Origin of the sequence: Marinobacter xiaoshiensis (genome assembly GCF_031631795.1) — a bacterium.
GTDB lineage: Bacteria > Pseudomonadota > Gammaproteobacteria > Pseudomonadales > Oleiphilaceae > Marinobacter > Marinobacter xiaoshiensis.
Genome location: NZ_JAVMBO010000007.1, coordinates 617,321 through 673,576, shown reverse-complemented (window position 1 = coordinate 673,576; position 56,256 = coordinate 617,321). Strand labels below are relative to the sequence as shown.

The 56,256-nt window shown below is 53.3% G+C and carries 60 protein-coding genes (2 of these 60 only partly in view); 38 read left to right on the top strand and 22 right to left on the bottom strand.

Going from position 1 to position 56,256, the window contains the following annotated elements:
• The 9 genes from RKA07_RS06825 to infA form a co-directional block, all read left to right on the top strand.
• Positions 1-250, top strand: partial view of a PilZ domain-containing protein gene (locus RKA07_RS06825; RefSeq protein WP_200200933.1) — the final stretch only. Its footprint begins 338 nt before the window's first position; the window shows 250 of its 588 coding nt (coding positions 339-588); its start codon lies beyond the left edge, outside the window; its stop codon occupies positions 248-250.
• Positions 251-354: 104 nt separating this feature from the next.
• Positions 355-657, top strand: coding sequence for a hypothetical protein (locus RKA07_RS06820; RefSeq protein WP_200200934.1), 303 nt, complete (start codon positions 355-357; stop codon positions 655-657).
• Between the two features lie 110 nt (positions 658-767).
• A complete protein-coding gene (locus RKA07_RS06815) occupies positions 768-1,820 on the top strand; it encodes an agmatine deiminase family protein (RefSeq protein WP_310965936.1) in 1,053 nt (350 codons plus the stop codon).
• Positions 1,817-2,752 (top strand): carbon-nitrogen hydrolase, encoded by a 936-nt coding sequence (locus tag RKA07_RS06810; RefSeq protein WP_310965935.1) that lies wholly within the window; start codon positions 1,817-1,819, stop codon positions 2,750-2,752. Before RKA07_RS06815 ends, RKA07_RS06810 begins: the two co-directional genes overlap by 4 nt.
• A 7-nt stretch (positions 2,753-2,759) precedes the next feature.
• Positions 2,760-3,671: an AAA family ATPase gene (locus RKA07_RS06805; RefSeq protein ID WP_200200937.1), complete on the top strand. Its 912-nt coding sequence runs from the start codon at positions 2,760-2,762 to the stop codon at positions 3,669-3,671.
• Between the two features lie 139 nt (positions 3,672-3,810).
• Positions 3,811-4,764, top strand: a complete 954-nt coding sequence (gene trxB / locus RKA07_RS06800) for a thioredoxin-disulfide reductase (protein ID WP_310965934.1) — start codon at positions 3,811-3,813, stop codon at positions 4,762-4,764.
• Between the two features lie 21 nt (positions 4,765-4,785).
• Positions 4,786-5,499 (top strand): leucyl/phenylalanyl-tRNA--protein transferase, encoded by a 714-nt coding sequence (gene aat, locus RKA07_RS06795; protein WP_310965933.1) that lies wholly within the window; start codon positions 4,786-4,788, stop codon positions 5,497-5,499.
• Positions 5,500-6,213, top strand: a complete 714-nt coding sequence (locus RKA07_RS06790) for an arginyltransferase (RefSeq protein ID WP_310965932.1) — start codon at positions 5,500-5,502, stop codon at positions 6,211-6,213.
• 151 nt (positions 6,214-6,364) lie between these two features.
• Positions 6,365-6,583, top strand: a complete 219-nt coding sequence (gene infA / locus RKA07_RS06785) for a translation initiation factor IF-1 (protein WP_096781506.1) — start codon at positions 6,365-6,367, stop codon at positions 6,581-6,583.
• Between the two features lie 93 nt (positions 6,584-6,676).
• Here infA and clpA read toward each other — a convergent pair whose 3' ends face one another.
• Together clpA and clpS are read right to left on the bottom strand one after the other, a co-directional pair.
• Positions 6,677-8,947 (bottom strand): ATP-dependent Clp protease ATP-binding subunit ClpA, encoded by a 2,271-nt coding sequence (gene clpA / locus RKA07_RS06780; protein WP_200200941.1) that lies wholly within the window; start codon positions 8,945-8,947, stop codon positions 6,677-6,679.
• A gap of 18 nt (positions 8,948-8,965) precedes the next feature.
• On the bottom strand, positions 8,966-9,325 hold the full coding sequence (clpS, locus tag RKA07_RS06775; RefSeq protein ID WP_200201294.1) for an ATP-dependent Clp protease adapter ClpS: 360 nt from the start codon (positions 9,323-9,325) through the stop codon (positions 8,966-8,968).
• 323 nt (positions 9,326-9,648) lie between these two features.
• On the opposite strand from clpS, the gene RKA07_RS06770 reads away from it, so the two are divergent.
• The 8 genes from RKA07_RS06770 to RKA07_RS06735 all read left to right on the top strand — a co-directional run bounded on the left by RKA07_RS06770 (position 9,649) and on the right by RKA07_RS06735 (position 16,674).
• Positions 9,649-9,942, top strand: a complete 294-nt coding sequence (locus RKA07_RS06770) for a cold shock domain-containing protein (RefSeq protein ID WP_310965931.1) — start codon at positions 9,649-9,651, stop codon at positions 9,940-9,942.
• Positions 9,943-10,113: 171 nt separating this feature from the next.
• Positions 10,114-10,752 carry a pseudouridine synthase gene (locus RKA07_RS06765; RefSeq protein WP_200200942.1) on the top strand — a complete coding sequence of 213 codons (639 nt, stop codon included), beginning with the start codon at positions 10,114-10,116 and terminating at the stop codon, positions 10,750-10,752.
• Positions 10,749-11,198 carry an NUDIX hydrolase gene (locus tag RKA07_RS06760; protein WP_200200943.1) on the top strand — a complete coding sequence of 150 codons (450 nt, stop codon included), beginning with the start codon at positions 10,749-10,751 and terminating at the stop codon, positions 11,196-11,198. The genes RKA07_RS06765 and RKA07_RS06760 overlap by 4 nt, the downstream gene beginning before the upstream one ends.
• Before the next feature lie 51 nt (positions 11,199-11,249).
• Positions 11,250-12,434, top strand: a complete 1,185-nt coding sequence (gene mnmA, locus RKA07_RS06755; protein WP_310965929.1) for a tRNA 2-thiouridine(34) synthase MnmA — start codon at positions 11,250-11,252, stop codon at positions 12,432-12,434.
• Entirely contained in the window at positions 12,431-13,075 is a 645-nt protein-coding gene (hflD, locus tag RKA07_RS06750; protein WP_200200945.1) for a high frequency lysogenization protein HflD, read from the top strand. Before mnmA ends, hflD begins: the two co-directional genes overlap by 4 nt.
• A gap of 90 nt (positions 13,076-13,165) precedes the next feature.
• Positions 13,166-14,533, top strand: a complete 1,368-nt coding sequence (purB, locus tag RKA07_RS06745) for an adenylosuccinate lyase (protein ID WP_310965928.1) — start codon at positions 13,166-13,168, stop codon at positions 14,531-14,533.
• Positions 14,534-14,549: 16 nt separating this feature from the next.
• On the top strand, positions 14,550-15,701 hold the full coding sequence (locus tag RKA07_RS06740) for a ribosomal protein uL16 3-hydroxylase (RefSeq protein ID WP_310965927.1): 1,152 nt from the start codon (positions 14,550-14,552) through the stop codon (positions 15,699-15,701).
• Positions 15,702-15,705: 4 nt separating this feature from the next.
• Positions 15,706-16,674, top strand: a complete 969-nt coding sequence (locus tag RKA07_RS06735) for a GNAT family N-acetyltransferase (RefSeq protein ID WP_310965926.1) — start codon at positions 15,706-15,708, stop codon at positions 16,672-16,674.
• On the opposite strand, the gene RKA07_RS06730 is transcribed toward RKA07_RS06735, so the two are convergent.
• Positions 16,671-17,672 (bottom strand): LysR family transcriptional regulator, encoded by a 1,002-nt coding sequence (locus RKA07_RS06730; protein WP_200369399.1) that lies wholly within the window; start codon positions 17,670-17,672, stop codon positions 16,671-16,673. The genes RKA07_RS06735 and RKA07_RS06730 overlap by 4 nt on opposite strands.
• 246 nt (positions 17,673-17,918) lie before the next feature.
• Here RKA07_RS06730 and RKA07_RS06725 point away from each other — a divergent pair, with 246 nt between their 5' ends.
• Both RKA07_RS06725 and RKA07_RS06720 read left to right on the top strand, forming a co-directional pair.
• Positions 17,919-18,692, top strand: coding sequence for a hypothetical protein (locus tag RKA07_RS06725; protein WP_200369398.1), 774 nt, complete (start codon positions 17,919-17,921; stop codon positions 18,690-18,692).
• Positions 18,685-20,691, top strand: a complete 2,007-nt coding sequence (locus RKA07_RS06720; RefSeq protein ID WP_310965925.1) for an ATP-binding protein — start codon at positions 18,685-18,687, stop codon at positions 20,689-20,691. The genes RKA07_RS06725 and RKA07_RS06720 overlap by 8 nt, the downstream gene beginning before the upstream one ends.
• Here RKA07_RS06720 and RKA07_RS06715 read toward each other — a convergent pair.
• Both RKA07_RS06715 and RKA07_RS06710 read right to left on the bottom strand, forming a co-directional pair.
• The gene (locus RKA07_RS06715) at positions 20,651-21,118 is read right to left on the bottom strand and encodes a MarR family winged helix-turn-helix transcriptional regulator (protein ID WP_310965924.1); all 468 of its coding nucleotides are present in this window, start codon (positions 21,116-21,118) and stop codon (positions 20,651-20,653) included. The genes RKA07_RS06720 and RKA07_RS06715 overlap by 41 nt on opposite strands.
• 9 nt (positions 21,119-21,127) lie before the next feature.
• Entirely contained in the window at positions 21,128-21,658 is a 531-nt protein-coding gene (locus tag RKA07_RS06710; protein WP_417538454.1) for a glutathione peroxidase, read from the bottom strand.
• A gap of 226 nt (positions 21,659-21,884) precedes the next feature.
• Here RKA07_RS06710 and RKA07_RS06705 point away from each other — a divergent pair, with 226 nt between their 5' ends.
• Positions 21,885-23,099: a pyridoxal phosphate-dependent aminotransferase gene (locus tag RKA07_RS06705; RefSeq protein WP_200369394.1), complete on the top strand. Its 1,215-nt coding sequence runs from the start codon at positions 21,885-21,887 to the stop codon at positions 23,097-23,099.
• A 26-nt stretch (positions 23,100-23,125) separates the two neighbouring features.
• Complete coding sequence (locus tag RKA07_RS06700) at positions 23,126-23,587, top strand: hypothetical protein (RefSeq protein ID WP_200200954.1); 462 nt, start codon at positions 23,126-23,128, stop codon at positions 23,585-23,587.
• Between the two features lie 30 nt (positions 23,588-23,617).
• Here RKA07_RS06700 and pdxB read toward each other — a convergent pair whose 3' ends face one another.
• The 3 genes from pdxB to RKA07_RS06685 are packed head-to-tail and all read right to left on the bottom strand — an operon-like array spanning position 23,618 to position 26,664.
• The gene (gene pdxB / locus RKA07_RS06695; RefSeq protein ID WP_310965922.1) at positions 23,618-24,769 is read right to left on the bottom strand and encodes a 4-phosphoerythronate dehydrogenase PdxB; all 1,152 of its coding nucleotides are present in this window, start codon (positions 24,767-24,769) and stop codon (positions 23,618-23,620) included.
• A gap of 17 nt (positions 24,770-24,786) precedes the next feature.
• Complete coding sequence (locus RKA07_RS06690; protein ID WP_310965921.1) at positions 24,787-26,076, bottom strand: DEAD/DEAH box helicase; 1,290 nt, start codon at positions 26,074-26,076, stop codon at positions 24,787-24,789.
• 6 nt (positions 26,077-26,082) lie between these two features.
• Positions 26,083-26,664 carry an elongation factor P hydroxylase gene (locus RKA07_RS06685; protein ID WP_200369393.1) on the bottom strand — a complete coding sequence of 194 codons (582 nt, stop codon included), beginning with the start codon at positions 26,662-26,664 and terminating at the stop codon, positions 26,083-26,085.
• Between the two features lie 160 nt (positions 26,665-26,824).
• Here RKA07_RS06685 and dsbD point away from each other — a divergent pair, with 160 nt between their 5' ends.
• A complete protein-coding gene (gene dsbD / locus RKA07_RS06680) occupies positions 26,825-28,720 on the top strand; it encodes a protein-disulfide reductase DsbD (protein WP_310965920.1) in 1,896 nt (631 codons plus the stop codon).
• A gap of 41 nt (positions 28,721-28,761) precedes the next feature.
• Here the strand turns inward: dsbD and tusA are convergent, their stop codons facing one another.
• Positions 28,762-29,001, bottom strand: a complete 240-nt coding sequence (tusA, locus tag RKA07_RS06675; RefSeq protein ID WP_200200959.1) for a sulfurtransferase TusA — start codon at positions 28,999-29,001, stop codon at positions 28,762-28,764.
• Positions 29,002-29,085: 84 nt separating this feature from the next.
• On the opposite strand from tusA, the gene RKA07_RS06670 reads away from it, so the two are divergent.
• The 11 genes from RKA07_RS06670 to RKA07_RS06620 all read left to right on the top strand — a co-directional run bounded on the left by RKA07_RS06670 (position 29,086) and on the right by RKA07_RS06620 (position 40,266).
• On the top strand, positions 29,086-29,376 hold the full coding sequence (locus RKA07_RS06670; RefSeq protein ID WP_200200960.1) for an antibiotic biosynthesis monooxygenase family protein: 291 nt from the start codon (positions 29,086-29,088) through the stop codon (positions 29,374-29,376).
• Between the two features lie 125 nt (positions 29,377-29,501).
• A complete protein-coding gene (locus RKA07_RS06665) occupies positions 29,502-31,337 on the top strand; it encodes a sensor domain-containing diguanylate cyclase (protein WP_310965918.1) in 1,836 nt (611 codons plus the stop codon).
• A gap of 231 nt (positions 31,338-31,568) precedes the next feature.
• Positions 31,569-32,999, top strand: a complete 1,431-nt coding sequence (gene ccoN, locus RKA07_RS06660; RefSeq protein ID WP_200200962.1) for a cytochrome-c oxidase, cbb3-type subunit I — start codon at positions 31,569-31,571, stop codon at positions 32,997-32,999.
• A gap of 14 nt (positions 33,000-33,013) precedes the next feature.
• The gene (gene ccoO / locus RKA07_RS06655; protein WP_200200963.1) at positions 33,014-33,622 is read left to right on the top strand and encodes a cytochrome-c oxidase, cbb3-type subunit II; all 609 of its coding nucleotides are present in this window, start codon (positions 33,014-33,016) and stop codon (positions 33,620-33,622) included.
• Between the two features lie 4 nt (positions 33,623-33,626).
• Positions 33,627-33,812 (top strand): cbb3-type cytochrome oxidase subunit 3, encoded by a 186-nt coding sequence (locus tag RKA07_RS06650; protein ID WP_310965917.1) that lies wholly within the window; start codon positions 33,627-33,629, stop codon positions 33,810-33,812.
• Positions 33,809-34,699, top strand: a complete 891-nt coding sequence (gene ccoP / locus RKA07_RS06645) for a cytochrome-c oxidase, cbb3-type subunit III (RefSeq protein WP_200369389.1) — start codon at positions 33,809-33,811, stop codon at positions 34,697-34,699. Before RKA07_RS06650 ends, ccoP begins: the two co-directional genes overlap by 4 nt.
• 137 nt (positions 34,700-34,836) lie before the next feature.
• On the top strand, positions 34,837-36,267 hold the full coding sequence (gene ccoG / locus RKA07_RS06640; protein WP_310965916.1) for a cytochrome c oxidase accessory protein CcoG: 1,431 nt from the start codon (positions 34,837-34,839) through the stop codon (positions 36,265-36,267).
• A 48-nt stretch (positions 36,268-36,315) separates the two neighbouring features.
• On the top strand, positions 36,316-36,840 hold the full coding sequence (locus tag RKA07_RS06635) for a FixH family protein (protein ID WP_310965915.1): 525 nt from the start codon (positions 36,316-36,318) through the stop codon (positions 36,838-36,840).
• Positions 36,837-39,287: a heavy metal translocating P-type ATPase gene (locus RKA07_RS06630; RefSeq protein WP_310965914.1), complete on the top strand. Its 2,451-nt coding sequence runs from the start codon at positions 36,837-36,839 to the stop codon at positions 39,285-39,287. Before RKA07_RS06635 ends, RKA07_RS06630 begins: the two co-directional genes overlap by 4 nt.
• Positions 39,288-39,325: 38 nt before the next feature.
• Positions 39,326-39,580, top strand: coding sequence for a cbb3-type cytochrome oxidase assembly protein CcoS (gene ccoS / locus RKA07_RS06625; RefSeq protein WP_200200969.1), 255 nt, complete (start codon positions 39,326-39,328; stop codon positions 39,578-39,580).
• Positions 39,577-40,266, top strand: coding sequence for a sulfite exporter TauE/SafE family protein (locus RKA07_RS06620; protein ID WP_200200970.1), 690 nt, complete (start codon positions 39,577-39,579; stop codon positions 40,264-40,266). Before ccoS ends, RKA07_RS06620 begins: the two co-directional genes overlap by 4 nt.
• Positions 40,267-40,318: 52 nt before the next feature.
• On the opposite strand, the gene ttcA is transcribed toward RKA07_RS06620, so the two are convergent.
• The gene (gene ttcA, locus RKA07_RS06615; RefSeq protein WP_200200971.1) at positions 40,319-41,239 is read right to left on the bottom strand and encodes a tRNA 2-thiocytidine(32) synthetase TtcA; all 921 of its coding nucleotides are present in this window, start codon (positions 41,237-41,239) and stop codon (positions 40,319-40,321) included.
• A 72-nt stretch (positions 41,240-41,311) separates the two neighbouring features.
• On the opposite strand from ttcA, the gene RKA07_RS06610 reads away from it, so the two are divergent.
• The 3 genes from RKA07_RS06610 to RKA07_RS06600 are packed head-to-tail and all read left to right on the top strand — an operon-like array spanning position 41,312 to position 43,690.
• A complete protein-coding gene (locus RKA07_RS06610; protein ID WP_200200972.1) occupies positions 41,312-41,956 on the top strand; it encodes a TetR/AcrR family transcriptional regulator in 645 nt (214 codons plus the stop codon).
• Positions 41,957-41,984: 28 nt separating this feature from the next.
• A complete protein-coding gene (locus RKA07_RS06605) occupies positions 41,985-42,662 on the top strand; it encodes a DNA-J related domain-containing protein (RefSeq protein ID WP_200201296.1) in 678 nt (225 codons plus the stop codon).
• Positions 42,659-43,690 carry a polysaccharide deacetylase family protein gene (locus RKA07_RS06600; RefSeq protein ID WP_200200973.1) on the top strand — a complete coding sequence of 344 codons (1,032 nt, stop codon included), beginning with the start codon at positions 42,659-42,661 and terminating at the stop codon, positions 43,688-43,690. The genes RKA07_RS06605 and RKA07_RS06600 overlap by 4 nt, the downstream gene beginning before the upstream one ends.
• A 5-nt stretch (positions 43,691-43,695) precedes the next feature.
• Here the strand turns inward: RKA07_RS06600 and RKA07_RS06595 are convergent, their stop codons facing one another.
• The 5 genes from RKA07_RS06595 to RKA07_RS06575 form a co-directional block, all read right to left on the bottom strand.
• Positions 43,696-44,667, bottom strand: coding sequence for a MalM family protein (locus RKA07_RS06595; RefSeq protein ID WP_200200974.1), 972 nt, complete (start codon positions 44,665-44,667; stop codon positions 43,696-43,698).
• Positions 44,668-44,719: 52 nt separating this feature from the next.
• Complete coding sequence (locus tag RKA07_RS06590; protein WP_200200975.1) at positions 44,720-46,345, bottom strand: OmpP1/FadL family transporter; 1,626 nt, start codon at positions 46,343-46,345, stop codon at positions 44,720-44,722.
• Between the two features lie 39 nt (positions 46,346-46,384).
• A complete protein-coding gene (locus RKA07_RS06585) occupies positions 46,385-47,395 on the bottom strand; it encodes a transporter (RefSeq protein WP_200200976.1) in 1,011 nt (336 codons plus the stop codon).
• Between the two features lie 60 nt (positions 47,396-47,455).
• Complete coding sequence (locus tag RKA07_RS06580; RefSeq protein ID WP_200200977.1) at positions 47,456-48,256, bottom strand: C39 family peptidase; 801 nt, start codon at positions 48,254-48,256, stop codon at positions 47,456-47,458.
• A gap of 223 nt (positions 48,257-48,479) precedes the next feature.
• Complete coding sequence (locus RKA07_RS06575) at positions 48,480-49,943, bottom strand: SLC13 family permease (RefSeq protein WP_200200978.1); 1,464 nt, start codon at positions 49,941-49,943, stop codon at positions 48,480-48,482.
• Positions 49,944-50,172: 229 nt separating this feature from the next.
• Between RKA07_RS06575 and RKA07_RS06570 the strand changes: the two genes are divergently transcribed.
• Together RKA07_RS06570 and RKA07_RS06565 are read left to right on the top strand one after the other, a co-directional pair.
• Positions 50,173-50,493: a phasin family protein gene (locus RKA07_RS06570; protein WP_200200979.1), complete on the top strand. Its 321-nt coding sequence runs from the start codon at positions 50,173-50,175 to the stop codon at positions 50,491-50,493.
• A 9-nt stretch (positions 50,494-50,502) separates the two neighbouring features.
• Complete coding sequence (locus RKA07_RS06565) at positions 50,503-52,302, top strand: PHA/PHB synthase family protein (RefSeq protein ID WP_310965913.1); 1,800 nt, start codon at positions 50,503-50,505, stop codon at positions 52,300-52,302.
• A 65-nt stretch (positions 52,303-52,367) separates the two neighbouring features.
• Here RKA07_RS06565 and RKA07_RS06560 read toward each other — a convergent pair whose 3' ends face one another.
• From RKA07_RS06560 to RKA07_RS06530, 7 genes are all read right to left on the bottom strand, one after another.
• A complete protein-coding gene (locus RKA07_RS06560; protein WP_227715072.1) occupies positions 52,368-53,378 on the bottom strand; it encodes an AgmX/PglI C-terminal domain-containing protein in 1,011 nt (336 codons plus the stop codon).
• Complete coding sequence (locus RKA07_RS06555; protein ID WP_200200981.1) at positions 53,375-53,881, bottom strand: ExbD/TolR family protein; 507 nt, start codon at positions 53,879-53,881, stop codon at positions 53,375-53,377. Before RKA07_RS06555 ends, RKA07_RS06560 begins: the two co-directional genes overlap by 4 nt.
• Positions 53,878-54,399 carry an ExbD/TolR family protein gene (locus RKA07_RS06550; RefSeq protein WP_200200982.1) on the bottom strand — a complete coding sequence of 174 codons (522 nt, stop codon included), beginning with the start codon at positions 54,397-54,399 and terminating at the stop codon, positions 53,878-53,880. Before RKA07_RS06550 ends, RKA07_RS06555 begins: the two co-directional genes overlap by 4 nt.
• 24 nt (positions 54,400-54,423) lie before the next feature.
• Positions 54,424-55,119 (bottom strand): MotA/TolQ/ExbB proton channel family protein, encoded by a 696-nt coding sequence (locus RKA07_RS06545; RefSeq protein ID WP_200200983.1) that lies wholly within the window; start codon positions 55,117-55,119, stop codon positions 54,424-54,426.
• Between the two features lie 162 nt (positions 55,120-55,281).
• Positions 55,282-55,596 carry a hypothetical protein gene (locus RKA07_RS06540; protein ID WP_200369380.1) on the bottom strand — a complete coding sequence of 105 codons (315 nt, stop codon included), beginning with the start codon at positions 55,594-55,596 and terminating at the stop codon, positions 55,282-55,284.
• Positions 55,597-55,611: 15 nt separating this feature from the next.
• Entirely contained in the window at positions 55,612-56,196 is a 585-nt protein-coding gene (locus RKA07_RS06535) for a tetratricopeptide repeat protein (RefSeq protein WP_227714585.1), read from the bottom strand.
• On the bottom strand, positions 56,183-56,256 hold the 3' portion of the coding sequence (locus RKA07_RS06530; protein WP_310965912.1) for a tetratricopeptide repeat protein. It continues 2,845 nt past the right edge of the window; 74 of the gene's 2,919 nt are visible here — the last part of the coding sequence; its start codon lies beyond the right edge, outside the window — the gene reads right to left on this strand; it ends in the stop codon at positions 56,183-56,185. Before RKA07_RS06530 ends, RKA07_RS06535 begins: the two co-directional genes overlap by 14 nt.

The following is a 56,256-nucleotide window of genomic DNA, read 5'->3' as shown; positions in this document are numbered from 1 at the left end:
GAGCGAGGGCGGGCTGGCCTTTTCGGGTAGCCCACAAGCATGGCAGACTGGCGACAAGCTTGCAGTTCGCATGACCCTGCCGCCAGAACTATTCCAGCCCCGTGGCGTCGCACAGGTTTTGGATGTACAGGCCACCGAAACAGGCGGAGCAAGGGTTCATACCGGCTTTATCCAGATACAGGATGGAGATCGTCAGCAAATCGCCAGACATGTGATGCGTTGGCAGATTCGCCAGCGCCAAAAAGAGTAGACTGGCGAAAACATGTGACTTTTGCGTGTAATTCTCGGATATTACGTTTTATCCATGTCCCCGGAGTGCTCACCGGTGACCCAAGTATGAGTGGAGAACGATCAATGACAATAAAGCGAGTCCTGACCGGCACCCTGGTATCGGCAATGTTTATGACTCTGACCCCGATTTCCGGCGCGCTTGCGGAAGAACTCCGTGTACCTGTTGGCAGCCAAGCTGACCGAGGCGAACAAAATGTGCCCCGGGTAGGCACAACACAGGCTTCGGTAAGAGCTTCGTGGGGCCAGCCAGCTTCCGTTAAAGGCCCTGTTGGCGAACCGGCGATCAGCCAGTGGAATTATGGCAACTTTGTAGTCTATTTCGAAAATGATCGCGTCATACACTCAGTACTGACGCCACAGCGCTGACATTTTTCGGTACAGTGTTCTTCCCGCCCACCAGTTCCGGGCACACATCCTGACGACATGCCGCCTTTTGTTTAGAATGGCGGCTTTTGCAATTTTAAGGTGACTGTAAAGTGACATCCCTACGCGTGTTGCCCGCTGAATGGGCACCCCAAAGCGCCGTTGTACTTACCTGGCCTCATCCGGGTACCGACTGGGCAGGGATTATTGATGAAGTGGAGCCCGTATTCCTGGAAATTGCCCGCTCGGTTCTCCGCTTCCAGCATCTGGTTATCAGCTGTGAGCATGTGATTCGACTGCAGGATCTTGAGCGCGAACTAAACGCCTGGGCCAGCCAGCAGGACCTGCCAGGACGCGTGCATGCGGTGCCAGCGCCGGCAAACGACACCTGGACTCGTGATCACGGCCCGATCACTGTAGTGACCGATGGCACCCCTACCTTGCTGGACTTTCGCTTCAATGCCTGGGGTGGCAAATTTCCCTGGGAAAAAGACGATGCGCTCAATCGCCACCTTGCGAACTTCGGTGTATTTGGCACTAACCCCATGCAAACTGTGGACTTTGTGCTGGAAGGTGGCTCCATCGAATCTGACGGTGAAGGCACTCTATTAACCACCAGCGAGTGCCTTTTGACACCTTCGCGCAATGCCTCCATGGACCGCGGCGCCATTGAGCAGTTACTGTCTGAAATGCTGGGGACAGACCGGATTCTGTGGCTAAACCATGGTTATCTGGCCGGCGACGATACGGACAGCCATATTGATACTTTGGCGCGCTTTTGTGCACCGGATCATATCTGCTACGTGGCCTGCCCGGACGTGGCAGATGAGCATTACAGCGCCCTGGCCGCCATGGAAGAGGACCTTCAGGAGTTCCGCCAGCGGGATGGTTCGCCCTACAAGCTCACAGCACTACCCTGGCCCGACCCGGTATTCGGTGACGAAGGCGAACGCCTTCCTGCAACCTACGCTAACTTTCTGATTATTAATGGCGCAGTGCTGCTGCCGATATACGATGTGCCTCAGGATGAAGAAGCCATTCGCATTGTGAACGGGATATTTCCTGATAGAGAGATAATCCCCATTAACTGCCGCCCGCTGGTCAAACAGCACGGCAGCCTCCACTGCGTTACCATGCAGATCCCGGAAGGAGTTGTCACGCCATGAGCCAAAACCTTGGCAGCACCCGGAATTCAAGCCAGCTCGTAGTAGCTGCAATTCAGCAGGCCTGCAGTGAAAACAAAGCTGCCAGCCTTGCCACTTCTGAAATGCTGATTCGCGAAGCGGCCGCCGGTGGCGCTGAGCTGATTATTCTGCAGGAACTTCACGCAACCCAGTATTTTTGCCAAACCGAAGACACTCGCATATTCGACCTGGCTGAGCCCATCCCTGGGCCCACAAGTGAAAAGCTATCAGGCCTGGCCCGGGAACTGAACGTCGTTATCGTGGGTTCTGTGTTTGAGCGACGCATGAACGGTGTTTATCACAATACGGCTGTAGTCATTGAGACCGACGGATCCATTGCCGGCCTGTATCGCAAAATGCACATTCCGGACGACCCGGGGTTCTACGAGAAATTCTATTTCACCCCGGGTGATGCCGAGTTCAACGACGGCCGCAGCGGGTTCTCCCCCATAGAAACCTCGGTAGGTAAGCTTGGGGTTCTCGTTTGCTGGGATCAGTGGTACCCGGAAGCGGCACGCCTGATGGCGCTCGCCGGCGCCGAAATACTGATTTACCCCACCGCCATCGGCTGGGACATAACAGACACCCAGGATGAGCAAGCCCGTCAACTGGAAGCCTGGGTCACCGTTCAACGGGGCCACGCCGTGGCCAACAACCTCCCGGTAGTTGCGCCCAACCGGGTAGGCACAGAACCGGATCCCACAGGGCATTCCGACGGTATACAGTTCTGGGGTAACAGCTTCATCTGCGGCCCTCAAGGCGAATTCCTCGCCCGGGCCGACGACAGCAGCGAGTGCATACTGAGCGTCACACTTGATCGCCACCGCACTGAATCTATTCGCCGCATCTGGCCGTACTTCAGAGACCGGCGCATCGACGCCTACGGCGACATTCTAAAAAGAGTGAGGGACTGAACCCGGCATGAAAAACCTGGTGGACAACGTAGTTACCGAACTGAATCAGATACTGCTGGGCAAAGAACGGCAGGTTCGGTTGGCCCTCTGCGGCTTGCTCGCCAGCGGTCACCTGCTGATTGAGGACATTCCTGGCATGGGCAAAACCACCCTGTCCCATGCCTTGGCCAAAGTAATGGGGCTCAGCTATCAGCGCATTCAGTTTACGAACGACTTGTTGCCTGCAGACGTGCTGGGCTATTCCATGTACGACAAACAAGCAGGGAGCCTGGTATTCCACCAAGGCCCTATTTTTGCCCAAGTGGTCCTGGCAGACGAAATCAACCGCGCGTCGCCACGAACACAGAGCGCACTGCTGGAAGCAATGGAAGAGCGCCAGGTATCCATTGAAGGCGAAACCCGACCACTACCCCATCCGTTTTTTGTAATTGCCACCCAGAATCCTACAGAACAAGGTGGCACCTACCCGTTGCCGGAATCCCAACTTGATCGTTTTCTGATGCGCATAAGGCTTGGCTACCCCGACCCCCGAGCCGAGCGGGAGTTGCTGGAAGGCGAAGATCGCCGGACAATGACAGATCGACTTGGCACCCTGCTTTCTGAAAATGACCTGGCAAAACTTCAGGAAGAAGTAACCCGCGTAACCGCGAGCCCTGCACTGCTGGACTACATCCAGCGCCTGTTGGAACAGAGCCGCCGCATGCCCGGGCTGCTCTATGGTTTGTCACCCAGAGCCGGGCTAGGGTTGCTCAGAGCCACCAAAGCCTGGGCTTTGATGGAAGGCCGCCGCCACGCACTACCTGACGATATACAAGCAGTCTTCCCGTCGATCGCCGAACACCGCCTTGAACAAGGCGAATCCGGAAAAAGCGCAGAGCGCGTACGCCAGCTCCTGGCCAGCGTATCCGTGCTGGAGTAAGCGGTTAGATAGCATTGCTTTATCAGGGGAATTGACCAAAACAAATGGAAGCTTGCTGCTTTCGTGATAGCCTTTTGTTCTTCCTCGCAATACAGGCTCCGAACGAGCCCGACACGTACCGAATAAACGAGAGACACCCATGAGCGAAACCAAACATTCCCGGCTAATCATCCTCGGCTCCGGCCCCGCCGGATACACCGCCGCTGTTTACGCAGCCAGGGCCAACCTCAACCCGACCCTCATCACCGGCATTGAAGTCGGCGGCCAGCTCACCACCACTACCGACGTAGACAACTGGCCCGGCGACAACGACGGCGTGCAAGGCCCGGAACTCATGCAGCGCATGCTCAAACACGCCGAGCGCTTCGAAACAAACATCGTTTACGACACAATCAACGAAGCTGACCTGCAGACCCGCCCCTTCCGCCTCAAAGGCGACAGCGGCGAATACACCTGCGATGCCCTGATCATCGCTACCGGTGCATCCGCCATGTACCTGGGCCTGGAATCCGAAGAAAAATTCAAAGGCCAGGGCGTATCCGCCTGCGCCACCTGCGACGGATTCTTCTACAAAAAACAGAAAGTCGCCGTAATCGGTGGCGGCAACACCGCCGTTGAAGAAGCCCTTTACCTCTCCAACATCGCCGCAGAAGTTACCCTTGTACACCGTCGCGACAGCCTGCGCGCAGAGAAAATTCTGCAGGATAAACTCTTCGACAAAGCTGAAAACGGCAACATCAACATCGTTTGGGATCACAGCCTCGACGAAGTACTCGGCGACGGCACCGGCGTAACCGGCATGCGCATCAGAAGCATGAAAGACGACTCCAAACAGGATCTCGACCTGGCCGGCGTGTTCATCGCCATAGGCCACAAGCCCAATACCGGCTTGTTCGAAGGCCAGCTGAACATGGAAAACGGCTACATCAAAATCCAGTCCGGCCTCGAAGGCATGGCCACCCAAGCCAGCATCCCGGGCGTATTTGCCGCCGGCGACGTAGCCGACCACGTTTACCGCCAGGCTGTAACCTCCGCCGGTTTCGGCTGCATGGCTGCATTAGATGCCGAAAAGTTTCTGGATCAGCAAGCTTAAGAGATATCGGCAAAAGACAGGATGACTTCACTGCACTGGCTAGACCCCGACCAGCTGTGGTTCCCCTCAGCCGATGAAGCCCTCGACGACCCCGATGGCCTCCTCGCGCTGGGTGGTGACCTCTCCACAGAACGGCTAATCCTCGCCTACCGCAGCGGCATCTTCCCCTGGTACAGCGACGACCAACCCATACTCTGGTGGTCCCCAGACCCCCGCTGCGTGCTCTTCCCTGAAGACATACACATCTCCCGAAGCCTACGCAGAACACTCAATCAGCGTCGCTTCAGCGTCACCGCAGATCAGGCCTTCAGCCGAATCATCCGCTTGTGCGCATCCACCCGCAGCGAAGGCACCTGGATAACCGATGACATGATCGCAAGTTACTCAGCCCTGCACCGCCAGGGTGTCGCCCACTCCATCGAAGTATGGAACAGCAAAGGCGAACTGGCCGGCGGTATGTACGGGTTAGCCATTGGGCAGTGCTTTTTTGGTGAATCCATGTTCTCTCTGGAAACCAATGCATCCAAAGTACTCATGGTCCACCTTGCTCACCAACTGCAAGATTGGGGCTATCGAATCATGGACTGCCAGGTAGAAAGCTCCCACCTTCTCAGCATGGGCGCATGCACCCTACCCAGAAGTGAGTTCTTATCTATAATCAGTGAGCATACGGAAAAAAAACCGAACCAGAGCAACTGGACATTCGACTGGCAGTGGAACCGGCCGGAGGCATAAATGAGTAGTCTGAGAACTCTGGTGTTCTATGCAACACCAGCCCACGACTGCAGCTATCTTCCTGATCGCGAAGCGACAACCATGTTTGTTGACCCGCGCGCCCACATCGACAAAAAGCTCTACAGCCAACTGACCGCGCTGGGCTTTCGGCGCAGCGGCACACATTATTATCGCCCCCACTGTGAAGCATGCAACGCATGCATCCCGGTGCGAGTGAACGTGAATCACTTTCAGCCGGATCGCAACCAGCGCCGGGTCATGAAAAAAAACAGTGACCTGGAATGCACTCTGGTGCCTGCCGCCTTCACTGAAAGCTACTATCGGCTCTATGCCAACTATGTCGAACTTCGCCACAAAGACGGTGACATGTACCCACCCTCCAGGGAACAGTTTATTTCCTTTCTGGTAGAAGGCACCTCTGATTCCTGGTTCCTTGAAATGTGTAAAGACGGAGAACTGGTGGCTCTGGCAGCAATCGATGTTCTTGATGATGGGCTCTCGGCAATCTACACCGTATTCGATCCAACTCAGGAGAGCCGCAGTCTGGGCACCTTTGCTGTTCTCTGGCAAATTGAAGAGACTAAAAGGCGTAAACAGCCTCACCTTTATCTTGGATACTGGATAAAACAGTGCAACAAGATGAGTTATAAAACGCGGTTCAAGCCCATGGAGGCGCTCCATGATGGTCAGTGGCGTGTCCTGACAACCGAATAGCAGCGTATGGCACGTAATTACCGATATAAACCGGTAATAAGCACCTTTATTTGCCGGCATTCATGAACGCACTTTGCCAAACGGCTACAAATCAGGCAGAATTGCGCAATTTAAAATTACGGAAAGTTTTCCCAATAGAGGTTTCTACTGAATGGCGAAGTCAGATGTCGTTGAAATGGAAGGTGTTATTCTTGACACCCTTCCAAACACTATGTTCCGGGTCGAATTGAGCAACGGCCATGTTGTCACTGCTCACATCTCTGGCAAGATGCGTAAAAACTACATCCGCATCCTGACAGGCGACAAGGTCAAGGTTGAACTTACACCTTACGACCTGAGCAAAGGCCGGATTGTGTATCGCGCCCGTTAAAAGAACGGCGACATCGAAGAAGCACAAAAAAACCGCTGCATCACTGCAGCGGTTTTTTGTTAGTGCCTTTGTGTGGCTGGCCTGCCAGCCGTCTCAGACGGCTTCTGCAGGCTCATCCTCATAGTCGAACACCAGCTCATCATCCTTGAGGTGGATAAACACATCCCCGCCCTTCTCGGACAGCCTGCCGAACAGTATCTGCTCAGCAAGTGGGCGCTTGATCTTGTCCTGAATCAACCGCGCCATGGGGCGTGCACCCATAGTGACGTCATAACCCTTATCTGCAAGCCACAACTTGGCCGCATCATCCACATGCAGAACCACATGCTTTTCATCCAGCTGCGCCTGCAACTCGGTGAGGAACTTGTCCACAACGTGGGTAATGGTATCCCTCTGCAAGTCGCCAAACTGGATAATGCTATCCAGACGGTTGCGGAATTCCGGCGTGAAGGTCTTGCCGATAATTTCCATGCCATCACTGCTGTGGTCTTGCTCACTAAAGCCCATCGAGCGGCGAGCCATGCTTTCCGCTCCGGCGTTTGTCGTCATCACGAGAATAACGTGGCGGAAATCAGCTTTGCGCCCATTATTATCGGTCAACGTTCCGTGATCCATAACCTGCAGCAGCAGATTGAAGACTTCAGGGTGCGCCTTTTCGATTTCGTCCAGCAACAGAACACAGTGTGGATGTTTATTAACAGCTTCTGTTAACAGCCCACCCTGGTCATAGCCTACATAGCCTGGTGGAGCACCAATCAGACGAGAGACCGTATGACGCTCCATATACTCGGACATATCAAACCGAACCAGCTCAACCCCAAGGGCTTTTGCAAGCTGCTTGGTTACCTCTGTTTTACCAACACCTGTCGGGCCGGCAAACAGGAAGGAACCCTGTGGTTTCTCTGGTGCTTTCAAACCGGCACGAGCCAGCTTGATTGCCATGGTCAGTGATTCAATAGCTGGATCCTGCCCGAACACCACCATCTTGAGATCACGCTCCAGATTGCGCAGCAGATCCTTGTCACTGGTGGACACGTTTTTGGGCGGAATGCGGGCGATCTTGGCAACCACCTCTTCGATCTCTGCAACATCGATGGTCTTCTGGCGTTTGTCTTCTGACATCAATCGCTGACGCGCACCCGCTTCATCAATCACATCAATAGCCTTGTCCGGCAGGTGACGATCCGTGATGTAACGATCTGCCAACTCTGCAGCAACGCGCAGTGCCTGATCTGTATATTTAAGATCATGGTGCTTTTCAAAATTCGACTTGAGCCCTTTGAGAATCTGGTAAGTATCCTCAACGCTTGGCTCATTCACATCGATTTTCTGGAAGCGACGGGCCAGTGCACTGTCTTTCTCGAAAATGCCACGGAATTCCTGATACGTGGTGGAACCAATACAACGAATTTCACCCGAACTCAGCATGGGCTTGAGCAGATTCGATGCGTCCATCACCCCACCAGACGCCGATCCAGCGCCGATGATCGTGTGGATTTCGTCGATAAACAAAATCGCGTGCTTTTGTTTCTTCAGCTCCGCCAGCAGTGCTTTCAAACGTTTCTCGAAATCGCCGCGATACTTGGTTCCTGCCAAGAGTGCACCAAGATCCAGCGAATACACGACACCATCAGAAATGATATCCGGTACTTGGCCATCGACGATGCGCTTGGCAAGTCCTTCTGCGATGGCGGTCTTGCCTACACCGGCCTCACCCACCAGCAACGGGTTATTCTTGCGACGGCGCACCAGAATCTGCACCACGCGCTCAACCTCGTGCTCGCGGCCGATCAACGGATCAATCCGCCCTTGGCGAGCTTGTTCATTCAGGTTGGTAGCGTATGTTTCCAGAGGCTTGGATTGCCCACCCTCTTCGCCGGAATCCTCAAGTGAGGCCTGCTCAGTGCCATCCTGATCTTCAGCCCCCTGAACACGGGATATTCCGTGGGATACAAAATTGACGACATCAATGCGTGCAACGCTCTGTTTCTTGAGCACATACACAGCCTGGCTTTCCTGCTCACTGAAAATGGCGACCAGAACATTCGCACCGGTAACCTCTTTTTTACCAGAGGATTGCACATGAAATACGGCGCGTTGCAATACTCGCTGAAACCCTAGTGTTGGCTGGGTCTCGCGCTCGTCATCGCTACCTGGAATCAATGGTGTTGTGGAATCCACAAATTCAACCAGCTCATCATGAAGCTGCTTGAGGTCTGCACCACAGGCTTTGAGAACACCCACTGCAGATTCATTCTCCAGCAGAGCCAACAATAAATGCTCTACGGTCATGAACTCGTGGCGCTTGTCGCGGGCACTTTTAAAGGCCGAATTCAGCGTAATTTCAAGATCTTTGCTCAGCATGGGCCACCCCAAAGTCTATCAGTCTGCACATTCAATCTCGCAAAGGAGCGGATGTTCGCATTCAGAGGAATACTGGTTCACCTGTGCCGCCTTTGTTTCCGCGATGTCTCGGGTATAAACCCCGCATACTGCCTTTCCCTGCGTATGGACGAGCAGCATCACCTGTGTCGCCTTTTCTTCATTCATACCGAAGAAGGTCATCAACACATCCACAACAAAATCCATGGGTGTGTAATCGTCGTTCAGAAGCATCACCTTATATTGTGCCGGACGCTTCAGTGCAGGCTTTTCGGGAGCAACGCTGAGCTCATCATGACGCCCTGGCAGTTCTTCCTCCCGCTGGTTTAATACTAGTAGAGAATTTTCGATAGTCCGCATCATTCTTTACCGGTTATCGGTGTCCTTCATCAATGTGGTTGCCTGGCCTCGGGTTTTCAAGTCAGATCCAAACTCGAGCGTGAGATAATTAACAATACGAACATGATACCGCTTCCGGACTGCGTTCAACCACACAATACCGCAATACAAGCTATTGACTCGACCCCGGGTTTGGTCGACAGTTAACCTACAGTGTTAAATAATGTAAATAAATGAGCGGTTCATGTAACCGCATCATAAAGATGAAACTGGCAAAAAAGACTCAGAGCCGGTTTTAAAAGCCAACAACAACAAGTGACAGTAAAAGAACAGGGGAGTTCATCATGCCAAGAGGCAAGGTAAAGTGGTTCAACAATGCCAAAGGGTACGGTTTCATCATTGAGGATGGTTGCAGTGACGACCTGTTTGCCCACTTTTCATCCGTCCAGATAGACGGATATAAAACACTCAAAGCAGGCCAGGCTGTCAGTTTCGAGAAGAAGCCCAGCGACAAGGGCGTGCATGCCATCAATATAGTGCCTGACGACCAGCCCAATGCCACAGACACAACGGGGCTCACCACGGACACCACAGCGGATAACAGTGGAGACTACCCTTCACGCGCTGTTAACGGCTGAAATACCTACCTGGCAAGCTGCACACCCAGTGAGCCCTCTCCTGCCGGAGCACTCCGGCGGGCTCCTGACTGGCCGTGCGTAAGGCATTCTGCATGTCTTGCGCTTTCAAACTCTGTTTTTTCTCCGTAACCTTTCCCCCTGATCTCATTTTCTTGCCCGGGAGAGTCCTCTGTGGCCGACCTCATTCTCTTTAACAAGCCCTTTCAGGTTCTCTGTCAGTTTACGGATGAGCCTGCGGGTAACGAGCAAACCTCACGAGCCACCTTGGCCGACTGGATTCGCATCCCGGACATCTACCCTGCCGGCCGACTGGACTACGATTCTGAGGGGCTTTTACTTCTAACCAGTGATGGTGCCCTCCAGCATCGAATTGCATCACCTGGGCAAAATATGCCTAAAACCTACTGGGTTCAGGTTGAGGGCAACCTTTCTGCAAGCGCATTAGACAAGCTAACAGCAGGGATGATGCTCAAAGATGGCCCCACCAGGCCAGCAAAAGCACGAATAATATCGGAGCCTGAGATTTGGCCCAGAACCCCACCAGTGCGCCGCCGCGATACGATACCTACCAGTTGGCTTGAGCTGACCATAACCGAAGGGCGCAACAGACAGGTGCGGCGCATGACCGCTGCTGTCGGGTTTCCAACATTGCGACTGATCCGCTATCGTATTGGTGATTGGACGCTGGATGGGCTCGAGCCGGGAAAATACCGGAAAATACCCATCAATCTGCCTACGCCCTCACGCCCCGGGAAGCGCTCGACACACAAACGTTCCGCCACGTCGCCAAGGAGAGGACGAAGCTCATGACCTGGACTCCACACGCCACCGTCGCAGTGGTTGTTGAAGACGCTCACGGCCGCTTCCTGATGGTTGAAGAGCGCAGCAGCGGCAAGGTGGTATTCAATCAGCCGGCTGGCCATGTTGAAGAAGATGAAGCAATTCTTGATGCGGTGCGCCGGGAAGCACTGGAAGAAACCGGCTGGGACATTGAGCCAGAGCACTTCCTGGGACTGTACACCTATAAGGCACCTGCTAACGGAGTGACCTACTACCGTTTCTGCTTTATTGGCAAGGCTCGCAAACAGGTAACCGATGAGCTCGACACCGGTATTATTGCGGCCCACTGGCTATCGCTGGAGGACATCCGGCAACTGGGAGACAAACTTCGCAGCCCGCTGGTAATCAAAAGCATAGAGGATTACCGAAAAGGTCGCTGTTTTCCACTGGATGTCATTGCAGACTCGCAGACGTAACCGGCACAAAATGATAAACTACCGCGTTTTGCACCGGTGCGCAGAGTTGTCATGACAAATCCATCATTCGAAGCCAAGCCCCTCGAGAAAACCCACGTCATCGTTGGCATGTCCGGCGGTGTCGACTCATCGGTTGCCGCCTGGTTGCTCAAGGATCAGGGCTATCAGGTCGAAGGCCTGTTCATGAAGAACTGGGACGAAGACGACGGGACGGAATACTGCACCGCCATGACCGATCTGGCCGATGCTCAAGCGGTGGCCGATGCGATCGGAATCAAACTCCATACTGCGAGTTTTGCCGCTGAATACTGGGATCGTGTTTTCGAACATTTCCTGTCTGAATACAAAGCAGGCCGCACCCCTAACCCGGATATCCTTTGCAACAAAGAGGTTAAGTTTCGTGCATTTCTCGACTACGCCATCACCCTGGGTGCTGACTATATTGCCACCGGGCACTACACCCGCCAGCGCCCGCTTCCAGACGGCTCAGGCAAAGCCAATTTGCTGAAGGGCCTGGACGGCAACAAGGACCAAAGCTACTTCCTGCATGCCGTTTCTGGTGACCGAATCGCCCGCACCCTGTTCCCTGTGGGTGAACTGGAAAAACCTGAGGTGCGGCGCATAGCTGAGGAACAAGGGTTCATCACCCACGACAAAAAAGATTCCACCGGTATCTGCTTCATTGGCGAGCGCAAATTTACCGACTTTCTAAAGCAGTATTTGCCAGCACAACCGGGAGATATCGAAACTCCGGATGGTATAACAATCGGCCGACACCAAGGCCTGATGTACCACACTATTGGCCAGCGCCAGGGTCTTGGTATTGGCGGCTTGAGCGATTTTAATGATGAGCCTTGGTATGTGGCCGGCAAAGATTTGAATCGCAATGTACTGCTTGCTGTGCAAGGCAAGCACCACCCGCTTCTTTTCTCCCGTGGCCTGTTATCAGACCCAATTGACTGGGTTGCAGGTGCTCCCCCGGCAAGCACTTTCCGCTGCATGGCGAAAACTCGCTATCGCCAACCGGATCAGGCCTGTGAAGTCACGGTTATTGATGGTGGTGTTCAAGTTGTTTTTGATGACGCCCAAAGAGCGGTGACACCCGGGCAATCCGTGGTTTTCTATGACGGTGACATTTGTCTTGGAGGCGGGGTAATAACCGAAACCTGGCGTGACGGTGAAGCTCTGCCCGACCGCATTGTGCCCACACAGCTTTTACAGGGTTCACACCCATGAGCCGGTCGCTCCACGACCAAACCCTTGCATTGGCGGGCGTATTCCAAGCTGCCAACCTGGTTCAGCAAATTGCTAATAACGGCACCTGCAACACAGACAGTCTGGAAACCTGCCTGCGGTCGCTGTTTGCGACCGACCCCGCCAGCACCCTCGATGTTTACGGCGGCGAACTGGCCGATGTACGTGAGGGGTTGGTGACGCTATCTACCGTTATGGGCGAACAAAAGAAGCAGCAAGATATTGAGGTGCTGCGCTACGTACTGAACCTCATTCACCTGGAATCCAAGCTCAACCGCGACAAAGATATGCTGGAAGTGATTGGCAGCCGGATTGATCAAGCCAGGCACACCGCCAGCCACTTTGGCTATGTGCACCCAAATCTGATCAGCAACCTGGCCTCCATTTACACAGACACCATCAGCACCTTCAGCCTGCGTATTCAGGTAAGCGGCAACCCTTCAATCCTGCAGCGGGATGAGAATGCCGCCAAAGTACGGGCACTTCTGCTGGCAGGTATCCGATCAGCGGTACTGTGGAGGCAATCCGGCGGACGTCGATGGCAACTGGTTTTGTCACGCCGCAAGGTGATTCAACATGCGCGAGAACTCACCGAGAAAGCGAACCGCTCGTTCGATAACTGATCTGTTGCCACTGATTCACCCGCCATGCTGGTGTATTATGGCCTATCCCTTTTTTCTGAACCGATTCTTTGATTATTTGAGAGGTTTTCAATGGAACTCAACGCCCTGACCGCCATTTCCCCGGTCGATGGACGCTATGGCAGCCGAGTCAGCGTTTTTCGTGATATTTTCAGCGAGTACGGCCTGATCAAAAACCGTGTGACAGTAGAAATCCGCTGGCTTCAGCAATTGGCGGCGCACCCGGAGATCACCGAAGTTCCAGCATTCAGCCCAGAGGCAAACGCCTTTCTTGACGGCATGGTCAGCAACTTCAACCTGCAAAATGCCGAGCGCATCAAAGAGATTGAGCGCACCACGAACCACGACGTGAAAGCCGTTGAATATTTTATTAAAGAACAAATTGCAGGCGTACCAGAACTGCACGCAGTCACCGAATTTGTTCACTTTGCCTGCACCTCGGAAGACATCAATAACCTGTCCCACGCCCTGATGCTCCGTGAAGGCTTGGCCAGTGGCTTGCTACCTGCCATGAACCGGGTTGCCGACAAGCTGAGCGAGTTGGCGAAAGAGCATGCTGTGCAGCCAATGTTATCCCGCACCCACGGCCAGACAGCATCACCAACCACCGTTGGCAAAGAGTTCGCCAACGTGGTGTACCGCCTGCGCCGGCAAATCAAACAGATTGGCGACATCGAGATTCTGGGCAAGATTAACGGCGCCGTAGGCAACTACAACGCTCACATCTCTGCTTACCCAGCGGTGGACTGGGCAGCTAATGCCAAAACCTTTATTGAAAACCTGGGCCTGGACTTCAACCCGTACACTACACAGATTGAACCCCACGACTACATCGCCGAACTGTACGATGCTGTTGCCCGTTTCAATACCATAGTGATTGATCTCGACCGGGATATCTGGGGCTATATTTCACTGGGCTACTTCAAGCAGAAAACCATTGAGGGCGAAGTGGGCTCATCTACCATGCCCCACAAGGTTAATCCCATTGATTTCGAAAACTCCGAAGGCAACCTCGGCATTGCTAACGCGGTACTTGGCCACTTGTCTGCCAAGTTGCCGATTTCACGCTGGCAGCGCGACCTGACCGACTCTACCGTACTGCGCAACCTGGGTGTCGGTTTTGCCCACAGCCTGATCGCCTACGAAGCCACCCTGAAAGGGTTAGGCAAGCTGGAGATCAACCCCGCGCGCCTTGATGAAGACCTCGACAACGCATGGGAAGTGCTTGCAGAGCCGATCCAGACAGTGATGCGCCGGTACAACATCGAGAAGCCCTACGAAAAGCTGAAAGCACTGACCCGTGGCAAAGCCATGACACCAGAGGTGATCCAGAGCTTTGTGGAAACCCTTGAGATGCCAGACAGCGCCAAAGCAGAACTGATGGCACTGACACCAGGTAACTACATCGGCAATGCGGTTGATCAGGCCCGCAACATCTAACTTGAGGAAACACACCATGGATATGCTTGGCGGACTTTCGCCTTCGGAATTTCTGAGGGACTACTGGCAGAAAAAGCCTCTGGTCATCCGCCAGGCATTTCCTGGCTTCCAATGCCCCGTTGACGCCAACGAACTCGCCGGCCTTGCCTGCGAGGAAGGCGTAGAATCCCGCATCATTATCGAAAACGATAACGGCAAGCCCTGGCAACTGCAAAACGGTCCCTTCCCGGAAGACCACTTCAGTAAACTGCCTGCGCAGGACTGGACACTGCTGGTGCAGGGCCTGGACCACTGGGTTCCCGAGATCGCAGATCTGCTCGAGCATTTTCGTTTTGTGCCTAACTGGCGCCTGGACGACATTATGGCCAGCTACGCGCCCAAAGGCGGCAGCGTAGGGCCTCACTACGATCAGTATGATGTATTCCTGCTGCAGGCACAGGGGCACCGCCGCTGGACCTTCGGTGGCCGCTGCGATCAGACCTCACCCCGGGTAGAAGGCACTCCCCTACGCATACTCAGCAGCTGGGAAGGCGAAGAAACCGTAACCCTTGAGCCTGGCGACATGCTGTACCTGCCGCCAGGCATAGGTCATCACGGCGTAGCCGAAGATGATTGCATCACTTTGTCAGTGGGCTTTCGCGCACCCACTGTTGACGACCTGCTTACCGGATTCACTGACTTTCTGTGCAACCAGCCGGGGGCTGATGCCCACATGAATGACCCGGACCTGCAAGTTCAGGAGAACCCCGGCACCATCGAGCCTGGTGTTATCGACCGCTTGCAGGCCCTGCTCAGAGAGAAACTGGACGACAAGCGCCAGTTGGCTTTATGGTTTGGCCAGTACGCCACCACGCCCAAAAACATGGATGTGGTGGTGCCTGCGGAGGAGCCCGTTGCAGACGAAGACATCGCCGAAGCTATCCGTGCGGGTGAGCAATTGCGCTGGAACGAAGGTTCCCGTTTTGCGTACCATGAAGAAAGCGACGAAACGGCCCTGTTTGCAGACGGCGAACAGTTTCTCCTCAAGGGTGATGCGCGCCCTCTGGCGCCCCTGCTGTGTGCAGGCGCACGCATTGATATGAGTGCGCTGAAGCAGTTCGCTGGCGACCCTGCCCTGCTCGGGTTACTAACAAACCTCTATAATCAGGGCTCTGTGTATTTCGAGTGATGCCATGACCGTTCGGATTCGAAAATACAGCTGGCAACTTGCCCCGGGGCATATACGGGACATTCGCCAAAAAGTCTTTGTTGAAGAACAAAAGGTGCCACCTGAACTGGAGTGGGACGACACCGACGAAATTGCCGATCATTTTCTCGCGGTGCTTCCTGACAATACACCGGTTGGCGTGGCCCGACTGTTTTCGACCATGGACGAAACCGGTCATATAGGACGTATGGCCATACTACCCGCGTTCCGTGGCCAGGGAATCGGTGAAGCTCTGCTTCGGCACCTGATCGCTGAATCTGCCGGGCAATACCAGGAGCTAAAGCTCTCAGCCCAGCAGCACGCCATTGCATTCTATGAGCGGGCTGGCTTCCATGTATGCTCCGAACCATACGACGATGCCGGCATCCCTCATCTGGATATGCGCTGCTTGGCCCCGACCCTGCTTGCAGCGCAGGCAGGCTCCGGAAGGCTTACACCTCTGCAACTGGGCAAAGACCCACAATCCTGGCTTTTTGAAAGCGAAAGCGGTCTGCTGGAACTGATGGATTCGGTGGTAGGACAGACGAGCCAGCGACTGTGGCTGTACGACCGCATACTGGATCACGAACTTTATGATCGCGGCAGGTTCCGGGAACTGGTCTCTGACCTCGCTCGCCGCCACCGGCTGAGCGAAATCCGCCTGTTGATTCATGATGATCAACCGCTGATAAAGCGCCGTCATCAACTGGTCGAACTAATGCGGCGATTACCCAGCCGAATTGACCTCAGATTGATCAACAGCGACTACCCTTATGAAGACCAGCCATTTCTTCTCGCAGATCGTGAAGGCGTGGTTTACCGACATGACTTTATCCGACCTTCCGGGTTCGCCAGCTTCGCAGACAGCGGGCGTGTCAGGTTGTTATCTGAAAACTTCCAGCGCATGTGGAATGCCGGCCGCAGCTCTCTTGAACTGCGGGAGTTACCGATCTAAGGGGGTGTCGGGAGCGCGTCTGCCGACTCAAAGCGGGCACCGAAGGGTGCAAACTCCTCATCTACCTCCTCAGCAACGTCTGAAATCAGTCTTCGTAACCACTGATGATCGGAGTTGTGCTGCAGCAGCGGGCTCCAGGCCATTTTAAGTTCAAAAGGCGGGATCTCAAAGGGTGGGATTTTCACCACCAGATTGGCATTGTCTTTTTGCAGCCAGGCCGCTCGGGATGGCAGTGTGGCAATAAGATCGTGCTGTTCTGCCAAAAGCATGGCCGACTGATAATGACGGGTAAACACTGAAATTTGCCGCTTGCTACCCATACGGGACAGTGCCTCATCAACCCAACCAAGCCTCTGGACGTCCTTGGGGTTTACCCCGACGCCCACACCAAACCCGGTTTTACTGACCCATATATGACTGGCCCCCAAGTATGAATCCAGGGTGAAGGGCTCTTTCAGGATCGGGTTCCGGGCATTCATCAGGCATGCAAAGTATTCTATCCAAAGAGTTTTCTGGTGAAACGACTGCGGGATTTTGTCGAACCGGTTAATCGCCATATCCAGGCGGCCCTGCTCAACATCCAGAAAACTCACATCACTTGGAGTAAGAACATCAAGCGTCACATAAGGTGCTTCCTGCCGAATTCGACGCAACACCCTTGGCATCAGGCAGGATTCAGCATAGTCACTGGCCATGATGCGGAACACCCGCTGGCTTTCCAGCGCCGCAAACGGCGTTTTTTCCTGCACCGCCTGCTCAATGTCTGAAAGGATACTCCTTACCAAAGGCTGTAATTCTTGTGCGCGCTCGGTAGCGGTCATTCCCTCACTGGTTCGAACCAGCAAAGGGTCACCGAACAGGTCACGCAATCGGCGCAAGCTGTTACTCATGGCCGGCTGGGTAATGCTCAGGTGATTTGCTGCCTTGGTTACATTGCGCTCTCTCAGCAAGACATCCAGATACACAAGAAGATTGAGATCAATACGGGAAAGATTCATGAACAACTCCAGAACGCATAAATTACCATGGACCAGGCGGGACCTTTAAACACCATTCACCAATCTAATATACAACAATTGCAAAATTCACAGAATCAATATACAAAACGAACTTTCACATTTGATTCCGGTTTCAATGCAATATTTCTGCTAATCTTTCTGATACTTGCCGGAAGTTTCGGTACATCGAGTCAGAATTCTGTCGCAGGCATGACTTGCCCAAAAGCCGGAGTCATTAGATAACAAATGAATACCATCACAATTGTCCTTGCCTTGGCGGCCATCGTTGTCGTATCGATCATCGTTATTGTCGTCACTCAAATGCGTGAAAAAGCCCGCATTGAGCGCGCACGTAAAATCACGGCCCTCGGGGACAACTATAAGCGCTGTGAGCGCCTTCTCTCAGAAATTCCCGGTCAATATCTGACACCTGAACTGAAGCTTTTATTGCTCAAGCGCATGCTGGACATCTGTAACGATTTAGCAGGACTTAAATCCAGTCTGCCCGTCAGCCAGTGGCGCGAATCTGCAGAGCAACGGAAAATACTGGTTCGGGAAAACCGCGACGAGATAAAACAGATCAAAATTGATTCGGTGGAAAAATCGAATGCAGCCAAAGATCTGCTTCAAAATCTGTTTAAGCTGATTGAATCCATGCACAAAAGTGGCCGCATTGATGCAGCAACAGCGAAAAAGAACCTGAAGTATGTTCTTTTTCTGGTGCACAAAACCCACGCAGACCTGCACGTGTTTCAAGCGCGCGACCTTATTCGACAGAACGAGATACGTAAAGCCATTCATGCTTACCATTTGGCTAGCACAGAAATGGGCAAATCACAGGATAACCCGCTTGCCATGAAAGCGGTCAAGAGCTTCCGGATTCGCATAAAGGAACTGGAAGCCATGATGGCAGAGGGTGGCAACGCGAGCCCTGCGGAGTCCGGTTCCAAGTTAGACAAACAATGGGACGACTTTCTTCACGATGAAGAGTGGAAGAAGAAAGCCGACTACGATGACTAAAGGCTTTAAACACCGCCTCTCCTATCGCCTCACCCGTGACACAGTCCTGATTGCGATGGTGCTAGGCGTTATTCTTAATATTGTACAAATCACCCTGGATTACTTTTCCGCACACAAGTCTATGGAAGAGGACATCCAGGCGCTGATTGAGATCAGCCACAACCCGGCCTCCCAGATTGCTTACAATATCGACGTGCGCCTGGCCGAAGAGCTGCTCGACGGCCTCCTTCGGCACCCGGCCACCATCGATGCGCGAATCGTGGACAGCGACGACAGCACCATGGCCTCTGCCAGCAAAAAGAGCCCGGACTCACCCTACCGATGGATCAGTGACCACCTGTTCGGTCCAAGCAAGGTATTCAGCCGCCAACTGCGAGTCACCCAACTCAACAGCCTGCCACTTGGCCAGCTTGTTGTAACAATTGACACATACCACTACGGCTTGCAGTTTCTGGAGCGAGCCAGTTACACGCTGGTTAGCGGTTTTCTGAAAAGCCTCATTCTTTCAGCATCACTTCTTCTGATTTTCTACCTGATACTGACGCGCCCCATGCTCAGCGTGATCAATGCACTCAGCGAGGTAAAAGCGGATTCGCCGGAAAAAATTCGTCTACCCGTGCCGCCAGGCCACCGGCAAGATGAAATTGGCACAATGGTCGGAATTATCAACCAACACCTGGAAACCATGGATACCACCTTGGCGCAGCTACGCCAGGCGGAAAGTGCCATGAAAAACTATTCGAGCGAACTGGAACACGAAGTTGAAAGCCGCACACGGGAAATATCCGACAAGAATCAGGCGTTACAGCGGGGCAATCGGGCTCTGGTAAAAGCCAAAGAAGATGCCATGCGTCGGGCCAAGGCCAGGGCAAACTTTCTCGCCAGCATGAGCCATGAAATACGCACACCACTCAACGGTGTACTGGGGATGCTTGGGCTTGCCCTGGAAGCCGAGCAAGACCCTTCAAAACACCATAGCCTTGAAATCGCCTTGTCCGCAGGCGAAAGCCTGCTTGGCATACTCAACGATATTCTGGATATTTCGAAAGTTGAGGCCGGAAAACTCAACCTCGAAACCATTCCGTTTAGCATGCGCGGCCTCATTGAAGAGTGTGCAACGCTGCACACTCAGCAGGCTGGCAAGAAGGGTATTGAGCTAATTGCAGAAACAGACCCTGATTTTCCAGAACAGTTCCTGGGTGACCCAACCCGTGTAAGACAGATCCTGAACAACCTGCTTAGCAACGCTATCAAGTTCACAGAAACGGGCAGCGTGCGTATAGACGCAGGATACTCGGCTGGCGTTATGACCATCGAGGTATCCGATACCGGCATAGGCATGAGCAAGGAAGGCCTGCGCAGGATCTTTTCACCCTTCTCCCAGGCCGATACGCAAACCACACGCCTGTATGGTGGCACCGGCTTGGGCCTGACACTCTGTCGTCAGTTAATTGAGCGCATGCACGGCGAAATAACGGTTGAGTCGAAAGAGCGGCAGGGAACCCGCTTTACCGTGACCCTTCCACTACCGATATACAGCAACCCTAACAGGGATAACCTCGAAAAAAGTTCCGAACCGGCCGGTTTGCCCAAACCTACCACAACGCCACAAGACGCTCTCCAGATACTCCTGGTGGAAGACAACGAGGTAAACCAGATGGTCGCATCTACTCTGCTGAGAAAAATGGGACACCATGCCGATATCGCGGAAAACGGACAACTGGCTCTAGAGGCACTGGAACAACGGCATTACGACCTTGTACTTATGGATTGCCAGATGCCGGTTATGGATGGCTACGAAACAACTCGCCGAATCCGAAAAAACCCGGACTGGAAGAACTTGCCCGTGATTGCTGTTACGGCCAACGTGATGCAGGGAGACAGGGCAGACTGCTTTGCCAGTGGCATGAACGACTACATCACCAAGCCCTATAATCGTAAGCGGTTAACCGAAGCCGTTACGCGCTGGGCTCCTCCCCGCCCCCCTGAGTCTCAATAGCCTTCAGCACCGCATTCAGCTCTTGCTTCAGGGCATGCAAGCGTTCCGGAGTAACATCCAGACCGCACAGCAGTTTTTGCGGAACTTGCGCCGCCTGTACCCTCAAGCCTGCGCCCTCGTCTGTCAGCGATATAGTGACCACTCGCTCGTCATCCTGACGTCGCTCCCTGTGAATCAGCCCCCGCAGAGCCAAGCGTTTCAACAGGGGCGTAAGCGTGCCCGAATCCAGCCGCAATCGTGTACCAAGATCTGAAACGCGGGTTGGCTGATTGGCACTTGCCCGCTCCCAGAGCACCAACATTACGAGGTATTGGGGGTAGGTAAGCCCAAGCTCGGCAAGCAATGGGCGATACCTTGAGGTAATTGCCCGGTTGGCCGCATACAGGCTAAAGCAGATCTGATTATCCAGTGCCAGCAAATCACTCAAAACCAGGCCCTACAACAGTTTTACAATATCTGCCTTAATGTCTTCAGGCTTGGTAGTGGGCGGATAACGGCGTAACACCTTGCCATCACGCCCCACCAGGAATTTCGTGAAGTTCCATTTTACTTTTTCGGAACCGAGAAGCCCTTTAGCCTCGGATTTCAGAAACTGGAACAAAGGATCTGCGTGCTCACCATTCACATCAATCTTTGAAAACATTGGAAAATCCACGCCGTAATTCAGGCTGCAGAACTCACTGATAGCTTTGTCATCAGCAGGATCCTGGTTCAAGAACTGGTTGCACGGAAACCCAAGCACCTCAAGCCCTTTCTCCCCAAGCTCCTTGTGCAAAGCCTGCAAGCCTTCAAACTGCGGCGTTAATCCGCATTTACTGGCTGTATTCACGATCAGCAGAACCTGGCCCTGGTAGTCAGCCATGGACTTTTCATTACCTTTGATATCTCGAACAGTGAAATCATATATAGAGCTGGTAGACACAAATTTCTCCCTGACAAAATCATGAATGCCTGCAAACCCAGACATTTTTTACGATCAAATATTTATATTGCACACAATTTAATTGGACACTACATTGAAAAACCAACCCATGCAACGATTCTCGAAGCGGAAATAAACCCAATATAGTGCTAACCCGCCATAATTCATCACAATTCCCCTGTTGCCGTTGGCCTCGCCTCCGCTAGAATAGGGGTTTGCCTTTACGGCAGGTGCCTGTTTTACGTTTATTGACTGAGGAAGCCCGGGTCTTATGCAGAACTATTACAAATCCGCCAAGCTGGATAACGTGTGCTATGAAATACGTGGCGTAGTTATGCGGGAAGCGCGCAGACTCGAGGAAGAAGGTCACCGGGTACTCAAGCTCAATATTGGTAACCCTGCATCTTTTGAACTGGATGTTCCCGAAGAGATCCAGCAAGACGTGATCTACAACATGCAACAGGCTCAGGGTTATGTGGAGTCAAAAGGCCTGTTTTCTGCGCGCAAGGCAGTCATGCACTACTGCCAGCAAAGAGGCATCGACAAGGTCGATATTGACGACATATTTCTGGGTAACGGTGTCAGCGAACTGATTGTGATGACCATGCAAGCCATGCTCAACACGGGCGATGAAGTTCTGATCCCTGCACCGGACTACCCTTTGTGGACAGCCGCCGTGACACTTTCCAGTGGCAAGCCCGTGCACTACCGTTGCGACGAAGAACAGAACTGGTTCCCGGATATCGACGATATCCGTAAAAAGATAACAAACCGCACCCGTGCAATCGTGCTGATCAACCCGAACAATCCTACGGGTGCAGTTTATAGCCAGGAATTGCTGGAGCAGGTTATTGAGCTTGCCCGCAAACACAACCTGATCGTGCTTTCAGATGAGATCTACGACAAGATTCTCTATGACGGTACGCAACACGTTTCTACTGCTTCACTGGCAGATGATGTGCTCTTCTTTACCTATAACGGGCTTTCCAAAAATTATCGGGCTGCCGGTTACCGATCAGGCTGGATGATTATCAGCGGCGCCAAGCACCTGGCCAAAGACCTGATTGAGGGCATCGACATGCTTTCCAATATGCGTCTGTGTGCTAACGTGCCAGCGCAATTGGCCATACAGACAGCTCTGGGCGGCTATCAGTCAATCAACGATCTGGTTGCTCCCGGGGGCAGATTATACGAGCAACGGGAAACTGCCTGGCGGATGCTCAATGACATCCCTGGTGTAAGCTGCGTAAAGCCCCAAGGCGCTCTCTACCTGTTCCCGCGACTGGATCCAAAAATACACCCGGTAATAAATGATGAAAAGCTGGTTCTGGATCTTCTCCTGCAAGAGAAAATCCTTCTGGTTCAGGGCTCAGCGTTCAATATTGATGACAAGCAACATCTGCGGGTCGTATTCCTGCCCCGAAAAGACACGCTGGAGGATGCCATGACCAGGCTGGGCAACTTCCTCAGTAAATACAGACAGTAAAGCAGCAGGCAAATAAGAAGTGAATTATGGCTGACATCCATATCGAAGAATTCTACAAAGACGCAGCCGTTGCCTTGGTGCAGCTATACAACGCCTTCCCCAGGCGGGTGAACCTGTTTGTGGAAGATATTGCAGGCGCAGATCAACCGGACGAGTTCGGGCTGCATAGCAAGCGCCATATGGCATGCTTTGGCACATTGTTATGGCTGGCAGAAGAAGGTTTTCTTCGCTATGTGGATACTATCCGGCAGGATGCTCTTGATCAGGCAGTTCTAACCCAGGAGGCTTTTATTCGGTTGAGTGCGCCCGCGCCAGATACTCTTGTTCAGCAGTTCGGCGAGCCGGAAAACCACGCAACTTCTCCTCTACCGCCCTCTTTGAAAGAAGATCTCTCCAGCCATATTCATCTGGTGCGCACCGTGCTGAAAAGCCGTCACTCCTTGCGTATTGGCCACGTTGTTCGAGCAACGCTCTTTACGGACAAGTAAGGCGACTGGGCCTGTGACAGTGAGCCATTCTCAGATCTTCAGCTTGAATCCAATCGCACGGAAGCTGTCATGAAGGGATTTGCTGGTGCCCTTGAGCTGCACTTTCAGGCTGGAACACTCACGCCGGACGGGGTAATCCTTCCGTAGTCGGTCAAAAGCAACTCCTCGCTCCTGGCTTGCCGGCACACCCATGATATGACGCAGGCGTGCATCGTCCTGCCTGGGATCGTAGCAGGCACGCAGTGCAATGCGGATAGCGGCTTGCTCATCAGCCGCACTTGTAAACGACACCTTGCTGAGTGCGGGCTCAGGCAAAAATTGCCCAGCTTTCTTGCGCGCGGGCAGTCCCAGAAAACGGCTGACCGCCTGGTAAATCATCTCGGTTCCCTGAACTTTACCCTCAAGGCTATAGCCCGCAATGTGGGGGGTCGCCAACCAGGTTTTGCCCACAAGCTCCGGATTAATACGAGGCTCCTGTTCCCAGACATCGAGCGCCACCAGCGGCGCGTCGGCCTGGCTCAGGCGCTCACTCAGTGCGGCGCCATCAATCACTTCACCGCGCCCGGTATTGATCAGCAACTGCTTGGAGGTCAGCAAATCCAACTCGCGCCTGCCGATCATCTGTAGTGTGGGGTGAGCAGAGTCTCGGGTTAAAGGTGTATGGAGGGTGACCACATCACACGCAAGCACTTCGTCCAGGCTCACAAAGGTAAGGTTTCGTTCCCGCTCTGCTCTGGGTGGATCGCAAAGCTTCACGCTAAAGCCCAGGCGATCCAGCTTTTCGGCAAGCTCACTGCCAACATTGCCGGCACCAACAATCCCAACTGTGAGTTGCGACCAATCATTCAGCACCTTGCGCTCTGCATACAGAGACAAAACACTCAACACATACTCAACAACACTGTTGGCATTACAGCCGGGTGCTGCGGAAAAACGGATGCCGTTCTCCTCCAGCCAGCCCAGATCAATGTGATCTGTCCCTATCGTGGTTGTTCCCACGAAGCGAACAGAACTGTCTTCAAGCAGCTCGCGATTCACACGAGTGACTGAGCGAACCAGTAACACATCTGCGTCACGAACATCGATGGCACTCATCGTTCGGCCGGAGACACGCCGGATTTCACCGATATCACCAAAAAACGCATTCAGCAGCGGAATGTTCTCATCTGCGACGATTAGCATAATAAGGTCACACCGCCTCAGTTTCTGCGGGGGCGGGGGCCACCACGACCACCTGGCCCGCGTCCACCCTGCCCTTGCGACGGCCTGCGACCACGCTTGCGGGTAATGGGCGGATTATCCATTTCAGCCATCAACTCTTCTTCCGGAACGGTTGTTTTGAGCTTTTGACCGATGTACTTCTCAATGGCCGGAAGACCAAATGAGTCGTCCTCTCCTGCAAAACTGACCGACACACCAGTCTTCCCTGCCCGACCCGTACGACCTATGCGATGCACGTAATCTTCAGCACTGTCTGGCAGGTTGTAATTGAATACGTGAGTAACGCCATCCACATGGATTCCGCGCCCCGCAACATCCGTAGCTACCAGCACCTGAATGCTGCCCGCCTTGAACTGATCCAGAGTTTTCAAGCGCTTGGCCTGGGCAATTTCTCCAGACATAAGAGCAACTTTAACGCCCTGATTGCGCAAATCCTCTTCAAGGTCCCGACACTGGTCACGGCGATTGGCAAACACTAGGGCCTTTTCAACTTCAGGGCGCTTGAGATAGTTCACCAACACCGGCAGCTTTTCGTCATCACCAACCATGTAAACCGTTTGTTCGACCCGCTCTGCGGTTTTCTGCTCTGGTTCGATTTCCACAAACTCGGCATTGTTGGTCCACATGGACGCCAGGTTCAAAACGTCCTGATTAAAGGTGGCGCTGAATAGCAGCGTCTGGCGTTCATCTTTAGGGGTGCACTTGCGGATAATGCGCTTCACATCAGGAATGAAGCCCATATCCAACATACGGTCTGCCTCATCCAGAATGAGGATGTCGAGCTGGTCAAGGAACACGTCCTGGGAGCCAAGGAAGTCAATCAGGCGACCCGGGGTAGCCACCAGAATATCAACAATGCCGTTATGTAATTGTTCGCGCTGTTTGTCATAGTGCATGCCACCCACCACGGTAACGACGTTGTGGCCAGTAAGCTTGCACAGCGCTTCCGCATCCTTGGCAATCTGCATGGCGAGCTCGCGAGTTGGTGCCAGCGCCAGAACCCGAGGCTCAGATGCAAATCGATCACCCTCGGGTATTGGCGTTTCGAGCAGGCTCTGGATGGCGGTAATCAGAAATGCAGCTGTTTTTCCGGTTCCGGTTTGCGCTTGGCCTATCAGGTCCTGACACGCCAGTGTCCAGGGCAGTGTTTCCGCCTGAATCGGCGTGCAGTATTCGAAACCAATGGCGGCAATGGCGTCCAGCAGGCGTTTGTCCAGATTCAGGTCGCTGAATCTCAGATCGCCGGTTTGCTTTGAGTCAGATGTCATGGAGTCTCAGTTTGCCTCATAAAGTTCTTTTGCAGAATATAGCGGAACCACACGCCGGACATCATCACGCCAGGCTGTACTGAAGTTATCGCCGGTTCCATAAAACGATTTCAACGCATCAAAAAAGGACTGTGCCCGTTGCGGCAAGCCTGTCGCCAGGTAACTTTCTGCCTGGCCTAGCACCCTGGATCGGAAGCCGCACTCGTCAGACGCGCCCCCACCAGACAGGTTATCCACACTGATATGAAATTTCGAGCCGGCGGCCACTGAAAACAACCACTCAATAGCCTGCGGTTTTACCTCAACTTGCTCGAATGCTTGCTGTTGAGCGGGTGTCCGGCCGTCCGGGCAGTACCAGTAACCATAATCGTGAAGTGTGCGCCTGTACTCACCCGCAACACACCAGTGACTTATTTCGTGCAGAGCACTGGCATAATAGCCATGAGCAAAAACAATCTGCGCAAGCTCACTGGTGCTGCCAGCAGGCAAGTATTCAGGTTCTTCGTCGCCTCTGACCAGAACAGTCCGGAACGCATCCCGGAACAGGTCATTAAACAACATGATAAGATCGTTTGGGCTGTGATTCATTGGGGAGCTATTGTGCGACTTTAACGCGCCCAATGCCAGAGGGAACTTTCTCGCGGGCCCTATGTCCACTCACTCGCAAACCACTACCGGGGCGCAGGCACGTTATTGCATCGCCAGCTCTCCTGTATGCCATGACACTTACCGGGAAACTGCTTACTCCATGACAGCATTATCTACCGCTTCCGGCAACGCTCGCCGCTCCAGTTCTCCAGCCAGCCTACTCTTCATTTTTGCTCTGCTGTTAACAGCCGCCAATGTGTCCTGGGCATTCGGTGGCAGCAACTCCCTGTTTGGCGGCCAAAGCAGCCAGTTTCTTCCGGTAGATGAGGCCCTTCCCTTCAGCCACTTAACTGAAGATAGCGCAGTGGTTCTATTCTGGGACATTACCCCCGGCCACTACCTCTATAAGGATCGCATCAGCATCAAAGCGCTGGATGGGGGCGTCAGTGCCGGCGCACCGAAATATTCCAGCCCCGGTACAGAAACAGAAGACGAGTTTTTCGGAAAAACCACCGTTTTCTTTGATCCGGTTGAAGCCCGGATTCAGGTCACTTTGCCGGATAATACTCGCGAGGCCCGTTTCGAAGTAACCTACCAGGGCTGCGCGGAAGCCGGGTTGTGTTACCCACCTCAGACCCGCGAAGTACTCTTTTATCAAAGCCAGGACGCTGATGGGGCGCAAGGGGCTACGGGCTCAGCTGCTCCCACAAAAGCCAAGGCAGATACCAGCTCAGCAACCGGGCTTGCCGGCTTTCTCTCAGAGCAGTCTACGCTGGTCATAGCGGGCGTTTTTCTGCTGCTGGGCCTTGGACTGACCTTTACGCCTTGTGTGCTGCCAATGGTTCCGATCATTTCATCACTCGTTTCAGGGCAAAACACACGCACAACCGGCCAGGCGATTTTGCTTTCCAGCAGCTACGTGCTGGGCATGGCACTAACCTATGCTGGTGCCGGAGTGCTTACCGGGCTGCTTGGTGCCAGCTTTAATCTGCAGGCACAACTTCAGTCACCTGGGGTGCTAGGTGTTTTTGCCGTGATGTTCGTGGTCTTTGCGTTGTCGATGTTTGACCTGTTTGAAATTCAGCTCCCGCGAGCTATCCGCGATTCGCTAAACGATGCCAGCCAGCGTCTGACGGGTGGCCGGGTTATCAGCATTTTTGGCATAGGCGCGCTATCTGCCCTTATTGTATCGCCCTGTGTGTCTGCCCCCCTTGCAGGCAGCCTGCTTTACATATCCACAACACAGGATGCGGTAATCGGCGGCATTGCTCTTTTTTCCCTTGGGCTGGGCATGGGAATTCCGCTTATTCTGGTAGCTGTTGGTGGGCGCAAGCTTCTGCCAAGTACCGGGCACTGGATGACCACCGTTAAACATTTCTATGGCGTTATGCTGATTGCAGTCGCTATATGGTTGATTGAACGCCTGGTTCCGGGCTGGGTTGGGCTGACCCTCTGGGGAGTACTCATTGCCATCACTGGTGTGCAACTGGGGGCTTTCGACGCAGCAAAGGCGGGCTGGGAGCGCACCCGTAAAGGCTTGGGCTTGATCTTTTTCGCTTATGGTCTGGCACTGCTCGCTGGTGCTATTGCAGGCGCCAACAACCCTCTCGCCCCACTTGACCCTTTCATCGCCAAAACCACGTACAGTGGGCAGCCAGGCGACTCTGCCAGCAATGACAATAGCCACGCCGGATTTACCCGGGTAGAAACTCCTGCTGATATAAAAGCCATGCTTGTGCAAGCCCAACAAGAAGGCCGCCCGGTAATGCTGGATTTCTACGCAGACTGGTGTATTTCATGCAAAGTGATGGAGCGCAACGTGTTTAGCGACGGAGCCGTCATTAACTCGCTAAAACCTTTCACGCTGCTGCAAATTGACATGACTGACAACACCCCGGCTCAGCAGGCCATGCTGGACGAACTGGGATTATTCGGGCCACCGGCCATATTGTTTTACGATCGCAGCGGCAGCGAAATGGCACCGAGAAGAGTGCTTGGCGAAATGAACCGCAGCCAGTTCCTCGATCACGTCAATGGGCTGACGCCGTCTATTTGAACAGTCCAAACATCACAGCAGACAGAGCGAAAAAGCGGGCACTATTCGCCCCGACGGATAAGGTAAACAAACTGCTCGCCCTGCTCTGCATGGCTGATAAGCTCGTGACCTAAAAACTGACAAAACCTCGGTATATCGCGCGTGGTTGAAGGGTCTGTTGCCACCACTCGCAAAACCTGCCCAGGCTCCACCGCATTGATGCCAGTGTGAAGCATCATCACTGGCTCCGGACAAAACAGGCCACTGGCATCCAGTTCGGCATCATAATCGGTAACGCTCACAAAATGTCTCCCTTTGGATGATCTGATTTTTCATAAATACGTGCTAAATTACTGTTTATACCATTAAAACATCTGGAGGTTTGCATGATCCGGGTTCTGATTGAACGCCATATCGCTGAATCACTTGAAACTGCCTATGAGGAACGTTCCCGCAAGGTTTTGCAGCGTGCAGTGGCAGCACCGGGTTTTATTTCCGGGGAAACACTGGTCGACAAAAACGACCCCAACCACCGGATAACCCTTGCCAACTGGCGCTCTGAAGCGGACTGGAACCGCTGGTACCACTCCGATGATCGCCGCAATTTGATGGCCGAACTAGTCCCGATGATGGACAAAGATGAAGCCATCACAGTACTCGCGCAGAGCGGCGTCTGACCTGAACAGATCAAGCTTGTGACGGCTTACAGAATTTTAAACTGTTTAACAGCACTGATTGTGCATATTCGCTACACTTCCGAGCCGCAAAGCTCCGCCTAAGCAAAGGCACTCGGGAACTGTTGATGTCATTCGTAGCGCGATTATTGTTATTCCTGTTCTGTGCCGCAACTCCGGCGCTGGCTATAGCCAATGCTCTTGCAGCAGCCCCTGAATGCCCAGCGATAGATGCCAACGATGCTTATGCGCGCAATTCGTTGATGCACTATGTGTGCTACTACCAGGCATCTCCCGGGGAACCGGCCCATTCCGCACGGCGCCCCGGAGAACTGCCTGAAAGCCTCGAATGGTCCTCAGCCCGAGGGCACGATCTGACATTCACGCAAACCCGCTCGGTGTACTGGATACGCCTGAACGTGCGAAATAGCGGCAACGAACGCAGGACCTGGTATCTCAATCTTCACTACCCCCTGCTCGACGAGGTCACCTTTTGGTGGAGCCGTGATCCGACTGATGTTCTGGTTACTGGAGACCTGCATCGATTCGGCTCAAGAGCGATAAATTACCGGTACTTCCTGCTCCCGATCACGCTCGACAGCGGAGAATCACGCTCAATTACATTACGAGTACATAGCAGTGGTGCACTGAACATCCCCTTGAAGCTGGAGTCGCCGGAAGAACTTATTACTGCAAGCAATCACCTGGCGATGACCCACGGGCTGTTTTACGGCGCCATTCTGGTGCTCGCTGTTTTTAACCTCCTCCTTTTTATAAGTTCAGGTACAGCCTATTATTTCCACAACGCGCTTTACATGGGGGCCATGGGGCTTTTCCTGCTTGCCATGGGTGGCTACGCAAATCAGTACTTTTGGCCCGAAAGCCCTCAGTTTGCAAATCTCTCCATTCCCCTGATGCTCGTAATCTGCGCTTTGGCAATGAGTCTCTTCGGTCGGTCATTTCTTGAAGTAGAGCAAGGCACCCGGGCCTACACAACCCTGAAGGTTATCATCTGGACGTGCGCCGGGTTTACCGGGCTGACGCTGATACTCCCGTACAGCCAAACCATTCTTTACAATACTGCGCTCAGTCTGATTATCATTTTTGTCCTGTCCTTTATTGCACTAAACCGATGGCGCCAAGGTTACCAGCCGGCGAAGTGGTATGTTCTTGCCTGGGTCATTATGGCAGGCGGAGCTTTAATCTATGCAGCCGCGGCATTCGGCTATCTTACTGACTTTTTGGCAAGGGAATCCCTGATGCAGATTGCTATTGGCGGCCAGGTCATTCTCCTCAACTATGCCATGGTGCAGCGCTGGCGCCTTCTGAACAACAAGTTGCTGGAAGTAGAGCAGCAGGCCAGAACAGACCTGGAAGACAAGGTTCATGAGCGCACAGCCCAGTTGCGATCAACCATGCGAGAACTGGAGAACGCCAACCGCAAGCTCGCCGCTCTCAGTCTCAACGATCCTCTGACCGGGCTTTATAACCGCCGTCACATGGACAACATTCTGACCGAGCTGTGTGCCGAATCCCGCAGAACCGGACAACCGCTAACAGTCACTCTGTTGGACGCGGATCATTTCAAATCCGTCAATGACACTTGGGGACACGGCTTCGGGGACCTGTGGCTACAGCAGATATCGAGCATTCTGTGCCGTCACGTAAAGCGCCCACGGGATATCGCCATTCGATTTGGCGGTGAAGAATTCGCTCTATTGCTGCCAGGTACAGGTACAGAAGGCGCTCAAAAAGTATGCGAAGCCATACTTGAAGAGCTGCGCACCACTAAAATAGAAGCCCCGGACGGTAAAATTGCAAAGTTGACCCTGAGTGCAGGCATAGCGACCCTGTTACCAAACGAAAGTCAGCAGACATTGTTTGCAAGGGCCGACCGCGCTCTATACAAAGCAAAATCCCGCGGGCGAGACCAAGTCGTTTTAGCCGACATTCAGTGTATTTAATTTCGTCTCACGCTGAATTTTTTGTTCTTAATCAATTTTGGCAAGTTCAACTTGACCGACGGCGGGGCTATCATAGTGATTCAGCGAGTATACGCACGGGAAAGGTGCCATGCTGCTGTTTCGGGTGCATTTGACGGATATCAGGAGTTGACTGGCGTCATTGCAAACAGCTAATGGTTTCTCCATACTTGCGCCCGAATAATTTCCCTCTTTGAACCCATTGGTAAGGCTATGAGCACACAAAATCCGAACCTGACATATAACTATAAGGTGGTGAGACAGTTCGCCATCATGACAGTGGTATGGGGCATTGTAGGAATGGCACTAGGCGTGTTGATTGCAGCACAACTGGTATGGCCATCCCTCAACCTCGATCTGCCATGGACTCACTTCGGTCGCTTGCGACCGCTGCACACCAACGCCGTTATATTCGGATTTGGTGGTAGCGCCCTGTTTGCAACGTCGTATTACGTTGTACAGCGCACCTGTCAGGCCCGCCTGATTTCGGACAAACTGGCCGCTTTCACCTTCTGGGGCTGGACTGCAATCATTGTTGCCGCAGCCATTACCCTGCCCCTTGGCTACACCAGCACTAAAGAATACGCAGAGCTGGAATGGCCAATCGACATCGCAATCGCGGTCGTCTGGGTAACTTACGCTTTGGTGTTCTTCGGTACTATCACCAAGCGCAGCACGCCTCACATTTATGTTGCCAACTGGTTCTACGGTGCGTTTATCATCACCATCGCCGCGCTCCACATTGGTAACAACATGGCGCTACCTGTCAGTGCCTTCAAATCCTACTCTGCATACGCCGGTGTGACCGACGCGATGATGCAGTGGTGGTACGGCCATAACGCCGTAGGCTTCTTCCTGACTGCTGGCTTCCTGGGCATGATGTACTACTTCGTTCCCAAGCAGGCCGGCCGCCCGGTTTACTCCTACCGTTTGTCCATCGTTCACTTCTGGGCGCTGATCGCGACCTACGTTTGGGCTGGTGGTCACCACTTGCACTACTCTGCACTTCCAGACTGGGCTCAAACAGCCAGTATGATTATGTCCCTGATTCTGCTTGCACCATCCTGGGGCGGCATGATCAACGGTATGATGACCCTGTCCGGCGCATGGCACAAACTGCGTACCGACCCCATCCTGCGCTTCCTGGTGGTTTCCCTGTCGTTCTACGGCATGTCCACCTTTGAAGGCCCGATGATGTCTATCAAGACCGTTAACGCCCTTTCCCACAACACTGACTGGACTGTTGGTCACGTTCACTCCGGTGCTCTGGGTTGGGTTGCAATGATCAGTATCGGTGCGATCTACCACCTGATTCCCAAGCTTTGGGGCCTCAAGGAAATGTACAGCACCAGCATGATTAACGTGCACTTCTGGCTGGCGACTGTCGGTACCGTTCTGTACATCGTTGCCATGTGGGTCAACGGCATCATGCAGGGCCTCATGTGGCGCGCAGTCAACGACGACGGCACTCTCACCTACAGCTTTGTAGAGAGCCTTGAAGCATCCTACCCTGGCTACTTTGTGCGCTTCCTCGGTGGCGTCATCTTCCTGAGCGGCATGCTGTTCATGGCTTATAACGTCTACATGACCGTGCGCCAGAAAGATGCGGTTGCCCAGGACAATGCAGCAGTTCAGGCGGCGTAACGGAGAGAGACCCGATGAAACACGAAATTGTAGAAAAGAATCTTGGCCTGATGATTGTTTTTATCATCCTGGTCATCAGTGGTGGTTTTCTGGCGGAAGTGCTCCCGCTATTTTTCCTGAAAGAAGTGAACGAACCGATTGAAGGCCTTGAGCCCATATCGGCGCTGGAACTTGAAGGCCGTGACATCTACATCCGTGAAGGTTGTCACGTCTGTCACACCCAGCAGATCCGTCCGTTCCGTGCTGAAACTGAGCGCTACGGCCACTACTCCGTTGCGGGCGAGTTCGTTTACGAGCGTCCGTTCCTGTGGGGCTCCAAGCGCACGGGGCCAGATCTGGCCCGTGTTGGCGGTCGTTATTCGGATGCCTGGCAGCGCCAGCACCTGTTTGACCCGCGTAGCGTAGTTCCCGAGTCCAACATGCCTGCCTTCCCATGGCTGTTCGAAGATTTGGTAAACCATAAAGGCACCGCAGCCAAGATGACTGCCCTGCAGACTTTGGGTGTGCCCTACACTGACGAGCAAATCGCCAGTGCAGCCGGTGAGCTAGAAGGCAAGTTTGAGATCGAGGCCCTGGTTGCATACCTGCAACAGCTGGGTACCGTACTTTCAGACAAACGGTGATTTGATGGATATTAACGAGTTACGCGGCATGCATACCCTTTTAGTGATGGCGGTATTTATCGGCATCATCTGGTGGGCCTTCAGCGCTCACCGAAAAAAGGCTAACGAAGAAGCAGCCCATCTGCCGTTCGATGATGACGAGGCGGAAAAGCGTACTCTTGAACAGGAAAAAACGGAGAATAAACAATGAGTACCTTTTGGAGCATCTGGATCAGCGTGATCGTGCTCGTGGTGGTCTTTGGTTGTGCCTGGTTACTCTTTGCAACACGCAAGAGCCAGACAACTGATGTAGAAACCGACCGTACCATGGGCCACTCCTTCGATGGCATCGAAGAGTATGACAACCCCCTACCCAAGTGGTGGTTCTATCTATTTGTTGCGACTGTAATCTTCTCTCTTGGTTACTTGGCTCTGTACCCGGGCCTTGGCAACTTCAAGGGACTGCTGGGCTGGACCTCTACCAACCAGTGGGAAGCCGAAGTTGCTGCAGCTGACGAGAAGTACGGCCCAATCTATGCGCAGTTTGGCCAAACTCCGGTGGTGGAGCTTTCCAAAAATGAAGACGCGCTGAAGATCGGCCAACGTCTGTTCGCAAATAACTGCGCTGTTTGCCACGGCACAGCTGCTCGTGGCCAGGTTGGCTTTCCTAACCTGACCGACGGCGACTGGATGTGGGGCGGCTCGCCCGAAGCTATCCTGGAGACCCTGCGCAATGGCCGTATGGGTAACATGCCAGCCAAAGGTGTCATGCCTAACATGACCAATGAGCAGGTGGATCAGGTGGTTAATTACGTTCTGAGCTTTAGCGGTCGGGAAAAAGACGCTGCTGCGGCAGAAGCCGGTAAAGCCGTGTTTGCACAGGGCTGCGTTGCTTGTCACGGTCCTGAAGGAAAGGGCATGCAGGCGCTGGGTGCACCCAACCTGACAGACAACATCTGGCTCTATGGCTCCAACTACGAGTGGATCAGAGAAACAGTTCTGCACGGTCGTGTGAACGAGATGCCTGCTCAAAGCGGTCGCTTGTCCAACGATCAGATTCAGATTCTGGCTGCTTACGTTTACAGCTTGTCGAACTGACTTTCCCGCCGGGCCTCTGGCCCGGCTTGGTCTGTTCAACCCTGTGTCTGCTTCCGCGGGCACAGGCTTGAAAAGATCAGCATCAGCCTTTTTTCAGGCTCCGCATCAGCGCTTTAAAGCTCCTTCTGGAGGTACCCATGAGTAATGAAATTCCGGTCAAACAGGTCGACCCCTCCTCAGAGCCCTCGGGCGGTAAAAAACAGCCGGAGACGGTTGAGCTCTATGCCAGCCGGAAGAAAATCTACGTCAAAGAAGTAACGGGGCTTTTCCAGCGCATTCGTACAGTTAGTTTGATGGCGCTCATGAGCATGTATTTCCTGTTCGTATGGATTACCCTCGATGGCAGCCCGCTGATTCATTTCGATCTGCCCGCCCGGGAATTCCACCTCTACGGTGCAACCTTCTTCCCAAGAGACTTCTTTCTACTGTCGGGCATGTTAATTATTTGTGCTTTTGGCCTGTTCTTCATTACCACGCTTTTCGGTCGTGTCTGGTGTGGCTACACCTGCCCACAAACAGTGTGGACATTTATCTTCATGTGGGTTGAAGAGCGTATTGAGGGCAGCCGCAACAAGCGTATGAAGCTGGACAAGGCACCCAATTCACGGGAAAAGATCTTTAAAAAATCAGCCAAGCACACAATCTGGTTACTTATTGCACTGCTGACTGGCCTGACATTTGTCGGTTATTTTTACCCGATTCGCGAACTCATTGCAGATATTTTCACCTTTCAGGCGAACGGTTGGGCGTACTTCTGGGTTGCCTTTTTTACTGCCGCCACCTATATCAACGCCGGCTGGATGCGTGAGCAAGTTTGCCTTTACATGTGCCCATACGCGCGTTTCCAGTCCGTTATGTTCGACCCGAACACGCGCATTGTTTCCTACGACCCCAACCGTGGCGAGCCACGCGGCGGCCGCAAAAAGGACGTAAATCCTGAAGAGGTAGATCTGGGTGACTGTATTGACTGCGGACAATGTGTCCACGTGTGTCCCACTGGCATTGATATTCGCGATGGCCTTCAATATGAGTGCATTGGTTGTGCTCTCTGTATTGATGCGTGTGATGAAATCATGGACAAGATGGACTACCCTCGCGGGTTGATCCGATACACCACCGAGAACGAACTCGAAGGAAAGCCCTCAAAGCTTCTTCGTCCCCGTACGTTTGGTTATGGCGCCGTTCTGACGGCCATGATCGGGGCAATCATCTTCGTAATAGCAACTCGCGTTCCGGCCCAGCTTGACGTTCTGAGGGATCGCGGCGCACTGTTCAGCTTTAACGGTGAGGGGCGTATTGAAAACTCCTACACCTTGAAAATAGTAAACATGTCAGAAGTACCCCAGACATTTAAACTGTCAGTAAAAGGCCTTGAAGGTGTTCGCATTCTGACCCAAACACAGGTGTCAGTCGCTAGTGGTGAAAACCGCTCTCTGCCGACGGTCGTGGACGTTCCTCCAGAATCGATCCCGCAGTCAAACAACGAAATAATATTCCATGCACAGTCTGAAACGGATGCGTCACTGAAGCTGGAAACTGAAAGCCGATTTGTCGGTCCAACGCAATGATCTTCAAGATCACCGTTGGCAATCTGTAAACAGACGAGACTGAGTGTTATGAATCAACAAGCACCCGCAGCAACAATCGCACCTTGGTATCGGCAGCCCTGGTTCTGGTTCTTGACCATTGCGCCGCTATCTGCGATTACGTTTAGCATGTTTATGCTGGTTGTCGCATCAAATATGCGCGACACAATGGTCACAGACGATTACTCAAAAGAAGGCCGTGGCATTAACCTTGAGATAGCCCGCGACCAGGCTGCCGCAGACATGGGCCTCAACGCTGACATGGCATTTGAAGATCGCAGCATTCTGCTGAACGTGAACACCCAGGAAGGACCAGCAGACTTTCCTTACCTGATCCTTAACCTGTTTCACCCAACGCTTTCTCAAAATGACCGTACTATCCAGTTCCGCAGTGATGGTAATGGTCACTACACAGGGAACATGCTTGGTGACATAGATGGCCGTTGGTACTACGAGCTTCGAGGCCCGGACAACCACTGGCGCCTGAAGGGCGAGGCCTGGCTGCCAACCGAAAGCAAGGTTCATATGATTCCGAAAGGATCCGCCAAAGGGTGACCCCTGTGGATTGCTTCCATTGCGGCGAGCCGGCTGAAGGCGAGCCGCGCATTACTCTTGAGCTTGATGGCGAAACACGGTTTTTCTGTTGCCAGGGCTGCAAGGCGGTGTGCGAAACCATTCACACCGAAGGCCTCACAGGCTTCTATCAGCTCCGCACACAAGCCGCGATTACCCCTCGCCAGCTAACTGCCACCGAACTGGACAGACTCAGAGAGCTTGACCACCCACTGGTTCAGCAAGCCTTCGTGTCTCCCGTTAAAGGAGGTCATGAGGCCCAGCTTTTAATTGGTGGTATTACCTGTGCGGCGTGCATATGGTTGCTTGAAAACCATATGAAAAAGCAGCCCGGTGTGCTTTCTTTCTCAGTGAACCACACTACCCAGCGAGCACGCCTTGTCTGGGCCCAGGATAAAGCCGGTTTGAGCGATTTGTTGATCGCCATACACGAACTTGGCTATACCGCCCGCCCCTATCAGTCAGATGAAGTAGAGGATCAACTCAAAGCAGAAAATCGCTCAATGTTGATTCGCCTTGCTGTCGCGGGCATGGGCACTTTTCAGAGTATGATGCTCGCTTTCCCGCTCTACTTTGAGTTGGTCAGCGATCTGTCACCAGAGCTTGTGTCCTTTTTCCGCTGGTTCGGCTTACTGGTGGCAACGCCCGTTGTTTTTTACAGTGCAGATTCGTTTTTCCGCAACGCACTAAGAGACATTAAAACCCGCCATCTGACCATGGATGTCCCCGTAGCCATAGCTATCGGGCTCGCATACATGGCGAGTGCGTGGGTGACAGTAATGGGCGGTGAAGAGGTCTATTTTGAATCTGTCTGTATGTTTACTTTTTTCCTGCTGCTCGGGCGATACATTGAAGTCCAGGCACGATACCGCGCAGGCCTCACCGGCAATGCCCTGGCAGGTTTCAACCCCACGGTAGCAACCAAGGTGACGGGCGAGGAGACGGAAGTTGTACCCGCCCACCAGGTAAAGCCCGGCGATGTGGTTCGTATTCGGCCAGGAGAAACACTACCGGTAGACGGGGTCATTCTGCGAGGGCAGTCCACTCTCAATGAGTCCGCACTCACTGGTGAGTATTTGCCGGAAACCCGGATTCCTGGAGATACAGTGCATGCGGGTAGCGTTAATGGCGAAAACCCGCTGGATATTCAGGTTGAGAAATCCGGAGCTCAAACAAGGCTGTCAGGAATTCTGCGAATACTGGATCGGGTTCAGTCAGAAAAGCCTCCTGTCGCCCGGATGGCAGATCGCATTGCAGGTAAGTTTGTAGGGCGCGTACTCATTCTTGCGCCGGTCGTCTGGATCGGATGGTGGTGGGCCGGAGCAGACAACGCTTTCGACATCACCCTCTCCGTGCTTGTAGTGACCTGCCCTTGCGCGCTGTCGCTGGCAACGCCCACCGCGATTACCTCAGCCACAGTCAAGCTGCGGCGGCTGGGCTTCCTGCCCACCCGAGGCCACGCGCTTGAATCCATGAATACCATAGATACCGTAATCTTCGACAAAACCGGCACACTGACCCGGGGTAAATTGAGTCTGATTGATACTCGCGTAACGGGGAGTAAAGACAGGGATACATGCCTGCGCCTGGCTTCCGGACTTGAGCAGCATTCTGAACACCCTATTGCTAAGGTATTTCATAACCGGCCATCTGCAGCCATTGAAGAGGTAACTAACCACCTGGGTGGTGGTCTTACAGGGCGTTTGGGTGACCAGGCCTTTTTCATTGGACATAAGGCCTTTGTGGCGGGGCATCTCGACCTGCCCGAGCCGGAATCAGAGCCACACACCGGCATGGAAATCTGGCTGGCATCTGATACCGAATGGCTGGCAAGCTTCTGGCTTGATGATCAGCCCCGGGAGGATGCGGCCCAAGCCATCAAAGCCCTTCAGGATGCCGGAATCCGTACCTTGTTGCTCAGTGGAGACCGCTCAGGCCATGTGCGCGAAATAGCGGATATGCTTGGGATTGACGAAGCTATTGGCCAAGCTTCGCCTGAGCAAAAGCTTGAGGTTCTACAAAAGCTGAAAGCAGAAGGCCGTCAGGTGATGATGGTCGGGGATGGACTCAACGACCTGCCCTCTATGGCCGGTGCAGGAATATCTGTGGCTATGGGCACTGCAGCGGACCTTACACAGCTCAAAGCAGATGCTGTTTTACTCAATGGCCAGTTGATGCAACTTGTGGAGGCACTGGATACCAGTCGCCGCACTCGCAAGATAATCCGCCAAAATATGGCATGGGCGCTTGTTTACAATGTCAGCGCATTGCCGCTCGCAGCCGCAGGCCTGGTTCCACCCTGGGCCGCAGCAATCGGCATGTCACTTAGCTCGTTAATTGTTGTACTCAACGCATTACGCCTTGGTAAACAGCCTCGGGCCACGAGCCACTCAGGAACAATACGAGTTGGCGCACAGGTTGCGCCCTGATACCGTGAACATCTGATTTTTAATATGAGGTTTATCCCGTGGAAGTCGTAGTGTTCCTGATACCGGTCATGCTGATTCTCGTGGTGATGGGCATCTTTCTGTTTTCCTGGGCCGTCAAGAATGGTCAATACGATGATCTGGAAGGGCCTGCACATCGCATCCTTTACGATGACGATATAGATATGATCCCGGAGGAAGCCCGCACCGATAAACAGAATAAAGCTGCAGGCTCCACGAGCGCTGAAGCTCATATTGAAAATGGCGATCCTGAGAGTAAGCCTGATCGATCATGAGCCCGGAACTGTATCTTAGCTATCCCAGTGCGTTTTTCATTGGCCTGCTTGGCAGCACTCATTGCATTGCCATGTGCGGCGGAATCAGCGCCTCGCTCTCCATGGCATTGCCGGTCGGCAAGGGTTTTCGCGTACGGCAGTCAATGTTACTGCTTGCCTATAACATTGGACGCATCGGAAGTTACGCACTGATTGCGGCGCTGGTTGCGCTGCTAAGTACGTCAGCCGCAAACCAATGGACACAGCTAGGCATGATTTTGCGCTCGGCAGCGGGCCTGCTGTTGATTGCAATGGGATTGTCCATGGGCCAGTGGTGGCAGGGCATCCGCTATGTAGAGCGCATCGGTGCCCCACTATGGAAGCGCTTGTCACCCCTTGCCAGCAGGATTCTCCCGATCAATCATGCGGGCCAGGCCCTCGCTCTCGGAGCTCTCTGGGGCTGGCTACCATGTGGATTAGTGTATAGCACACTGGGTTGGGCGGCCTTGCAGCCGACTGTGGGTTCGGCCGCTCTGACAATGGTGTTTTTCGGGCTGGGCACCCTGCCCTCAATGCTCGGGGCAGGTTATGCAGCTAGTTGGATCAATGGCCTGAAAAGCAATCAGATGTTCCGGAAGTTCACCGGCGCTCTATTGATCATTTTCGGGCTTTGGACCCTGCCCCTGCTGGCAATGACCGGCCATTAATTCCACTCTCTGACAAGCCTTCCGGATTCACCAGGCAGTCCTGAGGCCAGAACTAGATATTCAGAACGTCCAGGCGCCCGAAGCTCTGCTCCGGCTCTTGTGCCGGCGCAGCCGTCTGAACGGCTTGGCGCTTGCCCCCCAAGCGCTTGCCCTCGCGAAAATCATAGAGGTTGGGGTCTGCAAGGTGTGATGGCTCAACATTGCATAAGGCCCGGAACATCGACTCAAGCCGGCCTGGATGTTGCTTGTCCCAGTGCTGGAACATTTCCTTGATAACCTGCCGCTGCAGATTTTCCTGAGAACCGCAAAGATTGCAGGGAATGATTGGGTATTCCCGAAGCTCCGCATACCTGGCTATGTCTTTCTCCCGGCAGTATGCCAGGGGACGAATTACAGTATTCCGACCGTCGTCGCTGTGCAGCACGGGCGGCATGGTTTTAAGCTTGCCACCGTAAAACATATTCAAAAACAGGGTTTCCAGAAGATCATCGCGGTGATGGCCCAAGGCAATCTTGGTAACGCCCTGCTCCTCTGCAAAGTTGTAGAGAATGCCCCGCCGTAAGCGTGAACACAGGCCACAAGTAGTTTTACCCTCTGCCACCTTGTCAGTGACGATGCTATAGGTGTCTCGCTCAATGATGTGATACTCGATCCCCAATTCGGCGAGATACCCTGGCAGCACTTCTTCAGGGAAACCCGGCTGCTTCTGATCAAGATTGACAGCAATCAGTTCAAACGACACTGGCGCACTTTTTTGCAGATTGAGGAGTATGTCCAGCATGGCATAAGAATCCTTGCCACCGGAAAGGCAACACATTACCTTGTCGCCTGCTTCGATCATCGAAAAGTCTGAAATGGCCTGGCCGACGTCGCGGCGCAGGCGTTTCTGCAGTTTATTCTGCTCCAGTTTCAGGTTACGTTCGTATACTGAACTATAATTTTGTTCGGGGCTGTCACTTATGGCTTCGGGCATATCTACTGTGTTCAGTGGGAAAATGATCGTGAGATTATACGCATCCACTACTAACAGGGACAGGCTACTAACATGGATATGTTGAGCTCAGATAAAGAAATACCAGGTAAGCGGGAACGCAACCGCATGCGCAACCACGCAGCAATACTGAATTCTGCGCGCATCTGCTTTCAAGAAAAAGGCTATGAAAACACAACCATCCGTGACCTTATCAAAAAAACGGATCTGGCTTCCGGCACCTTCTACAACTATTTTCGGAGCAAACAGGACATCTTTGCGGCCCTTCTCACCGATTTTCTCAGTGGATTGAATGAAAACCTGACTCGTTCACGCCGCTCCGCTGAGAGTACCGAAGAATTTATTCGCCGCTCCTACCATGCAGTATACAGCGCCACCGCAAAGGACCCTCTCGTTTACGAGCTGGCTCATCGTAACGATCGCGCTATAAGGGATCTATTTGGCTCAGGCATACTTGAGCTCATCATGATGTCCCTTGAGGATGATGTTAGAGCAGCTGTTACGCGGGGCATATTGCCAAGCGTCGATCAGGAATATCTTTGTGCTGCGTTCTTTGGCGTGGCCTATGAGACCAGCCTGACTGTCGCGAGGCGCGTGCACCTGCACCCGGAACAAGCAGACAGTGAGGTGGACCGGGCGACGAACCTTGCTACGGCATTGTTCAAAGGCGGGCTGCCCGGGCTCACTACCCTTCCCTGAATACGGCTGCTGGCCTAACATTGTGGCCATGAAGAATATACCCGCGTCCATGAAGTGCTCACAAAGGCCATCGGCAAAAGGCTCTGATACATTGCTGGAGCAGCAGGTTCAGCATATGCTGGTGGCTGTTGAGCATGAGCTTCGCAGCGCGCCAGCAGGCATAGACGAGCTCAGCCTGATCAAAAAGCTTCAGGGCCCGCCGTGGAATCTGATTGGCGCACTGGCGTTTCACGATATTCAAGCGCTCTACCCGGTGCATTTTCTCCTGTTCCATGTGCTGTACCGCCTAAGGGATACCCTCGCAGAAGCCGGCGAGAACCTGTATATCTCCCCTTTGCGCATCGGCATTGAGCATCAGGATATCATCGGCGGTAAAGGGCTGCCCGGTACAGTAGACAGCCTTCGTAGTTTCTATCTGGACGTTTCGCAATATGAGTTACCGGAAGAATCGGTTCAGCAAATGATGGATGATTTCTGGGAGGGCCGCGGCGGCTCCAATCCCAGCAGCCCGGAGATTCTGCAAGCCGCCCGAGTTCTCGGGTTCGATTCTGTTCCCGACAATTTTCAAACGGTAAAACAGGCATTTCGAAGGGCTGTGATGCAAGCCCACCCCGACCGTGGTGGAGAAACAGAAGCAATACAGTCACTAAACGAAGCGTTTGCCGTTCTGAAGGCACATTTCAGTCAGATTTTGGAGCACATATGAACGCACGAAAACCCTGGATATCAGCTGTCCTGCTGTCACTTTTTCTCGCAAGTTTTGGCGCAAAAGCCGATCTCGTCGTACTTCAATATCACCACATAAGCGAGTCTACACCGCCATCAACCAGTACCTCTGTATCACTGTTCAATGCACAGTTGGACATGATCACCGAACTGGGCCTTGAGGTTGTTGATTTGTACGAAGCCACAAAGGATTTATTTTCCAACAACCCGTCAACCGGCCAGCGCATCGCGATTACCTTTGATGACGCCTATGAGTCGGTATATAGCACAGGCGCAGACATCCTCCAGGAACGGGGTTTGCCTTACACCATTTTTGTCGACACGGCCGCTATCGGAAAACACGGCTACATGACCTGGGGTCAACTGAAAGAGCTCTCAGGACGGGAGGGTGTAAGCATTGCCAACCACACGGCGGGACACGGCCATCTGGCGCGAAAGCCGGGCGAAGCGGAAGCCGACTGGATAAAGCGGACAAACCGCAGCCTGGATACCGCGCAAGCTGAACTAAAACGGAAACTGGGAACAGACCTGCCTGTATTTGCCTATCCTTATGGCGAGTTCGATGAAGCCCTTGAAGCGAAGGTCTCAGAACGAGGCTGGTATGGGTTCGGGCAGCAATCTGGTGCAATTGGGCCCCTTACAGGCAAAACCCGTTTGCCCCGGTTTCCCATGGCCAACACCTACGGTCAGCTGAACGGCCTGAAAGACAAATTAAACAGCAAAGCCTTCCCCTTAGACACCAACCAACTGCCTGACGGAATCGTGAGTGCCAACCCACCAACCCTGTCTCTGCCTTTGGTAGATGATATTCAGCCCGCCAGGCTGACCTGCTTTGCTTCGGGCATGGGGCGGATTGATTTCAAGGTGACTGACAATAACATTCTGATTAAGGCACCCAAACCCTTCAACAGCCGACGATTCCGCTATAACTGCACCCACCCGGCTAAAGCTGGCGGCTTTTACTGGCTGTCCCAGCAATGGCTGGATTTGAGTAAACCGGAAGACTGATCCGGTTATAGAGCATCTACCATGTTCAGCCCCATTTCACCGGTGCTGACGTGGGGTATCTTGCGGGGGCCACGGCGGGTTTCGATAACCGTTTGGCCCTCAAGATCCTCGTTTCGGGTAAAAACAAGCATCCAACGCTCTGCCCCAGTGCTGGCTACCGGGATACGAGCTTCCAGGTACCCCCGGCGGTGCCAATTCTCCGGCACGAAATCCGACACCAGGTCTGTTACAAGGCGCACAGGGCTCAAAGTGTCATCAAGAAACAAGACCGAAGGTACAACAACCCCTTCACTGGCGTATGAGCGCAAGCGAAACATCTGCCCTTCTGCTTGTCCACCTTGTGGTAGTGAAATCAGTTGATAGGGACTCTCACCTGTGAGGAAGCTGTGCGTGGGAGAACTTTTCTTCAGGTATACGCCAAACTCACGGTTTTCCTGCCAGCGTTCATGATCCTGGGTGTCCAGCGTCTCACAGCAGGTTTCGGAAAATCGGCTCAGGAAGTCGTTGTCAACCTCGGCAATGCCTAGAATAGCAAAGGCTTCGGGATCGTGCCCGGCCACAGGATCAGTTTCAATAAGGGTGTCACCGGCGCGATACACTGTTGCCGGGGTCGCCCCTGGCGGCGGAGCGATAAGCCCTTTTTCCTCATCTGTTCGGGTGTCTGGCTGGTAATAGGTATTTCGAACGGTGCCATCGGCATCACGCCAGGTATAGTAAGGCTGTTCGTCCCCTTCTCGCACATAGCCCTTGCGCCGCAACTCTTCCGCATCCGGATAATTGGCAGCTGTAAACTCGTCACCGCTGGCAGGCTCGCTGACCGGCGGCTCTTCGGCAGGCTTCTCGACGATGGGTGAATAGCGCACGCGTCCCTGCTCATCTACCCAGGAAAAATAGCCTTCCTTGTTTGATACTGTTGAGCCACCAATCTGACAGCCAGACAACATTGCACCAAGAATCAGACAAACAGCCGCAGTCATGAATCTATGTCTGTTCACTGATACGCCCTTTTAAGCTCGATACAGCGTGCTGTCAGAATTTTTTCCGGAAACTGATACCCGCCATAACAACACGGAGAGATGTTTTTACGTCCAGCCCTGCATACGGGTTGTAGATAATGTTGGTAATGTTATCGCAGTTAATGTTGCAACTGGTGTTTGCCGGAATCGTTTCGATGGAGTGCAGATAACTGAGATTCATATCAATTTCTGTATTTTTGTCCCATTTGTAACCCATTCCAACACTGTACAGGTTAGCGCCGCCAAAAGGCGCCATAACCGAACGCTGGTCATCCGGAATTACCGAATCCCTAATCTCAACACCCGCCCTCAAATCAAGCCGTGAGGACGCATGAAATTCCGCGCCGAAAGCCCAGTTCCACTGGCTGGTAAAGCCCAATGGCAATTTGAGGGTGTTCGGTGTGGCATTGTCCGGAGACAAAATCCGCGCAGCGTTAAGGAATTCCAGATTCCGATCGAAACGGAACAGGAATGCATCCCACTGTGCATAGTCAGTCCAGCCTATGTCGGCGTTCAAAGTGAGCTTCGGGTGTACATCCACACTAATACCGGTTTGAAAGTGCTGTGGATAGACCAGATCCATACTTACGTTGCCCGCCTCTCGCGGCGCACCAGATGGCAGACTGAGAATCGCTGAGGTAATGGCGCCGAGAACCGACCCGTTGACACTCTGCCAGAATCCGGACCAGTCATCGGTGTACTGGATCTCGAAGGTGCCCTTCATGTTCATTTCAGCTTCGGAGGTATAGCTTGCCCCCCAGGAAAACCAATCTACCGGCTCCCACATAACCCCAAGTGTGTAGGTAGGGGAAAGTGAATCCTGAACATTAAGGGACATGGCACCTATGTCGTCCCAAGGGCCGACGTTACCACCACAAAGAGCGAGCCAGGGCTGTAGTGGCTCATCGCCACTTTCGCAGTTGAACGCATCCTGAAGAATTTCTGCAACACCCAACAACATGTTAGGGGCCCGCATGTACTGATCAGCAGCAATACCCATATGGGACAAGTGAATGCCAGCGCCCACGGACCATTCTTCATTAATTTTATAACCTACGCTTGGCGCAAGATAAGTCGTGCGCTGCAAGGCAGCCGCCTGAGGCTGATAGCGGCCAGGATCATCTTTGTCACGGTAGAAACCTGCTGCCATAGGTAGATAAAACGCATTGGCAAAGGTCAGTTTCGATCCGGGAGGCGTGATACTGAATCCCGCAGAAGGGGCTACTGCGGGCCCGGGAGGAGTGCGTAGTATTCCAAAGCCGGGAATATACAATGAGACGTTGTTCGTGTGGCTGTGGGTGTTTGCAACAGGGTCCCGTTGTTGGCCGGTATTCGGGTCTATTTCTGTGCCATCAATGCCAAATATTTCATACCCTTCCGGGGCCGTAAAATCAGCGTCAACATCCAGGTAAACACCCAGCAGGTTGATTTCAAATTGGCGACCTTCCAGCTTGGTCAGGCCGGCCGGGTTAAAGTGAACAGCCATGATTCCCGGGGGATCAGCTGTAACGGCATTACCCAGAGCCAGTGCTTTCGGGTGAATCGTCAGGTTCTGTGCCAACTGCGCCTGAGCACCACACGAGATTGTCGTGGCTACCATGGCCGCGAGAAGTTGGCGCTTGTAGCTGTTATGTCCCATGAAATCCTTCCCTTCCCTTTAAATCGTCAGCGGCACCAATCACTCTTTGAGGCCGGAGAAGTTAATGGGTAGGGACACGCCCAGGGAGAAATCCGGGGCATCCTCAGTCAGACCAATACCAACGCTGGTGTTCACTATTGTGGTATCGCTGACACGGGTTCCCAGCGACATACTCAGGAAACCGCTCATCTGGTCCTGCGCCATTGCCTGGTCACCATTGGAGAAAGTAAGGATGGTCTCATCGCTATAGCTCATCTGAGCAGAGATGCTTAGAGAAATGTCATAAGAAAGCGAATAAGCAAATCCGGCGGAACCGGAAAGACTGAAGCCTGGCTCAACTTCCTGAAGCAGTCGCGCACCACGAACCTGCTGCAGATCATCTTCAGGCAGGTTGTAGGTAACACTGACGGACCCGAACACAACAACCGGATCAAGCACTTTCGACAAGCTTGCGCCACCACCAATAGAGTAATAGCCGCTGCCGGTTGAAAGCTGTTCGTTTATATCGATTTCATAAGGACTAACGCCCGTTTTAGTACTGAAGGTACCAAACAGGGTGGTCGACATCTTGCCCGGTACATAGGCAAAAGGCTGCCAGCGACCAGTAAAGGAAATATCACCAAAATCGTAGGTGTTCAGTTCATCCTGGGTGTCGTATTTTACGACCAGAGGAATCCGTGTGCCCACCGTGAAGTTGTCCAACAGCCCGTAATCATAGGAAAACGAGTTGGTGAAGTTGTGGGTTGCCGAAGGGACCACATCGAGGTTACGTACCGATCCGTTTGTAATCGCAAGATCCAGACGCTGATCAGCCGTATAGGAATAGTCAAACGAATAGTTAAGGGAATGACTGCCTTTTTTCTGCAAGGAGTAGTTTTTCTCAGCGGCCTGAAACACTTCTTCAAGCTGCCGCGACGAATCCTCATCGCCCTCCTGCTTTGCGAGCGCATCCCTCGCCTGGCCTACATTGTCGTCCTGCGCCAGGGCTGTGCCCGGAAGCAAACCCGCCGCGGAAACAAGGATAAGACCTCGCACAAACCAACGATTCATCCTGACTCCCTTAATTTTTATTGGTAGTAGTCCTGAGCCGGGCACCGTGCCCGACAAATGTTAATTGCGACGGTAGTGCAACTGTTTTCTTGTGTTTTCTACACTGCCGTCCGGATTGTTTTTCTGCCGTTCAAGCATGTTCTGAATACGTCTGGCTGTAGCCTCATAAAACTCAGGCATGCGCTCAAGTGCCAGCAATGTCATGGTTTGATCATCTACAAAACGCAGATCTTCTTCTTTGAGCTCAAGGTTATCCAGTGGTTTGTCACTACCCGGGAAAACGATAAAAAGCACATTGTCGTCCCATTTCTCTTCGAATTGTGCGAGCGTGAATGACAGGTTGCCTACTGCTGGATCAGCCATATACACACGGCCATCACGAATGGTTCTGAGCACAACAAAATGCTTGAAACCCGCATGATGGATAGGAACGATAGCCGGGTGGTCGAGGTCAATCAGATCGTCGATCGTGGCACGGAAACCACCAGATGGATAACCCAGGGCTGTCACCAAACGCTTCATGTCAAGCATGGAGAAGGCCCGGCGTGCAACGATGCGATCACTTTCGCCATAGTGCAGCAGCCCCTCCATCACTTGGCGCTCCGAAAGATTGCGCCCAAGATAGAAGTTTAAAATGGTGGTCAAGGCGGCACTGCCACAACTGTAGTCGTATGCCTGACGCACAATATTGCGGAATTTCTGCTCGACCAGCGGCTCAACCCGAAACTCCGTGAGCAGCTCCACCGGGCTGGAATCGACCTTTTGCTCGATAACAACCGCACCCTTTTCATAGGGCTCAACCACAGTTGCTTCCTGCACTATGGCGAATGTAAGAATGGATCCAGCGAGCACAAGCAGCATGTCAGACGAAATCCCTGTTTTTGTTATCCATGATATTTATTGGATTACATATTGTTACGGCAAGATACCGAAATAGCGGAGAGTTTAAAGATAACTGTGCCTCAAATCTGGCGCTGCAACGGCGCGCTATCGCAAGGCTATTGGCAAAACAGAGAAGCTGCTCCCGTTACGGGGCCAGGTATGCAGGAGTGCGGGCGCAAGACAAGCTGCACCCGCACGTTGGTCAGATGGTGAAAACAAAATCCATAAGCAGGTAACACAGCAGGGTAACAACCACAATTCCGATGATGTTCAGTGCAAACCCGGCACGGATCATATCCCCTATTTTCATGTCCCCACTTGAGAACACAATTGCATTGGGCGGTGTGGCCACAGGCATCATGAAGGCGCAACTGGCGGCAATCGCTGCTGGAATGGTCAGCAACAACGGCGATATCTCCTGGGAAAGCGCCAGTGCCCCCAAAAGTGGCAGGAAGGCAGCAGTCGTTGCCGTGTTGCTTGTTACTTCCGTAAGAAAAATGATTACTGCGACGACCAGCGTGATCATAACAATCAAGGGCAAGGCACTTGCGACCCCCATAGATTCAGCAATCCAGCTGGCCAGACCGGAACTACTGATAACGCCAGCCATGGCAAGGCCGCCACCAAACAGCAGAAGAACGCCCCATGGTATCCCTTTGGCTGCATCCCAATCGAGTACAAACGTCTGCTGCCGCACAGAAACCGGAATAATGAACATGGCAATGGCGGCTGATATGGCAATGCCCGTATCGGTCAACCAGGGCATGATGCTAGCCGAAAGAAGCGGCCTGAATATCCATGCACTTGCTGTGAGAACAAACACTACAGCCACCAGCTTTTCACCACGGCTCATCTTGCCGAGTGCCGCAAGCTCATCACGTATGGCCTCACCCGCTCCTTCTTGCGCGACCAGGCCAAAATCGTGCCGCGTGAGCCACCACCAGATCAGAGCTAACATAACCGTCGCAACCGGGACACCAAGGAGCATCCATTGAGCAAACCCGACTGACACTCCCTGAGTCTCGCTCAAATAGGCCGCCAGCAGCGCATTAGGCGGCGTTCCTATAAGTGTGGCAATACCACCGACACTGGCGGAATAGGCAATAGCGAGCAGTAGCGCCGTAGCATAGCGCTGAACATTCTCCGGCTGACCGTTGCCCATCATGCTAATGACTGACAGACCGATGGGGAGCATCATTATGGCCGTTGCTGTATTGCTGACCCACATACTCAGGAACGCTGTTGCCAACATGAAACCTGCGACCTGCCGCTTCGGCTCGTTGCCAACCGCTCTCAGCGTCATCAGCGCAATGCGGCGATGGAGCTCCCAGCGCTGCATTGCAAGGCCCAGGGTAAAGCCACCAAGGAACAGAAAAATGATCGGATGTGCGTAAGGCGATGTCGCCTGCGAAATACTCCCCAACCCCAATCCTGGCACCAATACAATCGGCAGCAGAGCAGTGGCCGGTATCGGGATAGCTTCCGTTGACCACCAGGTTGCCATAAGCAACATGAGCCCTAATGCCGACCAGGCTTCCACTGTCATGGACTCTGGCGGCGGCAAAGCCACTGTCATCAGGAGAAATCCGGCACCGACTAGCAGACCAACCAGCTGGCTTATGGGGTAGCCCTGCAAGTTCTCTGTTGTCGATTGTTGGTCAAGCATACAAACACCCCATGTGACGCCACTCCGTCTCAAAATTGGTTTTTATAAGGGTATGAAATTCCGCACAGCGACTGTCCGGCAGGCAATCCGGACATTCAGGCTTGCGGTTCATTATTTAAATGCCATTCTGAATTATAAGCCTAACGCTGAATTGATGTCCGTCATGATTGTGACATGCTGGTCAGAGCACAATAGGAGTGAACCCAATACAAATGCAAAGGAGCTGTATATGAATAACGACATGTTTGATAAAGCCACGCGCCTTAACCAGGCCCTTTTTGAACAGTTCAGCAAAGCTGCAGAAATGCAGATGAACGCGTTCCGCAGGTACGCCGATGTAACCATGGAACAGGCGAAAAAGGTATCGGAAGTTCGCAGTATAGAAGACCTTAAAACGGTAACAAGTGACCAGGCGGAAACCCTGAAGTCCATCAGCGAACAGGCAACCCAAGACCTGAAGGATTGGCAGAGCTACCTGACGGAAGCTCGCGAAGCGATGCAGAAGGCCATATCTGGCGAGCCGGAAGAAACGCCTGAAACCCAAAAGTAGGAGAGCGTCATGCTGGGTCTGGATCTGCTTGGAAAAACAACCTCTAGGCTTGTCAACACCTTTGAGACAAAGGTTCGCGAAGGCCAGCAGCAACTTGAAAAGCTGCTTGGGGATTCTGGTGTTATGGATGCTGCCAAACTCTCCACTCTGGCAGAGATGTCAGATGCCTACAGGGCCATGGCAGAAGACCTGCTTCTGCACCCGCTGCGTTTTGTGGGCGCGGAACTGGATCTTGCTCGCAAACATGCAGCCCTCGGAGGCTACACACTGGCCCGGCTGACCGGGCGTGAAAAAGAGCAGGTTGCTCAGGCAGATCCGGACGACCGGCGTTTCAACGCAGAGGAATGGCACAAACACCTGCCATTTGATGTCCTGCACCAATCCTATCTGATTAACTCCCGGGCTTTTCTGAGCTGGGTAGAAAGTATGGAAGGCTTGCCTCCTGCAGCCCGAGATCAGATGCTGTTCTATGCCCGCCAGCTCACCAGTGCTCTTTCTCCTTCAAATTTTGTGGCAACAAACCCGGAGGTTCTGAAAATAACCTGGGAGCGAAAGGGAATGAACCTGGTCGACGGCGCAAAGCAGCTTGTTGAGGATTTTCGCCAAAACCCGTCCCTGTTCAATGTCGGCATGACGGATCGTTCAGCGTTCGAGGTGGGCGGCAATCTGGCGACAACACCCGGCAAAGTCGTATTTCAGAACGACCTGATTCAGCTTATTCAATACAACGCGACTACAGAAAGCGCTAGCAAGCGGCCTCTGCTCATTGTACCGCCATGGATTAACAAGTTTTACATTCTGGACCTGACGGCCAGAAACTCGTTTATACAGTGGCTGGTTAACCAGGGTCAGACAGTTTTCGTTATCTCATGGCGCAACCCGGGGCCGGAGATGAGAGACAAAGGCTGGGACGACTATATGCTTGAAGGCCCGCTGGCCGCCATGGATGCCGTAACTGCAGCCACCGGCGAAGAGAAGATGAACCTCATAGGTTACTGCATCGGTGGAACGCTTCTGGCATCAACCCTTGCCTGGCTAAAGAAAAAAGGGAGGGATCCTGTAGTCAGTGCGACCTACCTGACCAGCCTGTTGGATTTCTCTGACCCGGGTGGCATTGGCGTGTTCATTAACGAGCATTCGATCCGTGGTATTGAGCGCATGCTGGAACGCAAAGGTTATCTCGACGGCCGCGCCATGGCATTTACTTTCAATCTGCTACGGGAAAACGAGCTATTCTGGTCGTTCTGGACAAACAATTATCTCAAAGGAAAAAAACCTGCTGCCTTTGACCTGCTGTACTGGAATACAGATGGCACCAACCTGCCCGCGAAAATGCACAGTTTCTATCTGCGGGAAATGTACTTCAACAATCGGCTTGTAGAGCCCGATGCGCTTACCTTCGCGGGGGAAACGATCAACCTGGGCGAAATCGATGTGCCGTCGTTCTTTCTTTCAGCACGACAGGATCACATCGCCAAGTGGAAAACGACCTATAAAGGTGCGCTGGTTCATGGTGGTGATGTTCGGTTCGTATTGTCTGGTTCAGGCCACATTGCCGGGGTCATCAACCCGCCATACAAAGAAAAGTATGGCTACTGGACCAACGATACGATGAGCAAGAGTCCCGATGAGTGGCTTGAAAATGCCAAACAACACCCGGGATCCTGGTGGCCACATTGGCTGGAATGGCTACAACAGTATGCTGGCGAGCCGGTTGCCGCTCGAGTGCCGGGAGATGGCAAGCTCGCCATACTTGAAGATGCACCGGGAAGTTATGTCCGGGTGAAAGCGGCAGAAGCCGCTGGGTAACGGGGACATCAGGCGCATATTGAAAAAAGCTGCTGCTCCAGAGCAGGGGGCTTAACGAAAAGCCCTCAGCTGGACAGCAGCTGAATCGGATAGCGAATCGTTGTTCTGTCTACCCCCGGCCTGGATCCAAAATCTACCAGCAACAGGCGATTACAGATTTTGTTCTCCAAACCTGGCTCACCCAGTGTCGATTCAACCACTGAACAACGAGACACAGCGCCACTGGACTCAATCACTAACTCGGGCGTAATACTGCCCTGCAACGAAGGCTTACGGCGAAGTTCACGATTGTAGATGCTATAGATGGCGGATTTATTTGCATCCATGGTGCGCCTGAGCTCTTCTTTGCTGCGTGTCCGGGAAGCAGTTTCCTGCTTTTCACGCCGCACAACTTCTTTGGCTTCAGCGACGCGGGTCGCGTCTGCCACTTCTGCCCTCTCACGCTCCACCAATGCAACCTGACGACTTTCCCGCTCAAGCACGGCATCGCTCACACCAGCACTGCGTGCATTGGCCGTGGCTCTCGCGGCCAGGGTGTCCTCTGTTTTCCGCGCAATGGGTTCAGCTGTCCGGGTCACCGGTGCATCAAGCTTGATGGAACTGGCCAGTGTGTTGAGCTTTGCAAGCTCGTTGCCCATGGCCAGAATGCCTGTGTTCTTTGCTTTTTCGCGGGCCTTGGCGACGGCTTCAGGCTTTGGAGTTTCCTTTACCTCAGGCTTGGGCGGCAGCAGCTGGGGCTTTGGCTCAGGCTTGGGTTCCGGCTTAGCCACTTCAACCGGCTTTTCTTCCGGCTCTATTTCAGCTTTTGGTTCGGGCTCCGGCTTTGGCTCGGGCACAACCGGCTTGGGTGGTTCTTTTTTCTCAATAACCAGCTTCGCCAGTTGGGGTGGCAGAGCTTCACGCTCCTGCCGATCCTTTTCTGGCAACTCGATCCAGCTCACATAACCGGCAAAGATCACAAACAGGGGCGCTACAACCAGCGCAATGGAAAGCAGTCGCCTGCGCTCCCCGCGCTCACCACTCCACGGCAATCCGTACCGATCTTCTGACATGCTCTGAGTCGAACGCTGGGTCATGCTCCGGCTCCCTCTTTTGTCTGCTGGTTAACCGCCAGAGATATGCTGGCGTATCCCGCATCCACACAGGTAGACATGATCTTTTTGAGCAAATCGTAAGGCAGTTCCCGATCAGCCAGAATAGTAATCGCTCGCCCGGCTTCCGGGGCTGGCTGGCCTGATCGGCTGGCCTGATAGTCCAGCTCCTGCTTCAAACCCGGCTCAATCTGCCCTTCAAGTGCCTGCAATGCCTCCCGCTTGATGACCAAACGCCCGTTTACCAGGATATCCTGGTCGGTTACGGTGAGCGCGAGCACATCTCCCGGTGGTTGCGAGGCAGAGGAATCCGGCAGTTTGATGGTGCTGCTCTGGTTTAGTACCTGCACATCAGACGAAGAGTTAACCATCAGGAAGAACACCAGAATCGTGAAGATGTCCATCAACGATACCAGATTCATCTTGCTCTGGTTATTGTTACGCCTGTGATGGCGCTTCTGGCGGCGGGCTTTTGCTGATTCTTTCATGACTGCCCCCCTGCCCTTTCTGCGTCTTCAGTGCTCTCTACAGGGGCATCGCCCAAAGAAATCTCCGGAAACAGCTCCGCCTCTACCAGGTTGCCTGCAACAACCGCATCGTAGGACCGCACCGTATCCATAACACTGACCAACACCTGATACGACGTTTCCCGGGAAGGCATGATAATCACGTCCTTTTTCTCGGGAATACGGCTTTTAAGCTCTTTCATGACATCTTTAAGAACAGCGAAATCGTGCTCGCCTCCTTTCTGGTCGATACTCTTGATAACGCCGCCCTGATTGTCTGCAACAACCAGGCTATCCGCGTGGATAACCACCTGTATTTGCAGCTCTTCAACCTGCTCTGACGCAAGACTTTCGCCAGTGGGAAAGTTGAGTTCAAGCACGCTGGTGTGTGCAAACACCATGTTCAAAAGCAGCACCGGCACCAGCACAATCATGAGGTTCATGAATGGCGTGATATCGAGATCCGGTTCGCTCTGTAATCGACGATGTTTCCGTCTCATAGCCCGAGATCCTTTAGCTGATTATCAGGCCGACGCTGCTGCCGGAGCAGAAGATGACACGGATTGCGCCTGGGACTGAACACCAGGGCGAGATCCTGAACCATCGCTGAGCAGGTTAAGTACTTTGATACCGGCCATTTCAAAGCTGTCTACAATTTCGTTGGTCTTGGTCTGCAGAACGGAATGAACCAACAGCATGGGAATAGCTGACATAAGACCAAATGCGGTGGTGTTCATGGCCACAGAAATACTCTGTGAAAGCAGGCTGGCTTTTTGCGCGGGGTCTGCAGCGGCAACAGCAGTAAAGGCTGCGATCAGGCCGATGATGGTTCCCAACAGACCAAGCAGTGTTGCGATATTGGCAAGCGTTGCAAGGTACTGGGTGCGCTTTTCAAGGCGCGGCATTACATCCAGCAACCCTTCTTCCATAGCGTACTCGATGTCTTCACGGCCCTGTCGACGTGCCAGCCGCTGAAGGCCGTAACCGATCATGGTGGACATGCCCGTACCGGACTCCTGAGCGTAATTAAGCGCGCCCTTGAAATCTTTTTTCGCAATCATCTGGTGCAGACGATTGAAATCCCTGCGATTAGTGATCTTTTGCGCAGACAGGTATACGTATCGCTCAATGGCTACTATGAGTCCGATGATCAGCACAATGGCGATCGGAAACATAAAAAAGCCACCTTCCTGAAAAAAGCGAACGGCGGTATCGATCATTTTTTAGGCACTCCATGGTTCAGTTTGGGAACAGTCTAAGCGCTAGGCTACTTCAAAGGGGTTAAGTTTTCGGGGGTCTGTGTTGCGGTTTGTTGTAGTTTGCACTCGAACACAGAAATACTGTGACGCACATCTCACTGCCAGGCGATTTTCACTGTGCCTTCAAGGTGTTGTCACTGCATTTTCCAAGGCATGCTGCTCAGCCTTGAAGGCATCATGGTAACGGACAAGCCGTTGAAATTCGTATCGATCCATAGGGGTAAAGGCCTGCTCCACCAACAGTTGCTCATCGGGCGCTCTGAGTTCGTCCACTTCCGGGGGCTGCCAGGGCACCAGGTACATCACTGTCGGCACCTCCTGATCACCCCGAATTCGGGTGCCCTCAATGGTTACTATCCCTGAGTCCTGCGCCTGAGCAGGCTGCATGCAGAGCATTGGCGAGGCTGCCAGCAGAAGGATTCTGAAAATAGTTTTCATGCGTTTCGCCTCGCGTCAGATTCTGTTTTTTGCATCGAATATCCAGTCTTTCACTCTCGGATCCGGCTCTTCTGCACGCTCTTTGTACTGTTCGTACAGCGGCAACGCCTGGGCTGGCTGGCCCAGGTATATGTCCAGTAAAAACGCCAGATTAAGGAGTGCGGGCAAATACTCGGGGTTGGCAGCCAGAGCCTCGCGGTAACGCTTTTCAGCCAAGGAGAAATCACCAGCGTTACGGGCGATAACGCCAAGGTGGTTGTTCGCCACCGGGTGCTTGGGGTTCAGAGCGAGAACCTGCTCAAACCGCACGCGGGCAAGCTCCATATCACCGGACTGCATCGCCAACAGCCCCAGGTTGGCAATGGGGCCACTTCGTTCCGGATGCTCCGCTGTCATTTTCTCAAAGCGGGATCTGGCCTCTTCAAGGTCGCCGTTTTCCATTAACACAACCGCTTCCGAAAAAGCCTCCTGAAGACGTGCCTCCGATTCAGCTGTAACGGCGGCATCATCCAATGCAGTTGTGCGCTCCGGCCCTACCGCACAGCCCGTGAGCAGCAGAAGCAACATAAGCGCCGGGTTCAGCTTTTTAACCCAGATCATGGACAACTCCGGCAGTGACTTCGGGTTTGTTGTAGCGGCCCGGGAGCAGGCGACGTAAGG

What these genes read in the sequence shown, in the direction of transcription:
- RKA07_RS06605 (WP_200201296.1), top strand. Translation starts at nt 41,985, where the DNA reads ATGAAGAATATACCCGCGTCCATGAAGTGCTCACAAAGGCCATCGGCA.
- RKA07_RS06545 (WP_200200983.1), bottom strand. Translation starts at nt 55,119, where the DNA reads ATGATCGATACCGCCGTTCGCTTTTTTCAGGAAGGTGGCTTTTTTATG.
- RKA07_RS06760 (WP_200200943.1), top strand. Translation starts at nt 10,749, where the DNA reads ATGACCTGGACTCCACACGCCACCGTCGCAGTGGTTGTTGAAGACGCT.
- RKA07_RS06810 (WP_310965935.1), top strand. Translation starts at nt 1,817, where the DNA reads ATGAGCCAAAACCTTGGCAGCACCCGGAATTCAAGCCAGCTCGTAGTA.
- clpS (WP_200201294.1), bottom strand. Translation starts at nt 9,325, where the DNA reads ATGCGGACTATCGAAAATTCTCTACTAGTATTAAACCAGCGGGAGGAA.
- RKA07_RS06570 (WP_200200979.1), top strand. Translation starts at nt 50,173, where the DNA reads ATGAATAACGACATGTTTGATAAAGCCACGCGCCTTAACCAGGCCCTT.
- RKA07_RS06555 (WP_200200981.1), bottom strand. Translation starts at nt 53,881, where the DNA reads ATGAAAGAATCAGCAAAAGCCCGCCGCCAGAAGCGCCATCACAGGCGT.
- trxB (WP_310965934.1), top strand. Translation starts at nt 3,811, where the DNA reads ATGAGCGAAACCAAACATTCCCGGCTAATCATCCTCGGCTCCGGCCCC.
- RKA07_RS06735 (WP_310965926.1), top strand. Translation starts at nt 15,706, where the DNA reads ATGACCGTTCGGATTCGAAAATACAGCTGGCAACTTGCCCCGGGGCAT.
- RKA07_RS06535 (WP_227714585.1), bottom strand. Translation starts at nt 56,196, where the DNA reads ATGATCTGGGTTAAAAAGCTGAACCCGGCGCTTATGTTGCTTCTGCTG.
- RKA07_RS06635 (WP_310965915.1), top strand. Translation starts at nt 36,316, where the DNA reads ATGAATCAACAAGCACCCGCAGCAACAATCGCACCTTGGTATCGGCAG.
- clpA (WP_200200941.1), bottom strand. Translation starts at nt 8,947, where the DNA reads ATGCTGAGCAAAGATCTTGAAATTACGCTGAATTCGGCCTTTAAAAGT.
- RKA07_RS06700 (WP_200200954.1), top strand. Translation starts at nt 23,126, where the DNA reads ATGGCTGACATCCATATCGAAGAATTCTACAAAGACGCAGCCGTTGCC.
- mnmA (WP_310965929.1), top strand. Translation starts at nt 11,250, where the DNA reads ATGACAAATCCATCATTCGAAGCCAAGCCCCTCGAGAAAACCCACGTC.
- RKA07_RS06730 (WP_200369399.1), bottom strand. Translation starts at nt 17,672, where the DNA reads ATGAATCTTTCCCGTATTGATCTCAATCTTCTTGTGTATCTGGATGTC.
- RKA07_RS06685 (WP_200369393.1), bottom strand. Translation starts at nt 26,664, where the DNA reads ATGAATCACAGCCCAAACGATCTTATCATGTTGTTTAATGACCTGTTC.
- ccoP (WP_200369389.1), top strand. Translation starts at nt 33,809, where the DNA reads ATGAGTACCTTTTGGAGCATCTGGATCAGCGTGATCGTGCTCGTGGTG.
- infA (WP_096781506.1), top strand. Translation starts at nt 6,365, where the DNA reads ATGGCGAAGTCAGATGTCGTTGAAATGGAAGGTGTTATTCTTGACACC.
- ttcA (WP_200200971.1), bottom strand. Translation starts at nt 41,239, where the DNA reads ATGCCCGAAGCCATAAGTGACAGCCCCGAACAAAATTATAGTTCAGTA.
- RKA07_RS06595 (WP_200200974.1), bottom strand. Translation starts at nt 44,667, where the DNA reads ATGACTGCGGCTGTTTGTCTGATTCTTGGTGCAATGTTGTCTGGCTGT.
- RKA07_RS06560 (WP_227715072.1), bottom strand. Translation starts at nt 53,378, where the DNA reads ATGACCCAGCGTTCGACTCAGAGCATGTCAGAAGATCGGTACGGATTG.
- hflD (WP_200200945.1), top strand. Translation starts at nt 12,431, where the DNA reads ATGAGCCGGTCGCTCCACGACCAAACCCTTGCATTGGCGGGCGTATTC.
- purB (WP_310965928.1), top strand. Translation starts at nt 13,166, where the DNA reads ATGGAACTCAACGCCCTGACCGCCATTTCCCCGGTCGATGGACGCTAT.
- RKA07_RS06665 (WP_310965918.1), top strand. Translation starts at nt 29,502, where the DNA reads ATGTCATTCGTAGCGCGATTATTGTTATTCCTGTTCTGTGCCGCAACT.
- ccoN (WP_200200962.1), top strand. Translation starts at nt 31,569, where the DNA reads ATGAGCACACAAAATCCGAACCTGACATATAACTATAAGGTGGTGAGA.
- RKA07_RS06650 (WP_310965917.1), top strand. Translation starts at nt 33,627, where the DNA reads ATGGATATTAACGAGTTACGCGGCATGCATACCCTTTTAGTGATGGCG.
- RKA07_RS06590 (WP_200200975.1), bottom strand. Translation starts at nt 46,345, where the DNA reads ATGGGACATAACAGCTACAAGCGCCAACTTCTCGCGGCCATGGTAGCC.
- RKA07_RS06550 (WP_200200982.1), bottom strand. Translation starts at nt 54,399, where the DNA reads ATGAGACGGAAACATCGTCGATTACAGAGCGAACCGGATCTCGATATC.
- RKA07_RS06585 (WP_200200976.1), bottom strand. Translation starts at nt 47,395, where the DNA reads ATGAATCGTTGGTTTGTGCGAGGTCTTATCCTTGTTTCCGCGGCGGGT.
- RKA07_RS06770 (WP_310965931.1), top strand. Translation starts at nt 9,649, where the DNA reads ATGCCAAGAGGCAAGGTAAAGTGGTTCAACAATGCCAAAGGGTACGGT.
- ccoG (WP_310965916.1), top strand. Translation starts at nt 34,837, where the DNA reads ATGAGTAATGAAATTCCGGTCAAACAGGTCGACCCCTCCTCAGAGCCC.
- RKA07_RS06565 (WP_310965913.1), top strand. Translation starts at nt 50,503, where the DNA reads ATGCTGGGTCTGGATCTGCTTGGAAAAACAACCTCTAGGCTTGTCAAC.
- aat (WP_310965933.1), top strand. Translation starts at nt 4,786, where the DNA reads ATGACTTCACTGCACTGGCTAGACCCCGACCAGCTGTGGTTCCCCTCA.
- RKA07_RS06580 (WP_200200977.1), bottom strand. Translation starts at nt 48,256, where the DNA reads ATGCTGCTTGTGCTCGCTGGATCCATTCTTACATTCGCCATAGTGCAG.
- RKA07_RS06805 (WP_200200937.1), top strand. Translation starts at nt 2,760, where the DNA reads ATGAAAAACCTGGTGGACAACGTAGTTACCGAACTGAATCAGATACTG.
- pdxB (WP_310965922.1), bottom strand. Translation starts at nt 24,769, where the DNA reads ATGCTAATCGTCGCAGATGAGAACATTCCGCTGCTGAATGCGTTTTTT.
- RKA07_RS06790 (WP_310965932.1), top strand. Translation starts at nt 5,500, where the DNA reads ATGAGTAGTCTGAGAACTCTGGTGTTCTATGCAACACCAGCCCACGAC.
- RKA07_RS06670 (WP_200200960.1), top strand. Translation starts at nt 29,086, where the DNA reads ATGATCCGGGTTCTGATTGAACGCCATATCGCTGAATCACTTGAAACT.
- RKA07_RS06620 (WP_200200970.1), top strand. Translation starts at nt 39,577, where the DNA reads ATGAGCCCGGAACTGTATCTTAGCTATCCCAGTGCGTTTTTCATTGGC.
- RKA07_RS06540 (WP_200369380.1), bottom strand. Translation starts at nt 55,596, where the DNA reads ATGAAAACTATTTTCAGAATCCTTCTGCTGGCAGCCTCGCCAATGCTC.
- RKA07_RS06820 (WP_200200934.1), top strand. Translation starts at nt 355, where the DNA reads ATGACAATAAAGCGAGTCCTGACCGGCACCCTGGTATCGGCAATGTTT.
- dsbD (WP_310965920.1), top strand. Translation starts at nt 26,825, where the DNA reads ATGACAGCATTATCTACCGCTTCCGGCAACGCTCGCCGCTCCAGTTCT.
- RKA07_RS06720 (WP_310965925.1), top strand. Translation starts at nt 18,685, where the DNA reads ATGACTAAAGGCTTTAAACACCGCCTCTCCTATCGCCTCACCCGTGAC.
- RKA07_RS06740 (WP_310965927.1), top strand. Translation starts at nt 14,550, where the DNA reads ATGGATATGCTTGGCGGACTTTCGCCTTCGGAATTTCTGAGGGACTAC.
- RKA07_RS06600 (WP_200200973.1), top strand. Translation starts at nt 42,659, where the DNA reads ATGAACGCACGAAAACCCTGGATATCAGCTGTCCTGCTGTCACTTTTT.
- RKA07_RS06725 (WP_200369398.1), top strand. Translation starts at nt 17,919, where the DNA reads ATGAATACCATCACAATTGTCCTTGCCTTGGCGGCCATCGTTGTCGTA.
- RKA07_RS06575 (WP_200200978.1), bottom strand. Translation starts at nt 49,943, where the DNA reads ATGCTTGACCAACAATCGACAACAGAGAACTTGCAGGGCTACCCCATA.
- ccoO (WP_200200963.1), top strand. Translation starts at nt 33,014, where the DNA reads ATGAAACACGAAATTGTAGAAAAGAATCTTGGCCTGATGATTGTTTTT.
- RKA07_RS06690 (WP_310965921.1), bottom strand. Translation starts at nt 26,076, where the DNA reads ATGACATCTGACTCAAAGCAAACCGGCGATCTGAGATTCAGCGACCTG.
- RKA07_RS06610 (WP_200200972.1), top strand. Translation starts at nt 41,312, where the DNA reads ATGGATATGTTGAGCTCAGATAAAGAAATACCAGGTAAGCGGGAACGC.
- RKA07_RS06710 (WP_417538454.1), bottom strand. Translation starts at nt 21,658, where the DNA reads ATGTCTGGGTTTGCAGGCATTCATGATTTTGTCAGGGAGAAATTTGTG.
- RKA07_RS06705 (WP_200369394.1), top strand. Translation starts at nt 21,885, where the DNA reads ATGCAGAACTATTACAAATCCGCCAAGCTGGATAACGTGTGCTATGAA.